At 72.3% G+C, this 57,671-nt stretch carries 44 protein-coding genes, 6 tRNA genes and 3 pseudogenes (1 of these 53 running past the window's edge); 30 read left to right on the top strand and 23 right to left on the bottom strand.

Annotated elements, in window-relative coordinates:
* The 5 genes from purQ to IF09_RS39925 form a co-directional block, all read left to right on the top strand.
* On the top strand, positions 1-398 hold the 3' portion of the coding sequence (purQ, locus tag IF09_RS0105200) for a phosphoribosylformylglycinamidine synthase subunit PurQ (protein ID WP_030292363.1). It extends 283 nt beyond the left edge of the window; the window shows 398 of its 681 coding nt (coding positions 284-681); its start codon lies beyond the left edge, outside the window; the stop codon is at positions 396-398.
* A complete protein-coding gene (purL, locus tag IF09_RS39930) occupies positions 395-2,644 on the top strand; it encodes a phosphoribosylformylglycinamidine synthase subunit PurL (RefSeq protein ID WP_037634024.1) in 2,250 nt (749 codons plus the stop codon). The genes purQ and purL overlap by 4 nt, the downstream gene beginning before the upstream one ends.
* 86 nt (positions 2,645-2,730) lie before the next feature.
* Complete coding sequence (locus tag IF09_RS0105190) at positions 2,731-3,885, top strand: hypothetical protein (RefSeq protein ID WP_051832124.1); 1,155 nt, start codon at positions 2,731-2,733, stop codon at positions 3,883-3,885.
* Positions 3,886-3,927: 42 nt separating this feature from the next.
* Positions 3,928-4,710 (top strand): maleylpyruvate isomerase family mycothiol-dependent enzyme, encoded by a 783-nt coding sequence (locus tag IF09_RS0105185; protein WP_030292358.1) that lies wholly within the window; start codon positions 3,928-3,930, stop codon positions 4,708-4,710.
* Positions 4,711-4,768: 58 nt separating this feature from the next.
* Positions 4,769-5,584 carry an META domain-containing protein gene (locus tag IF09_RS39925; protein WP_037634023.1) on the top strand — a complete coding sequence of 272 codons (816 nt, stop codon included), beginning with the start codon at positions 4,769-4,771 and terminating at the stop codon, positions 5,582-5,584.
* A 22-nt stretch (positions 5,585-5,606) separates the two neighbouring features.
* Here IF09_RS39925 and IF09_RS0105175 read toward each other — a convergent pair whose 3' ends face one another.
* On the bottom strand, positions 5,607-7,028 hold the full coding sequence (locus IF09_RS0105175) for a sulfatase (RefSeq protein ID WP_030292356.1): 1,422 nt from the start codon (positions 7,026-7,028) through the stop codon (positions 5,607-5,609).
* Positions 7,029-7,143: 115 nt separating this feature from the next.
* On the bottom strand, positions 7,144-7,239 hold the full coding sequence (locus IF09_RS48420; RefSeq protein ID WP_418953020.1) for a putative leader peptide: 96 nt from the start codon (positions 7,237-7,239) through the stop codon (positions 7,144-7,146).
* A 148-nt stretch (positions 7,240-7,387) separates the two neighbouring features.
* On the opposite strand from IF09_RS48420, the gene purF reads away from it, so the two are divergent.
* Positions 7,388-8,905: an amidophosphoribosyltransferase gene (purF, locus tag IF09_RS0105170; protein WP_030292355.1), complete on the top strand. Its 1,518-nt coding sequence runs from the start codon at positions 7,388-7,390 to the stop codon at positions 8,903-8,905.
* Positions 8,906-9,010: 105 nt separating this feature from the next.
* Entirely contained in the window at positions 9,011-10,081 is a 1,071-nt protein-coding gene (gene purM / locus IF09_RS0105165; RefSeq protein ID WP_030292354.1) for a phosphoribosylformylglycinamidine cyclo-ligase, read from the top strand.
* Positions 10,082-10,222: 141 nt separating this feature from the next.
* On the opposite strand, the gene IF09_RS0105160 is transcribed toward purM, so the two are convergent.
* Both IF09_RS0105160 and IF09_RS0105155 read right to left on the bottom strand, forming a co-directional pair.
* Positions 10,223-10,489, bottom strand: a complete 267-nt coding sequence (locus IF09_RS0105160) for a DUF3073 domain-containing protein (protein WP_030292353.1) — start codon at positions 10,487-10,489, stop codon at positions 10,223-10,225.
* 282 nt (positions 10,490-10,771) lie between these two features.
* Positions 10,772-11,908: a Leu/Phe/Val dehydrogenase gene (locus tag IF09_RS0105155; protein ID WP_199920402.1), complete on the bottom strand. Its 1,137-nt coding sequence runs from the start codon at positions 11,906-11,908 to the stop codon at positions 10,772-10,774.
* Positions 11,909-12,101: 193 nt separating this feature from the next.
* Here IF09_RS0105155 and IF09_RS0105150 point away from each other — a divergent pair, with 193 nt between their 5' ends.
* Positions 12,102-12,956: a hypothetical protein gene (locus IF09_RS0105150; protein ID WP_199920401.1), complete on the top strand. Its 855-nt coding sequence runs from the start codon at positions 12,102-12,104 to the stop codon at positions 12,954-12,956.
* A 556-nt stretch (positions 12,957-13,512) separates the two neighbouring features.
* Positions 13,513-13,719 (top strand): developmental transcriptional regulator BldC, encoded by a 207-nt coding sequence (gene bldC / locus IF09_RS0105145; protein WP_003949541.1) that lies wholly within the window; start codon positions 13,513-13,515, stop codon positions 13,717-13,719.
* A gap of 539 nt (positions 13,720-14,258) precedes the next feature.
* Here the strand turns inward: bldC and IF09_RS0105140 are convergent.
* A tRNA-Asp gene (locus IF09_RS0105140) sits at positions 14,259-14,332 on the bottom strand.
* Between the two features lie 94 nt (positions 14,333-14,426).
* Positions 14,427-18,350, bottom strand: a complete 3,924-nt coding sequence (gene hrpA / locus IF09_RS0105135) for an ATP-dependent RNA helicase HrpA (RefSeq protein WP_030292350.1) — start codon at positions 18,348-18,350, stop codon at positions 14,427-14,429.
* 118 nt (positions 18,351-18,468) lie between these two features.
* On the opposite strand from hrpA, the gene IF09_RS0105130 reads away from it, so the two are divergent.
* The 3 genes from IF09_RS0105130 to IF09_RS0105120 are packed head-to-tail and all read left to right on the top strand — an operon-like array spanning position 18,469 to position 20,557.
* Positions 18,469-18,867 (top strand): hypothetical protein, encoded by a 399-nt coding sequence (locus IF09_RS0105130; RefSeq protein ID WP_158709909.1) that lies wholly within the window; start codon positions 18,469-18,471, stop codon positions 18,865-18,867.
* Between the two features lie 56 nt (positions 18,868-18,923).
* Positions 18,924-19,712 (top strand): DsbA family protein, encoded by a 789-nt coding sequence (locus IF09_RS0105125; RefSeq protein ID WP_030292348.1) that lies wholly within the window; start codon positions 18,924-18,926, stop codon positions 19,710-19,712.
* Complete coding sequence (locus IF09_RS0105120) at positions 19,709-20,557, top strand: cytochrome c biogenesis CcdA family protein (RefSeq protein ID WP_030292346.1); 849 nt, start codon at positions 19,709-19,711, stop codon at positions 20,555-20,557. Before IF09_RS0105125 ends, IF09_RS0105120 begins: the two co-directional genes overlap by 4 nt.
* Positions 20,558-20,593: 36 nt before the next feature.
* Here the strand turns inward: IF09_RS0105120 and IF09_RS0105115 are convergent.
* The 3 genes from IF09_RS0105115 to IF09_RS0105105 form a co-directional block, all read right to left on the bottom strand.
* Positions 20,594-20,670 (bottom strand) — tRNA-Phe (locus IF09_RS0105115).
* Positions 20,671-20,692: 22 nt separating this feature from the next.
* Positions 20,693-20,766: transfer RNA gene (locus IF09_RS0105110), tRNA-Asp, on the bottom strand.
* Between the two features lie 39 nt (positions 20,767-20,805).
* Positions 20,806-20,878, bottom strand: a tRNA-Glu gene (locus IF09_RS0105105).
* Positions 20,879-21,005: 127 nt separating this feature from the next.
* Between IF09_RS0105105 and IF09_RS0105100 the strand changes: the two genes are divergently transcribed.
* The 6 genes from IF09_RS0105100 (at position 21,006) to IF09_RS0105075 (ending at position 25,617) form a co-directional block, all read left to right on the top strand.
* Positions 21,006-21,356 carry a metallopeptidase family protein gene (locus IF09_RS0105100; protein WP_030292344.1) on the top strand — a complete coding sequence of 117 codons (351 nt, stop codon included), beginning with the start codon at positions 21,006-21,008 and terminating at the stop codon, positions 21,354-21,356.
* Positions 21,353-21,850 carry a FluC/FEX family fluoride channel gene (locus IF09_RS0105095; RefSeq protein ID WP_030292342.1) on the top strand — a complete coding sequence of 166 codons (498 nt, stop codon included), beginning with the start codon at positions 21,353-21,355 and terminating at the stop codon, positions 21,848-21,850. The genes IF09_RS0105100 and IF09_RS0105095 overlap by 4 nt, the downstream gene beginning before the upstream one ends.
* Positions 21,847-22,221 (top strand): fluoride efflux transporter CrcB, encoded by a 375-nt coding sequence (gene crcB, locus IF09_RS0105090; RefSeq protein WP_030292340.1) that lies wholly within the window; start codon positions 21,847-21,849, stop codon positions 22,219-22,221. The genes IF09_RS0105095 and crcB overlap by 4 nt, the downstream gene beginning before the upstream one ends.
* 231 nt (positions 22,222-22,452) lie before the next feature.
* The gene (locus tag IF09_RS0105085) at positions 22,453-22,965 is read left to right on the top strand and encodes a hypothetical protein (RefSeq protein WP_051832122.1); all 513 of its coding nucleotides are present in this window, start codon (positions 22,453-22,455) and stop codon (positions 22,963-22,965) included.
* Positions 22,966-23,272: 307 nt separating this feature from the next.
* Entirely contained in the window at positions 23,273-25,387 is a 2,115-nt protein-coding gene (locus IF09_RS0105080; RefSeq protein WP_030292336.1) for a DEAD/DEAH box helicase, read from the top strand.
* Positions 25,388-25,544: 157 nt separating this feature from the next.
* Positions 25,545-25,617 (top strand) — tRNA-Lys (locus tag IF09_RS0105075).
* 155 nt (positions 25,618-25,772) lie between these two features.
* On the opposite strand, the gene IF09_RS45460 is transcribed toward IF09_RS0105075, so the two are convergent.
* From IF09_RS45460 to IF09_RS0105050, 6 genes are all read right to left on the bottom strand, one after another.
* A complete protein-coding gene (locus tag IF09_RS45460; protein ID WP_158709908.1) occupies positions 25,773-25,946 on the bottom strand; it encodes a hypothetical protein in 174 nt (57 codons plus the stop codon).
* A gap of 365 nt (positions 25,947-26,311) precedes the next feature.
* Positions 26,312-26,956, bottom strand: a complete 645-nt coding sequence (locus tag IF09_RS0105070; protein ID WP_030292334.1) for a hypothetical protein — start codon at positions 26,954-26,956, stop codon at positions 26,312-26,314.
* 108 nt (positions 26,957-27,064) lie between these two features.
* Positions 27,065-27,820 carry a hypothetical protein gene (locus tag IF09_RS46755; RefSeq protein ID WP_051832121.1) on the bottom strand — a complete coding sequence of 252 codons (756 nt, stop codon included), beginning with the start codon at positions 27,818-27,820 and terminating at the stop codon, positions 27,065-27,067.
* Positions 27,821-27,987: 167 nt separating this feature from the next.
* Positions 27,988-28,251: a hypothetical protein gene (locus tag IF09_RS46750; protein ID WP_234320889.1), complete on the bottom strand. Its 264-nt coding sequence runs from the start codon at positions 28,249-28,251 to the stop codon at positions 27,988-27,990.
* A gap of 634 nt (positions 28,252-28,885) precedes the next feature.
* Positions 28,886-29,740 carry an immunity 49 family protein gene (locus IF09_RS0105055; RefSeq protein WP_030292329.1) on the bottom strand — a complete coding sequence of 285 codons (855 nt, stop codon included), beginning with the start codon at positions 29,738-29,740 and terminating at the stop codon, positions 28,886-28,888.
* Positions 29,741-29,752: 12 nt separating this feature from the next.
* Complete coding sequence (locus tag IF09_RS0105050) at positions 29,753-31,687, bottom strand: hypothetical protein (RefSeq protein WP_051832120.1); 1,935 nt, start codon at positions 31,685-31,687, stop codon at positions 29,753-29,755.
* Positions 31,688-31,752: 65 nt separating this feature from the next.
* Here IF09_RS0105050 and IF09_RS39915 point away from each other — a divergent pair, with 65 nt between their 5' ends.
* The 5 genes and pseudogenes from IF09_RS39915 (at position 31,753) to IF09_RS0105025 (ending at position 35,663) form a co-directional block, all read left to right on the top strand.
* Positions 31,753-32,601, top strand: coding sequence for an AzlC family ABC transporter permease (locus IF09_RS39915; RefSeq protein ID WP_063607313.1), 849 nt, complete (start codon positions 31,753-31,755; stop codon positions 32,599-32,601).
* On the top strand, positions 32,598-32,924 hold the full coding sequence (locus IF09_RS0105040) for an AzlD domain-containing protein (RefSeq protein ID WP_030292321.1): 327 nt from the start codon (positions 32,598-32,600) through the stop codon (positions 32,922-32,924). Before IF09_RS39915 ends, IF09_RS0105040 begins: the two co-directional genes overlap by 4 nt.
* Before the next feature lie 120 nt (positions 32,925-33,044).
* Positions 33,045-33,118 (top strand) — tRNA-Met (locus IF09_RS0105035).
* A gap of 229 nt (positions 33,119-33,347) precedes the next feature.
* Positions 33,348-34,339 (top strand): annotated as a pseudogene (locus IF09_RS39910) (PP2C family protein-serine/threonine phosphatase); the annotation flags it as partial.
* Between the two features lie 292 nt (positions 34,340-34,631).
* A complete protein-coding gene (locus IF09_RS0105025) occupies positions 34,632-35,663 on the top strand; it encodes a M23 family metallopeptidase (protein ID WP_030292319.1) in 1,032 nt (343 codons plus the stop codon).
* A gap of 26 nt (positions 35,664-35,689) precedes the next feature.
* On the opposite strand, the gene IF09_RS0105020 is transcribed toward IF09_RS0105025, so the two are convergent.
* From IF09_RS0105020 to IF09_RS0105005, 4 genes are read right to left on the bottom strand one after another with little or no spacing between them, the layout of a single operon-like run.
* Entirely contained in the window at positions 35,690-36,946 is a 1,257-nt protein-coding gene (locus IF09_RS0105020; RefSeq protein WP_051832119.1) for a PrsW family intramembrane metalloprotease, read from the bottom strand.
* 51 nt (positions 36,947-36,997) lie between these two features.
* Positions 36,998-37,819, bottom strand: coding sequence for a tRNA (guanosine(46)-N7)-methyltransferase TrmB (gene trmB / locus IF09_RS0105015; RefSeq protein ID WP_037634016.1), 822 nt, complete (start codon positions 37,817-37,819; stop codon positions 36,998-37,000).
* Positions 37,820-37,878: 59 nt separating this feature from the next.
* On the bottom strand, positions 37,879-39,099 hold the full coding sequence (gene lhgO, locus IF09_RS0105010; RefSeq protein WP_037634015.1) for an L-2-hydroxyglutarate oxidase: 1,221 nt from the start codon (positions 39,097-39,099) through the stop codon (positions 37,879-37,881).
* A gap of 49 nt (positions 39,100-39,148) precedes the next feature.
* A complete protein-coding gene (locus IF09_RS0105005) occupies positions 39,149-40,768 on the bottom strand; it encodes a hypothetical protein (protein ID WP_030292314.1) in 1,620 nt (539 codons plus the stop codon).
* Between the two features lie 650 nt (positions 40,769-41,418).
* Between IF09_RS0105005 and IF09_RS0105000 the strand changes: the two genes are divergently transcribed.
* The gene (locus IF09_RS0105000) at positions 41,419-43,617 is read left to right on the top strand and encodes an asparagine synthase-related protein (RefSeq protein ID WP_030292312.1); all 2,199 of its coding nucleotides are present in this window, start codon (positions 41,419-41,421) and stop codon (positions 43,615-43,617) included.
* 577 nt (positions 43,618-44,194) lie between these two features.
* Here IF09_RS0105000 and IF09_RS46745 read toward each other — a convergent pair.
* A pseudogene (locus tag IF09_RS46745) lies at positions 44,195-44,359 on the bottom strand (MerR family transcriptional regulator); the annotation flags it as partial.
* 73 nt (positions 44,360-44,432) lie between these two features.
* Here IF09_RS46745 and IF09_RS48415 point away from each other — a divergent pair.
* The 3 genes and pseudogenes from IF09_RS48415 (at position 44,433) to IF09_RS39905 (ending at position 48,503) form a co-directional block, all read left to right on the top strand.
* The gene (locus IF09_RS48415) at positions 44,433-45,911 is read left to right on the top strand and encodes an AfsR/SARP family transcriptional regulator (protein ID WP_030292311.1); all 1,479 of its coding nucleotides are present in this window, start codon (positions 44,433-44,435) and stop codon (positions 45,909-45,911) included.
* Positions 45,854-46,429 (top strand): annotated as a pseudogene (locus IF09_RS46735) (AAA family ATPase); the annotation flags it as partial. The gene IF09_RS48415 and the pseudogene IF09_RS46735, both read left to right, overlap by 58 nt.
* A 241-nt stretch (positions 46,430-46,670) precedes the next feature.
* Positions 46,671-48,503 carry an ATP-binding protein gene (locus tag IF09_RS39905; RefSeq protein ID WP_051832116.1) on the top strand — a complete coding sequence of 611 codons (1,833 nt, stop codon included), beginning with the start codon at positions 46,671-46,673 and terminating at the stop codon, positions 48,501-48,503.
* On the opposite strand, the gene IF09_RS0104985 is transcribed toward IF09_RS39905, so the two are convergent.
* Both IF09_RS0104985 and IF09_RS0104980 read right to left on the bottom strand, forming a co-directional pair.
* The gene (locus tag IF09_RS0104985) at positions 48,490-50,529 is read right to left on the bottom strand and encodes a sigma-70 family RNA polymerase sigma factor (RefSeq protein WP_030292310.1); all 2,040 of its coding nucleotides are present in this window, start codon (positions 50,527-50,529) and stop codon (positions 48,490-48,492) included. The genes IF09_RS39905 and IF09_RS0104985 overlap by 14 nt on opposite strands.
* Before the next feature lie 267 nt (positions 50,530-50,796).
* The gene (locus IF09_RS0104980; protein WP_030292309.1) at positions 50,797-51,573 is read right to left on the bottom strand and encodes a TetR/AcrR family transcriptional regulator; all 777 of its coding nucleotides are present in this window, start codon (positions 51,571-51,573) and stop codon (positions 50,797-50,799) included.
* Between the two features lie 342 nt (positions 51,574-51,915).
* Here IF09_RS0104980 and IF09_RS0104975 point away from each other — a divergent pair, with 342 nt between their 5' ends.
* Entirely contained in the window at positions 51,916-53,334 is a 1,419-nt protein-coding gene (locus IF09_RS0104975; protein WP_030292308.1) for an NAD(P)/FAD-dependent oxidoreductase, read from the top strand.
* A 158-nt stretch (positions 53,335-53,492) separates the two neighbouring features.
* Complete coding sequence (locus IF09_RS0104970; protein ID WP_030292306.1) at positions 53,493-55,280, top strand: ATP-binding SpoIIE family protein phosphatase; 1,788 nt, start codon at positions 53,493-53,495, stop codon at positions 55,278-55,280.
* 67 nt (positions 55,281-55,347) lie between these two features.
* Here the strand turns inward: IF09_RS0104970 and IF09_RS0104965 are convergent, their stop codons facing one another.
* Positions 55,348-56,643 (bottom strand): MFS transporter, encoded by a 1,296-nt coding sequence (locus IF09_RS0104965; RefSeq protein WP_030292305.1) that lies wholly within the window; start codon positions 56,641-56,643, stop codon positions 55,348-55,350.
* Between the two features lie 114 nt (positions 56,644-56,757).
* Between IF09_RS0104965 and IF09_RS0104960 the strand changes: the two genes are divergently transcribed.
* Positions 56,758-57,294 carry a MarR family winged helix-turn-helix transcriptional regulator gene (locus IF09_RS0104960; RefSeq protein WP_030292304.1) on the top strand — a complete coding sequence of 179 codons (537 nt, stop codon included), beginning with the start codon at positions 56,758-56,760 and terminating at the stop codon, positions 57,292-57,294.
* Positions 57,295-57,671: the final 377 nt, after the last annotated feature.

The raw sequence follows: 57,671 nt of genomic DNA, 5'->3' as shown, positions 1-57,671 counted from the left end.
AGGCCCACCTGCTGCCGGGGGCGATGCTCCGGAACAACCACCTGCACTTCATCTGCCGCGACCAGAAGCTGCGGGTGGAGAACGCGGAGACCTCGTGGACCGGCGACTACGCCGCCGGCCAGGAGATCTCCGTACCGCTCAAGAACATGGACGGCCGGTACGTCGCCGACGAGCGCGTCCTCGACGAGCTCGAGGCCGAAGGCCGCGTGGCCTTCCGCTACGTCGACATGAACCCGAACGGGTCGCTCCGCGACATCGCCGGCATCACCAACGCCGCGGGCAACGTCGTCGGCCTCATGCCGCACCCCGAGCACGCGGTGGAGCCGCTGATCGGGACGGGCCGCACCGACGGCCTCCCGTTCTTCACGTCGGTCCTGAAGAAGCTGGTCTCCGCATGAGCCTCGACACGGTCAAGAACGCCACCGAAACCCCGGACGCCTCCCAGCCCTGGAAGGAACTCGGCCTCAAGGAGGACGAGTACGCGCGCATCCGGGAGATCCTCGGCCGCCGCCCCACGGGCGCCGAGCTCGCCATGTACTCCGTCATGTGGTCCGAGCACTGCTCGTACAAGAGCAGCAAGGTCCACCTGAAGCAGTTCGGCGAGAAGGTCCCCCAGAACGACGCCATGCTCGTCGGCATCGGCGAGAACGCCGGCGTCGTCGACGTCGGCCAGGGCTACGCGGTCACCTTCAAGGTCGAGTCGCACAACCACCCCTCGTACATCGAGCCCTACCAGGGCGCGGCCACCGGCATCGGCGGCATCGTCCGCGACATCCTCGCCATGGGCGCCCGCCCGGTCGCGGTCGTCGACCCGCTGCGCTTCGGCGCGGCCGACCACCCCGACACCAAGCGCGTCCTGCCGGGCGTGGTCGCGGGCATCGGCGGCTACGGCAACTGCCTCGGCCTGCCGAACATCGGCGGCGAGGTCGTCTTCGACGCCTGCTACCAGGGCAACCCGCTGGTCAACGCCGGCTGCATCGGCGTCATGAAGCACGAGGACATCCACCTCGCCAAGGCCTCCGGCCCCGGCAACAAGGTGATCCTCTACGGCGCCCGCACCGGCGGCGACGGCATCGGCGGCGTCTCGGTCCTCGCGTCCGAGACCTTCGACGACACCAAGCCCACCAAGCGCCCCGCCGTCCAGGTCGGCGACCCCTTCCAGGAGAAGCTCCTCATCGAGTGCACCCTGGAGATCTTCAAGGAGAAGCTGGTCGCGGGCATCCAGGACCTCGGCGGCGCCGGGCTCTCCTGCGCCACGTCCGAGCTGGCCTCCGCCGGTTCCGGCGGCATGCGCGTCGAGCTGGACACCGTCCCGCTGCGCGACGCGACGCTCTCGCCCGAGGAAATCCTCATGAGCGAGTCGCAGGAACGCATGTGCGCGATCGTCGAGCCGCAGCACGTCGACCGCTTCATGGAGATCTGCGAGAAGTGGGACGTCATCGCCACCGTCATCGGCGAGGTGACCGACGGCGAGCGCCTGGAGATCTTCTGGCACGGCGAGCAGATCGTGGACGTGCCCCCGGGCACCGTCGCCCACGAGGGCCCGGTCTACAACCGGCCCTACGCCCGCCCCGAGTGGCAGGACGCCCTCCAGGCCGACGACGCGGGCAAGCTGCCGCGCCCGCAGACCTCGGAAGAGCTCCGTGCGCAGGTCCTGGCCCTGGTCTCGTCCCCGAACCAGGCCTCGAAGTCCTGGGTCACCGACCAGTACGACCGCTTCGTGCAGGGCAACACGGTGCTCTCGCAGCCCGAGGACGCCGGCATGGTCCGCATCGACGAGGAGTCCAACCTCGGTGTGGCCATGGCGACGGACGGCAACGGCCGCTTCGCGAAGCTCGACCCGTACACGGGCGCGCAGCTCGCGCTGGCGGAGGCGTACCGCAACGTCGCCGCGACCGGCGCCAAGCCGCTCGCCATCTCCGACTGCCTCAACTTCGGCTCGCCCGAGGACCCGGGCGTCATGTGGCAGTTCGCCGAGGCCACCCGCGGTCTCGCGGACGGCTGCCTGGAGCTGGGCACCCCGGTGACCGGCGGCAACGTCTCGCTGTACAACCAGACCGGTGACGTGGCGATCCACCCGACCCCGGTCGTGGCGGTCCTCGGCGTGATCGACGACGTCAACCGCCGTACGCCGATGGCGTTCGCGGAGGCCGGCCAGCTGCTGTACCTGCTGGGCGACACGGCCGAGGAGTTCGGCGGCTCGGCCTGGTCCCAGGTCGTCCACGACCACCTCGGCGGCATGCCGCCCAAGGTGGACCTGGGCCGCGAGAAGCTGCTCGGCGAGATCCTGATCTCGGCGTCCCGCGACGGCATGGTCGATGCGGCGCACGACCTGTCCGACGGCGGCGTGATCCAGGCGCTCACCGAGTCCTGCCTCAAGGGCGGCAACGGCGCGCGCGTCGTGGTTCCCGAGGGCCTGGACGCGTTCACCTTCCTGTTCTCCGAGTCGGCGGGCCGGGCCATCGTGGCCGTCCCGCGCAGCGAGGAGCTCCGGTTCACCGACATGTGCGGTGCGCGGGGCCTGCCCGCCACCCGCATCGGCGTGGTGGACGGCGAGGAGATCGAGATCCAGGGCGAGTTCACGATCCCGCTTGCGGAACTCCGTACCGCGCACGAGGCGACGATCCCGGCCCTGCTGGCCTGATCCCGCCCGCACCGCACGGCGGTTGTAGCGATTCCGTGCCCTCGCAGGCCTTCTGACCTGCGAGGGCACGTCCGCATACTGACGCCGTGAACGAAACGGTCAAGATCCTGCCCGAGGCGGCCCTGCCCGAGGGCGGCGCCCGGCCCTGGACGGTCGAGGCGGCCCGGCGCTGGCGCGACGCACGCGTCCCCCTGGTCTTCGCACCCACCGTCGTGTGCTGGCTCCTGGTGCCGCTGGTCTTCTACGGGTTCTCCCTCGTCGGCTCCGACGATCCCGAGACCGCCGCGCGGTCCGGCACCGACTGGGTCGGCTACCACTCCGCGATCCTGTTCCTCGCGCTCCCCGCCTGGTACCGCTACCTGCCGGCCGCCACCACGGTGTCCGCTCCCGTGATCGCCCTGGACATGGCAGGCCGCCTGTACGGCCCGGCCCCCGTCACCGACGAGGGCCGCGCCGGATGCTGGCTGGTCATCGCCGTCTGCGCCTGGACGTTCACCGGGGCCCTGCTGCGCCTGCGCTCCCGGCGCCGGCAGCGCGCCCTGTTCCTCGAAGCGGCCGGCGACGCCCGCAGCCCGGTTCCGGAGCACCTCCCGGACGGCCACCGCCGCCGGGGCCGGTGGCCGATCCTCTTCGGCGGGCTGCTCACCCTCACCGGCGCGGCCTGCCTGGCCTGGGCCCTCGTGGCGGACCTGGGGGCGAGCGCGCAGGCCCCGTACGACGCCATCAACCAGCAGTTGCTGTCCCTGCTGCTGCTCATCCCCGGGCCCCCACTGCTCGGGCGCGGCCTCACGGCACGGCGAGCCGCCCGACGGCTGCACGACGGGCCCCAGCCGGTGCTGCGCGTCGGTGTCCGCCGCCGCGCCTCCGGGTACACGTGGCTGGTCGCGGACGCGCGGACGACCACGGCCCCGCCGCTGATCGGCTTCCGCAGCCGGTTCGGGGACACCCGTCGGTTCTGGTCCAGGGGCGGCCGGATCCTGGTGGCCGGGCCGGAGGACCGGTTGCGCGCCGAGCACCACGACATCGACCCCGTCCGTGAGCCCTACGAGGCGGTCCTGTACGGCGTGCCCTGCGAGGGCGCCGAGGTGCTCCTCGAGTACGCCGTCCACGCCGCCCTCTCCGGCAGCAGCACGATCGCCTCCGAGCTCACCGCCGTCCCGCTGCTGCCGGTCCGCCTCCACCGCCTGAAGCCGTGGAAGCCGGCGGGCACTTCGTACTCCCTCCAGCGGCTGCGGCAGTGACGGCAGCTGCGGCGGCGGCGACCGATCGGGCAGACTCCCCCCATGGCACCCAAGATCCGCAGGTACGACGCCGCCAAGGTCCGTACCGCCGTCACCGCGCAGTTCGGGCATGTGGCCGAGGCCGTAGGGAGGTTGGACGACGAGCAGCTCGCGCGGCCCAGCGGCCTCGGTGACTGGACCGTCGCCGACCTCGCCGCGCACATCGCGTGGATCGCGGACTCGCTCGCGAGCGGACTGGCCCGGCCCCCCGCCGCCGTACCGGAACTGACCGCCGTCGAATGGCCCTTCGCCACCGCCTCCCTCGCCGGGAAGATCGCCGAGGCGGCCAAGGAGACCCTCGAGGGCGCCCCGCTGGCCGAGCTGTACGAGCGGGCCGGCGCCCGCATGGCCGAGGCGCTGGCCGCGAACCCCGGCAGCCGGGTGCTCGACCTGTGGGTCGGGGACATGACCCTGGCCGATTTCCTGGTCACCCGGACCGTGGAACTGGTGGTCCACACCGACGACCTGGCCCGGGCCGCCGGGGTGGACATCCCGATCGAGCGGCAGGCGCTGGCCGCCTGCACCCGGCTGCTCGCCGACGCGCTCGCGCTCAAGGCCCCGGGAGCCTCGGTGGAGGTACGGATCCCGCCGTTCGCGGTGGTCCAGTGCATCGAGGGGCCCCGCCACACCCGCGGCACCCCGCCGAACGTGGTCGAGACGGACCCGCTGACCTGGATCCGGCTGGCCACCGGGCGTACGGACTGGGCCGCTGCTGTCGAAGGCGCGCAGGTCAGGGCCAGCGGGGAGCGGGCCGATCTGGCGGCGCTGCTGCCGGTGATGCGCTGAGACGAACGCGCGCCGGGCCGAACGGGAACCGCCACGGCGCGCTGTCCGTCCCAGGGACATGCGAACGCTCCGGAACCTCCCCGCAGCCCTCGTCGCCCTCCTGACCCTGGCCGCCGCCACCGCCTGCGGTGACGGCGGCGGTACACCTGGCACCGCCCCCGGCCACGGCACGTCCGGGACGTGGTTCGTGCAGAGCCTGACCACGGGCGGAAAGACCCTGAAGGCGCCGCCCGTCGCCCGGGTCACCTTCCCGCAGGCCGAACCCGACCAGGCGAGCGGGAACTACGGCTGCAACGGATTCACGGCCGAGGTCACCCACGCCGGCGCGACCACGATCACCGTGAAACCTGGCTCCACCACCGCCATGGCCTGCGAGAACACGGAGTTCGAGACGGCCTTCGCCAAGCTCTTCACCGGCCGCCTGGCGGTCGACCGGCAAGCGAACGGGCTCACCCTGAAGACGGCCGACGGGAGCACCATCGCGATGAGCGCGGAACCCCCGACCCCGGACGCCCCGCTCACCACCACGGCGTGGACCGTGACCTCCCTGGTCAGCGGTCAGAGCGCCTCCTCCGTACCGGCCGAGGCGGCCGGCAGGGCCGTCTTCACCCTCAGCGCCGACCTCGCCGCGAGCGGCAGCCTCGGCTGCAACCGGTTCAGCGCCAAGGCCACCGGCGACGGCGCCCAGCTCACCTTCGGGCCTCTGACCACGACCCGGATGGCCTGCGAGGGCCCGGTGGGCGAGCTCGAGCGGAAACTGACCGAGCTCTTCGCCGAGTCCCCGCTCACCTGGAGCGTCGAGGGCGGGACCCTCACCCTCACCGCGCCGGACGGCACGGGCCTGACCGCGACGGCCGGCTCGGCCGCGGAATGACCCGCCGCGCCACCGGTGCCCGTCAGCCCGGGTACGGCAGCAGCCCCGCGTCCACCTTCTCCCAGGCCGTACGCAGCTGCGCCAGCAGGGCCGGCTCCAGGGCGGCCTTGTCGGCCTGCTCCCGGGCATCGCCGGCCAGGTGGAACAGCTGGTCCCGGCCCGCCTTGCCGCGGTAGTACTTCCAGTCCCCCCGGCGCAGGGCCCGCTCGCCGCGCACCCGCCAGAACAGGTTCCGGTCGGCGATCTTCTCACCGCGCAGCAGGTACCCCGCCAGGCTGGCGCCGTCCAGCGGGTAGGCCGGGTGCGGCCGGGCCCCGGCCAGCTCCAGCAGGGTCGCCGTCCAGTCCGGGGTGAAGACCGGGACCCGGCTGACCTGCCCGCCGTCGATCCGGGCCGGCCAGCGCAGGATGTTCGGCACCCGGATCCCGCCCTCCTGCAGGGAGGCCTTGTTGCCGGAGAGCGGCCAGTTGTACGAGAACCGCTCGCCGCCGTTGTCACTGGAGAAGACGATCAGTGTGTCGTCCGCCTGCCCCGACCGCTCGAGCGCCTTCAGCACCTCGCCGATCGAGCGGTCGAGGTCCTCGACCATCTGCCGGTACTTCTCGACGGAGCCGCCGTCCTGGTGCCACAGCGCCCGGGTGTCGCCCGCCTTGATCCGGCGTTCGACCTCGGCGCTCGCCACGGTGTCCCCGTCGGCGATCCAAGGCCAGTGAGGGGTGGTGAAGTTGAGGTTGAGCAGCCACGGCCTGCCGCCGTGGTCGCGGGAGACGTACTCGGCGGCCCGCTCGGTGATGATCCGCGTGTAGTAGCGCAGGTCCTTGTAGGTAGCGTCGCCTTCGTACAGGTCGTACTCGCCGCCGAGGCCCAGCTTGGAGTAGTACTCCAGGGCCCCGCCGAAGTTGCCGAAGAACTCGTCCCAGCCCGACTTCGTCGGACTGTGGTCGGGCAGGTAGCCGCAGTGCCATTTGCCGATCAGCGCGGTCGCGTAACCCGCGTCGCGCAGCATCGAGGCCAGTGTCGGGTGGGTGGGCTCCAAGCCGGCGCTCTTGTCGGCGATGGGCTCGGCGAGGCCGCCCGCGACCCGGCCCGGATAGCGGCCCGTGTACAGGCTGAACCGCGTGGGCGAGCAGGTGGCGGAGCCGGAGTAGGCATCGGTGAAGCGGACGCCCTGGCGGGCCAGCCGGTCCAGGTTCGGGGTCTTGATGTGCGGGGAGCCGTACGAGGACAGATCGGCCCAGCCGAGGTCGTCGCCCAGCACGAACAGGATGTTGGGCCGCCGGGAGTGCCGGCCGCGGGCGGCCCGGAACTCCCGCTCCTTGGGCCCGGCGGTCTCCTGAGCGGCCTGGGCCGGCGCGGCGCCGAGCCCCACGGCCGCCGCGGCCGCGGTCGCTCCGACGGCGCTGCCGAAGGCACGCCGGGACAGGTGGTCGTCGTACGAAGGCACAAGTACTCCAAGGCACGGCTCGGCCACCCGGCCCGGCGGGCGCGCAGGACGGCGCGCGGCACGGCGGGGCAGGGGCGGCAGGAGCGGAAAGAGAAAAGGGAAAGGAGAGTTGCGGCTACGCGGAACAGCGACAGATGGCGCTCGCGACACGGACCAGGTCTACGTGGCGGCGCTCGATGAGGGTGACGGAACGGTCACCGAGAGGCTGCATGGGCCGAGAGCCTGTACGAATGCCCTCGTAGATGTCAACAAGGTGATCCGAATGCCGAGACGGAGCCGTCCGGTCACCCTCTGTGCTGTGAGATTTCCCGGGCGTCCCCAATTCGGACCAGTGGTCGATCTCGCCTACACTCGGAAGCGTGCCTCGTGGTGATGGACGACTCAACCACGACCTGCTCCCCGGCGAAAAGGGCCCCCAGGACGCTTGCGGCGTCTTCGGTGTCTGGGCTCCGGGTGAAGAGGTCGCCAAGCTCACCTACTTCGGACTGTATGCGTTGCAGCACCGTGGACAAGAGTCCGCGGGAATCGCTGTGAGCAACGGTTCCCAGATCCTCGTCTTCAAGGACATGGGCCTCGTTTCCCAGGTCTTCGACGAAACCTCTCTCGGCTCGCTCCAGGGTCATATCGCGGTCGGTCACGCCCGCTACTCGACCACCGGAGCCTCCGTCTGGGAGAACGCGCAGCCCACTTTCCGCGCGACCGCCCACGGCTCCATTGCCCTGGGTCACAACGGCAACCTGGTGAACACCGCCGAGCTCGCCGAGATGGTCGCCGACCTCCCCCGTCAGGACGGCCGTGCCACCCAGGTGGCGGCCACCAACGACACCGACCTGGTCACCGCCCTGCTGGCCGGCCAGACGGACGACGACGGCAAGCCCCTGACGATCGAGGAGTCGGCCACCAAGGTCCTCCCGAAGGTCAAGGGTGCGTTCTCGCTCGTCTTCATGGACGAGGGAACCCTCTACACCGCCCGTGACCCGCAGGGCATCCGCCCGCTGGTCCTCGGCCGCCTGGAGCGCGGCTGGGTGGTCGCCAGTGAGACCGCCGCCCTCGACATCTGCGGCGCCAGCTTCGTCCGCGAGGTCGAGCCGGGCGAGCTCATCGCGATCGACGAGAACGGCCTGCGTACCTCTCGATTCGCGGAAGCAAAGCCCAAGGGCTGTGTCTTCGAGTACGTCTACCTGGCGCGCCCGGACACCGACATCGCCGGCCGGAACGTCTACCTCTCGCGTGTCGAGATGGGCCGGCGCCTGGCCAAGGAAGCCCCGGTCGACGCCGACCTGGTGATAGCGACGCCGGAGTCCGGCACGCCCGCCGCCGTCGGATACGCCGAGGCCAGCGGGATCCCGTACGGCTCCGGCCTGGTCAAGAACGCGTACGTCGGCCGGACCTTCATCCAGCCCTCGCAGACGATCCGCCAGCTGGGCATCCGCCTGAAGCTCAATCCCCTCAAGGAAGTCATCCGGGGCAAGCGCCTGGTGGTCGTGGACGACTCGATCGTCCGCGGCAACACGCAGCGCGCCCTGGTCAAGATGCTCCGCGAGGCCGGCGCGGCCGAGGTCCACATCCGGATCTCCTCGCCGCCGGTGAAGTGGCCGTGCTTCTTCGGCATCGACTTCGCCACCCGGGCCGAGCTGATCGCCAACGGCATGACGGTCGACGAGATCGCCACGTCGCTGGGCGCGGACTCGCTCTCGTACATCTCGCTCGACGCGATGATCGAGGCGACGACCATCCAGAAGCCCAACCTCTGCCGTGCCTGCTTCGACGGCGAGTACCCCATGGAGCTGCCCGACCCGCAGCTCCTGGGCAAGCAGCTCCTGGAGTCCGAGCTCGCGGGCGGCACGGACGCCGCCGACGCGCTCCGGCGTCCGTAGCGCCGCGTCCCGCAATCCCTGCTCCACCTGCGCCGGGCCCTGTCTTTCAAGCTTCTCCCAGGGCCCGGCACCACAAGCAGTAACGACACGAAAGCTCTCCCTGTCATGACAGAGAAGACCACCGGTGCCAGCTACGCAGCCGCAGGCGTGGACATCGAAGCGGGAGACCGCGCCGTCGAGCTGATGAAGGAGTGGGTGAAGAAGACGCAGCGCCCCGAGGTCCTCGGCGGCCTCGGCGGGTTCGCCGGCCTCTTCGACGCCTCCGCCCTCAAGCGCTACGAGCGCCCGCTGCTGGCCTCCGCGACCGACGGGGTCGGCACGAAGGTGGACATCGCCCGCCAGCTGGGCGTGTACGACACCATCGGCCACGACCTCGTCGCGATGGTCATGGACGACATCGTCGTCTGCGGCGCCGAGCCGCTCTTCATGACGGACTACATCTGCGTGGGCAAGGTCCACCCGGAGCGTGTCGCGGCGATCGTGAAGGGCATCGCCGAGGGCTGCGTCCTCGCCGGCTGCGCCCTGGTGGGCGGCGAGACCGCCGAGCACCCGGGTCTGCTCGGCCCGGACGACTTCGACGTGGCGGGCGCCGGCACCGGCGTCGTCGAGTACGACCGCCTGCTCGGCGCGGATCGCATCCGTACGGGTGACGCCGTCATCGCCATGGCGTCCTCCGGCCTTCACTCGAACGGGTACTCGCTGGTCCGGCACGTCCTCTTCGACCGCGCCAAGATGTCGCTCGAGCAGCACATCGAGGAGCTCGGCCGGACCCTCGGCGAGGAGCTCCTGGAGCCGACCAAGATCTACTCGCTGGACTGCATGGCCCTCACCCGTACGGCCGAGGTCCACGCGTACTCGCACATCACCGGCGGCGGCCTCGCGGCGAACCTGGCCCGGGTCATCCCGGACCACCTGCACGCCACGGTCGACCGTTCGACCTGGGCCCCGGGCGCGATCTTCGACCTGGTCGGCAAGGCCGGTCAGGTCGAGCAGCTGGAGCTGGAGAAGACCCTGAACATGGGCGTCGGCATGATGGCCGTGGTCCCGCAGGAGTCGGTGGACGTGGCCCTGACCGCGCTGGGCGACCGGGGCGTGGACGCCTGGGTCGCGGGCGAGATCCTGGACCGCGGTGCACACACCGAGGGCGCGGCCCTGACCGGCGCGTACGCGAGCTGACCAGCCGGGACAACGGCGGCCAACACCGAAACCCGGTCCGGGGCGAGGCCCTGGACCGGGTTCTTGTGTTGCTCAGCCGGGGTCAGTCACTGACTGGCCGCCACCTGTGTGGTGCAGACGCGAAGGAGACGCGGGAGAGCGTCAAGCGCCGCGGCGCTGTGCCGACGGTCCGGACTCTTCGTCCTCGTCGTCGTCATCATCGCTGTTGTACAGATCCGCGTACTTGGCGTACGGGTCGTCGTCGTCCAGATCGTCATCGACTTCGACCGGCTCGCTGACAGGCAGCAGCGGTTCCGTCGGCGATGCGCCCAGCTCATTGGCCAGACGCGAGAGGTCAGTCCCGCCGCTGTTGTACTTCAGCTGGCGGGCGACCTTTGTCTGCTTGGCCTTGGCCCGGCCGCGCCCCATGGCTCGACCCCCTCGGTGACGGGGCTCGACGGCCCCAGAGTCTGACACGCGTTCATGGTTCGGAGCGGGCTCTCCGTGGAGAGACCGTCCGTAGGGGTTTAACGGTACCTGCTTCCGCGGCCATACGGTACGCCGCCCGCATGACGTGCCCCGGTGCAGGACCAATGAGGCGCCCCGTCCTCGCTGGTCAGCTGCGATTTTAACCCTTTCCTGGCGGGCGACCCGCCGAAGTGCAGTGAGTTCCGTCTCGCCGCAACCCCGGCGGGCGCACATCAGGGCCCGTTACGACGGGTCGGCAGCCGGGGTGGTGCCCTGCGCGGCCTTCGCGGCGCGGGCGTCCGCCATCCGCTGCTCGGCGATCCGGTCGGCCGCCGCGGCCGGCGGGATCCCGTCTGTCTTCGCGCGAGCAAATATGGCCAGGGTGGTGTCGAAGATCTTCGCGGCCTTGACCTTGCAGCGGTCGAAGTCGAATCCGTGCAGCTCGTCGGCGACCTGGATGACCCCGCCCGCGTTCACCACGTAGTCGGGCGCGTAGAGGATCCCGCGGTCCGCGAGGTCCTTCTCCACGCCCGGGTGGGCGAGCTGGTTGTTCGCGGCGCCGCACACGACCTTGGCGGTCAGGACGGGTACCGACTCGTCGTTCAGCGCGCCGCCGAGTGCGCAGGGGGCGTAGATGTCCAGCCCCTCGGTGCGGATCAGGGCGTTGGTGTCCGTCACCGCGGTGACCTGCGGGTGCTTGTCGAGGATCCGGCGCACCGACTCCTCGCGGACGTCCGTGATCACGACCTCGGCGCCGTCCTCCAGGAGGTGCTCGACGAGGTAGTGGCCGACCTTGCCGACGCCGGCCACGGCGACCTTGCGGCCCCGCAGCGTCGGGTCGCCCCACAGGTGCTGGGCGCTCGCGCGCATGCCCTGGAAGACGCCGAAGGCGGTGAGGACCGAGGAGTCGCCGGCGCCGCCGTTCTCGGGGGAGCGGCCGGTCGCCCAGCGGGTCTCGCGGGCCACGACGTCCATGTCCGCCACGTACGTGCCGACGTCGCAGGCCGTCACGTAGCGGCCGCCGAGGGACTCCACGAACCGGCCGTAGGCCAGCAGCAGTTCCTCGGACTTCAGGACGTCCGGGTCCCCGATGATCACGGCCTTGCCGCCGCCGAGGTCGAGCCCGGCCATGGCGTTCTTGTAGGACATGCCGCGCGAGAGGTTCAGCGCGTCCATGACGGCCTCCTCGTCGGAGGCGTAGGCGTGGAAGCGCGTACCGCCGAGGGCGGGGCCCAGAGCGGTGGAGTGGATCGCGATGACGGCCTTCAGGCCGGAGGCTCGGTCCTGGCACAGCACGACTTGCTCGTGGCCGCCCTGTTCCGAACGGAACAGGGTGTGCAGGACGCCGTCGGTCATTTCGGTCACGGTGGTGACTCCCATGGAAGAGATGCGGCGGAATGACGCCCGCCCTGCGGGTGGGGGAGGGCGCGCTGGGAGCAGCGTAAGACCTGCAGGGCGTGTGCAGTCGACCTGTCCAGAGATCGAAACACTCCCGGAGTATGGGCGCCCGTCCCTGGAGGTCCGGCGGACGCCCGGCGGAGTACCGCCGGGCGGTGCGGGGGAGTACGAGAGCGTGAGCGAAACCTCCGACCCCAAGCTGCCCTCGGCGCGCTCGGCGCCGACCGTCCCGTACGCCTCCTACCTGCGCGTCTACGAGCCCCTGGCGGCTTTCGCGGAGCCGGAGCGCGCGCACTGGGCCTCGTACGCCCGGCGCGGGGTGGTCCCGACCGCCCAGGACGAACTGCGCCGCTCGCTTGCCGACTTGGTCCGGGTGCCGGTGGTCGGGGTGCCGGCGCAGGAGAGCGCGGAGGCGTTCACGGCGGAGGTGGACGGGGTGCTGCTGGTCTGCCCGTGGCGGACCAGGCTGCGCGGCTGGCTGGCGCTCCAGGAGCTGGTCGACCAGTTCCCGCTCCCCGTGCTGGACGCGGCGCTCCCGGCGGCGGCGAGGCGGCGGGCGGCCGAGGAGTACGAGCGCTGGCGCGAGCGGAACCCGGACGCGCGCCCGTGGATCCGTACCGCGGTGTGGCAGGTGCCGTTGCGCTGGTTCGTGCTGGTGGCCGACGACGAGCGGGAGTACCTGCCGGGCGAGCGGATGCGCTACCGGACGCCGATGGTGCAGGCCCGGCGGCGGCTCGCGCGGGGACTGCGGACGCTGCGGGAGGCCGACGGGTACGGGGGGCTCGCGGACGGGCTGGTGGAGGTCGGCAGCTGGCTGGAGGAGTTCCACCCGCGCTCGATGGTCGAGCTGGACTACGGGGGCCTGGTCCACGCGCTGCCGGCGGACCGGCTGCGCGCCGACCGCTCGGCCCGGGACGTGGCGGCGGGGATCGCTGCGCTGCGGGCCGGGGACGAGGCCGGGGCGGCGGAGGCGTACGAGGAGCTGGCGGAGCGCTGGCGGGAGGTCCGGGAGAGACTGTTCGCGAACTGACCGGCGACGGGGGGAGGGCTGCGGCGAGGGCATCGCGTACCGTGCGTATCGGTCGATCAGCCACAAGTGGCTGATGGGAGGCGTGATCACCACATTCAGGTCTTGGTTCCAGGACCTACGTCCCGATACGGGCCATTGGCCCAAGCGTGACGGACCGCACTAACCACACCCTTGCGCCCTTCCCCTACCCTCGTGCCAAAATAGGACAAGGAGTCCGGGGAGGGTTCCTTCCGCCCAACTAAGGGCGGAATGCTCGGCATTGCACTCTACGGGGGGTCCTGACGACTCCTGATCGCTCTGTGACTGATCGTCACAGTGGGGTGACTGTCCGTTATGGGACGGTCCATCGGCTTCCGCCGCTGATGAACACCTCGGAGGGCAATTCCATCGGTTTGGCCGTCGAGGCTGGACGGATGGTGTAGTTGTAGTGCCGAGGACAAGCCGTTCGTCCTATAACCGACTCGGCCCGCGTATGTCCATTTCGGGCAACGCGGGCCAAGGTGCAGAATTTAGAGGAAAGAACCGAGATGGTTCGGTTCTCCCGAGGAGGCCGCTCATGACCGCTCGCACCCCTGATGCCGAGCCGCTGCTGACCCCGGCTGAGGTTGCCACGATGTTCCGCGTGGACCCGAAGACGGTCACCCGCTGGGCCAAGGCTGGCAAGCTCACGTCCATCCGCACCCTGGGTGGACACCGCCGATACCGCGAGGCCGAGGTTCGCGCACTGCTCGCGGGAATTCCGCAGCAGCGCAGCGAGGCCTGAGGTCGCGCAAGCACGTAAGCACCCCGCTTTACCGGGCTTGAATCGGGTCCCCCAATCCGATGAAACCCACATGGCTTCAAACGCTCGGACCTGCCCCAACAGGTTCTCGGCGTTCGATCGCGCTGGACTCCGCCGGGTCCAGCGCGATCTTTTTTATGCCCGGCGCGGGCGGAATCGGGGTGCTGCGGGGCTCCGGCGAGGTAGGTGCCATTGCACATATTAAATCGAGCACGCGTATGGGTGCGATAAATGCGTGAGTCTGAAAAACTCATGTGGTGACTCCCGTCACAGGCTGTCACTCTTGTACAACCCGCAATGCACCCGTAAGGGGGCGTGCGTCGCAGACTGCCTCATGCAGATGGGGGATTTTCGTCGCGGATGCCCCGAGGGCCCGAGGTGAACCCCCCGGAGTTTCCGACAGGGCCCAGGGCGGCCGCCGGGGCTCTCGAGGGAGCGCGCGGAGGGGCGGGCGGGTGCGGGCGGGTGCGGGCAACGCAACAGGGCCCGTATCCCTGGGGATACGGGCCCTGCTCTTCTTGCGATCCTGACGGGACTTGAACCCGCGACCTCCACCTTGACAGGGTGGCGAGCTAACCAACTGCTCCACAGGACCTCGTTCGCAGCCGTTCCGGCGTGGCTGCGAATCAGACTGTACAGCAGCTCAGGGGGTGCGGTCGAACTCGACCGCGGACCCTGAGCCGATCCGGTCACGGGGCCGCCGCGTCCACCGCCTTCACGATCCGCTTGTCGGAGATCGGATACGCCGTCCCGAGCGCGTGCGCGAAGTAGCTGACCCGGAGTTCCTCGATCATCCAGCGGATGTCGGTGACCGCGGACGGCACCGGCCGGCCCTTCGGGAGCTGCTCCAGCAGCCACGCGTACTCGTCCTGCATCTCGTGGACCTTCTCCATGCGCGTGGTGTCGCGCTGGGCGCCCGTCGGCATCTGCTGGAGCCGCCGGTCCGCCGCCACGAGGTAGCGCATCAGGTCCGGCAGCCGGCGCAGGCCCGTCAGCGTCACGAAGCCCGCCGGCACGAGGGCCGCCAGCTGCGTCTTGACGTCCTGCACGTTCGCCACCAGGGCCAGGCTGTTCACGGCCTTCAGACGGCGCTCACAGGCCTGCCAGGCGGCCAGGACCTGCTGCACCTGGCCCACCGTCCGCACGGTCGTGTCCACCAGGTCGGCGCGCACCGCTTCGTAGAGCGCGCGGAAGCCCGCCTCGTCCCAGGCCGGGCCGCCGTGGTCGGCGATCAGCTTGTCGGCCGCCGCGGTCGCGCAGTCGTCGAACAGCGCCTGGATGGAGCCGTGCGGGTTGCGGGACAGGGCCAGCTTCTGCTGGTTGGTCAGGTGGTCCGAGGCGAACTTCGCCGGGTTCACCGGGATGTTCAGCAGGATCAGGCGCCGGGTGCCCAGCCACATCGCCTGCTGCTGCTCGGCCTCCGTGTCGAAGAGCCGTACGGAGACGCTCGCGCCCTCGTCCACCAGCGCCGGGTACGCCTTCACCGGCTGGCCGGCCCGCCGGGTCTCGAAGACCTTGGTCAGCGTGCCGATCGTCCAGTCGGTCAGCCCGGTGCGCTCCAGCGACTCCCCGCCCGCGCGCTCGGCGGTGGCGGCGGCGGCCTTGGAGAGGGCCTGGCGGGCCTTTGGCTTCAGCTTCAGCCGCAGGGCCTCCAGGTCCTTGTCCTCGGCGAGGTTCTTGCGACGCTCGTCGACGATCCGGAACGTGATCTTCAGGTGGTCCGGGATCCGGGAGAGGTCGAAGTCCTCGGCGGAGACCGGGACCCCGACCATCCGCTGGAGCTCGCGCGCCAGCGTCACGGGCAGCGGCTCCTGCAGGGGCACGGCCGTGTCCAGGAAGCGCGTCGCGAAGTTCGGCGCGGGCACGTAGTGCCGGCGGATCGGCTTCGGGAGGGACCGGATCAGCTCGGTGACGACCTCGGCCCGCAGGCCCGGGATCTGCCAGTCGAAGCCCTCGTCGGTGACCTGGTTCAGCACCTGCAGCGGGATGTGCACGGTCACGCCGTCCGCGTCCGCACCGGGCTCGAACTGGTAGGTCACCCGGAACTTGAGCTGCCCCTGCCGCCAGGAGTCGGGGTAGTCGGCCTTGGTGACCCCGGCCGCCTTCTCCGTGAGCAGCATCTCGCGCTCGAAGTCGAGGAGTTCGGGCTCCTCGCGCCGCTTGTGCTTCCACCAGGAGTCGAAGTGCGCCCCGGAGACCACGTGCTCGGGGATCCGCTGGTCGTAGAAGTCGAAGAGGGTCTCGTCGTCGACCACGATGTCGCGGCGCCGCGCCCGGTTCTCGAGCTCCTCGACCTCGGTCAGGAGCTTGCGGTTGTCGGCGTAGAACTTGTGGTGGGTCCGCCAGTCGCCCTCGACCAGCGCGTTGCGGATGAACAGCTCGCGCGAGACCTCCGCGTCGATCCGGCCGTAGTTGATCTTCCGCTGGGCGACGATCGGTACGCCGTACAGCGTGACCTTCTCGTACGCCATGACGGCCGCCTGGTCCTTCTCCCAGTGCGGCTCGCTGTAGGTGCGCTTGATCAGGTGCTGGGCCAGCGGCTCGACCCACTCGGGCTCCACCTTGGCATTGACCCGGGCCCACAGCCGCGAGGTCTCCACCAGCTCGGCCGACATGAGGAACTTCGGCTGCTTCTTGAAGAGCGCCGAGCCGGGGAAGACCGCGAACTTGGCGGAGCGGGCGCCCAGGTACTCGTTCTTGTCGGTGTCCTTGAGGCCGATGTGCGAGAGCAGGCCCGCCAGCAGCGAGATGTGCACGCTCGTCTCGGGGGCGTCGGCCTCGTTGACGTGGATGCCCATGCCCTTGGCGACCGTGCGCAGCTGCGAGTAGATGTCCTGCCACTCGCGGATCCGCAGGAAGTTCAGGTACTCCTGCTTGCACATCCGGCGGAACGAGGACGAGCCGCGCTCCTTCTGCTGCTCGCGGAGGTAGCGCCACATGTTCAGGAACGAGAGGAAGTCGCTCGTCTCGTCCTTGAAGCGGGCGTGGTTCTGGTCGGCCTGCGTCTGCTTGTCCGAGGGCCGCTCGCGCGGGTCCTGGATGGACAGGGCCGCCGCGATGACCATGACCTCCCGGACGCAGTTGTTCTTGTCGGCCTCGACGACCATGCGGGCCAGGCGCGGGTCCACGGGCAGCTGGGAGAGCTGCCGGCCCATGGGCGTCAGCTTCTTGCGGGGGTCCTTCTCCGTCGGGTCGAAGGCGCCGAGCTCCTGGAGCAGCTGGACGCCGTCGCGGATGTTGCGGTGGTCCGGCGGGTCGATGAAGGGGAACTTCTCGATCTCTCCGAGGCCGGCCGCGGTCATCTGGAGGATGACGGAGGCCAGGTTCGTGCGCAGGATCTCGGCGTCCGTGAACTCGGGACGGGCGTTGAAGTCGTCCTCGGAGTAGAGCCGGATGCAGATGCCGTCGCTGGTACGGCCGCAGCGGCCCTTGCGCTGGTTGGCGCTGGCCTGGGAGATCCGCTCGATGGGCAGGCGCTGGACCTTGGTGCGGTGGCTGTAGCGGGAGATCCGGGCGTTGCCCGGGTCGATCACGTACTTGATGCCGGGGACGGTCAGGGAGGTCTCGGCGACGTTGGTCGCGAGGACGATCCTCCTGCCCGTGTGCTGCTGGAAGACGCGGTGCTGCTCGGCGTGCGAGAGGCGGGCGTAGAGGGGGAGCACTTCCGTGAAGCGGAGGTTCCGCTTGTTGAGCGCGTCCGCCGTGTCGCGGATCTCGCGTTCGCCGGAGAGGAAGACCAGGATGTCGCCCGGTCCCTCGGACTGGAGCTCGTCCACGGCCTCGCAGATCGCCGTGATCTGGTCGCGGTCGCTCTCCTCGCTGTCGTCCTCGAGGAGGGGCCGGTAGCGCACCTCCACCGGGTACGTACGGCCGCTGACCTCGACGATCGGGGCCTCGCCGAAGTGCCGGGAGAAGCGTTCCGGGTCGATGGTCGCCGAGGTGATCACGACCTTGAGGTCGGGGCGCTTCGGCAGCAGCTGGGAGAGGTAGCCCAGCAGGAAGTCGATGTTGAGGGACCGCTCGTGGGCCTCGTCGATGATGATCGTGTCGTAGGCGCGCAGCTCGCGGTCCGTCTGGATCTCGGCGAGCAGGATGCCGTCGGTCATCAGCTTCACGAAGGTCGCGTCCTGGTCCACCTGGTCGGTGAAGCGGACCTTCCAGCCGACCGTCTGTCCGATCTCGGACTTCAGCTCCTCGGCGATGCGCTCCGCGACGGTGCGGGCGGCGATCCGGCGGGGCTGGGTGTGCCCGATCATGCCCCGGACGCCGCGGCCCAGCTCCATGCAGATCTTGGGGATCTGCGTGGTTTTGCCGGAACCGGTCTCACCGGCGACGATCACGACCTGGTGGTCGCGTATCGCCTCGGCGATCTCGTCCTTCTTCTGGCTGACGGGCAGGTTCTCGGGATACGTGACCTCCGGCATCCGCGAGGCACGGCCGGCCAGTCGCGCGGCGGCCTTCTCGGCCTCCGCGGCGATCTCGTCGAGCACGGCCTGCTTGGCCTCGGGCTTGCGGATGCGGCGGGCGCCTTCGAGGCGGCGGCCGAGGCGGTGCGCGTCACGGAGGGAGATCTCACCGAGAAGCGTCTGCAGGGCGGCGAAGGAAGTAGACATACCTGATCGAGGATCTCACCCGCAGGTGCCGGGTGGCGAACGCATTTGTGCCCCCTCCCCGTACCATTTCGGGACGAGATCGCCTGAACCGACCCGCCGACCGAGTGAGAGGCCCGCCATGTCCCGCGTCCGTGGAGTGTGGTGGCTGATCGGCGCCGTTCTCGCGGTGCTGGTGGGGTGTGCGGTGCCCGCGGCGGCGATTCCGGTTTCCGGTCCGGTTTCCGGTCCGGTTTCCGGTGTGGCCGCTTCGACCGCTTCGACTGCTTCGGGGGACCTCGGTGCGGCCCGCGCCGTGGCGGACACCGGCCGGGGGCCCTCCTGCGATCCCGGGACCCGGGACCGGGGCCGGGCTCCGGGCGTGCCGCCGCGCGGAGCCGGGGAGCATGCGCACGCACCGGTGGGGCGGCCCGCGGTGGAGCAGGTCTGGGGGGCCCGGACGCCGCCCGTACGGGTGCTCGTACGCGGGCCCGACCAGCCGGCGCCGGGGCCGGTGGAGCTGTCCGTGATGCGGGTGTAGAGGACCGGCCCCGCCCGCCGGTCCGATCCACCCCTCCGCTGCTCTGGAGCACCCGTATGTCACCCTCCCCTTCCTCTTCCTCCTCCGCTTCCGCGCGCAAGCCGCTGCTGGTCTGCGCCGGGGTCGCCCTCGCCGCCGTCACCCTCGGGCTCGTTTCCTGGCAGGCGACCGCGCCCGAGGAGGCCCCCGCCCGGGCCTCCTCGTCCGCCGCGGCCGCCCCCAAGGGTTCCGACCCGTACGCCGAGCTGGCGAAGCTCGCCCGGCGCGAGTCGGGCGACCGTCTCGCCGCCGGGCGGGCCGACGCCCCCGTCGTGCTGATCGAGTACTCCGACTTCAAGTGCGGCTACTGCGGCAAGTTCGCCCGCGACACCGAACCCGAGCTGGTGAAGAAGTACGTCGAGGACGGCACCCTGCGCATCGAGTGGCGCAACTTCCCGATCTTCGGAGCCGACTCCGAGGCCGCCGCCAAGGCCGCCTGGGCCGCCGGGCAGCAGGACCGGTTCGCGCAGTTCCACGCGGCCGCGTACGCCGACGGCGCCAAGGGGAAGGGCTTCGGCCAGGCGCGGCTGCTGGAGCTGGCCCGCGAGGCCGGGGTCCCGGACCTCGAGCGCTTCCAGCGGGACATGGCAGGCGAGGCCGCCGCGGCCGCCCTGCAGAAGGACCAGGAGGAGGGCTACCGCATCGGCGTCACCTCCACGCCGTCCTTCCTGGTCAACGGGCAGCCGATCGCGGGCGCCCAGCCGCTCGACGCCTTCGCCGCGGCGATCGCCAAGGCCAAGGCGCAGGCCAAGGCCCAAGCCGAGCCGCAGGGCACCGGTCAGGCCGACGGCCGGGCCGCGCAGTGACCGGCGTCGGCGACATCGGGTACCTGGCCGCGCTGCTGGGCGGGCTGCTCGCGCTGCTCAGCCCGTGCAGCGCGCTGCTGCTGCCCGCGTTCTTCGCGTACTCGATCGATTCCGCCTCGCGGCTGCTGGCGCGGACCGGGATCTTCTACGCGGGCCTCGCGAGCACCCTCGTACCGCTGGGCGCGGCCGGCTCGTACGCCGGGCGGTTCTTCCACGGCAACCGCGACGGGCTGGTCCTGGCGGGCGGCTGGCTGATCATCGCGCTCGGGGTCGCGCAGATCCTGGGCCTGGGCTTCGCCTCGAAGCGGATCTCGGAGCTGTCCGGGCGGATCCGGCCGACCACCGCCCTGTCGGTGTACGCGCTGGGCGCGGTCTACGGGCTGGCCGGGTTCTGCGCCGGCCCGATCCTGGGCAGCGTCCTCACGGTGGCGGCGGTCAGCGGCAGCCCGGTCTACGGAGGCCTGCTGCTGGCGGTGTACGCGCTGGGGATGGCCGTACCGCTGTTCGTGCTGGCGATGCTGTGGGAGCGGTTCGACCTGGGCCGGCGGCGCTGGCTGCGCGGGCGGGCCGTCCGGGTGGGCCGCTTCGAGCTGCACACCACCTCGCTGCTGTCCGGGCTGTTCTTCATCGCCCTCGGCGCGCTGTTCCTCGCGTACGACGGGGCGAGCGCGCTGCCGGGGCTGCTCGACGTGGACGACTCGTACGCGGTGGAGCAGTGGGTGCGGTCGTTCGCGGACGCGGTTCCGGACTGGGCGCTGCTCGGCCTGGTGGCGGCGGGCGCGGCGGCGGTCGGTGTGACGCAGTGGCGCCGCCGCACCCCCGGCCCTGAGGGAGGGGCGGAGTAACGCAGAAGGCCCCGTCCGATGGACGGGGCCTTCTTGTGGTGGCTGGGGCCGGGGTCGAACCGGCGACCTATCGCTTTTCAGGCGATCGCTCGTACCAACTGAGCTACCCAGCCACGAGACCGTTTCCGGCCTCAGCGATCCTGACGGGACTTGAACCCGCGACCTCCACCTTGACAGGGTGGCGAGCTAACCAACTGCTCCACAGGACCTTGCAGTGTGCGAGACCAAGTCTTGCACACGGTAATGCGTACCCCCAACGGGATTCGAACCCGTGCTACCGCCTTGAAAGGGCGGCGTCCTGGGCCACTAGACGATGAGGGCTAAAGGCCCGCCTGGGCGCTTTCCAGCGCGTCGGGGACGTGAGAAGCATATGGGATCCGGGGAGCTATCGCCAAAACGGTTTCTCCCAGCATGCGGGAGGTGCCCCCGCCGGAGGGACAATGGCCCGGTGCTGGAGATGACGCGCGAGGAGTTCGAAGAGCTCGTCGCAGAGGCCTTGGACCGCATCCCGCCGGAACTGACGCGGCTGATGGACAACGTGGCGGTGTTCGTCGAGGACGAACCGCCGGCAGATGATCCCGAGCTGCTCGGGCTGTACGAGGGGACCCCGCTGACGGACCGGGGCGAGTGGTACGCCGGGGTCCTGCCGGACCGGATCACCATCTACCGCAACCCCACGTTGCGGATGTGCGAGGACCGGGAGAGCGTGATCGCGGAGACGGAGGTCACCGTGGTGCACGAGATCGCCCATCACTTCGGGATCGACGACCAGCGGCTGCACGCGCTGGGCTACGGGTGACCGGCCCGCAGCCGGGCCCGGGTGCACCCGCCGAGGCGATCGATCCGGACGTCGACCTCCATGTGCCCGAGCAGCGCGCCGAACGGCTCGGCCCGGTGCTCGCCGCGATCGCGGCGGGCGGCGCGCTCGGGTCCTCGGCGCGGTACGGGGCGGCGCTGATGTGGCCGGCCGCGCCGGGGGGCTTCCCGTGGGCGACGTTCTGGACCAACGTGATCGGCTGTGCGCTGATCGGAGTGCTGATGGTGCTGATCAGTGAGGGCGGCCGGTCGGCTCCGCATCCGCTGGTCCGGCCGTTCGCCGGGGTCGGGGTGCTCGGCGGATTCACCACCTTCTCCACGTACGCGGTGGACTTCTCGCGGCTGCTGGAAGCGGGGGAGGCCGGGAGTGCGCTGGCGTACGCCGGGCTCACGGTGGCCGCGGCGCTCGGCGCGGTGTGGGCGGCGGCCGCCGCGACCCGCCTCGGAGTGCGCCTCGCGCTGCGGGGGCGGGCGTGAACTGGCTGCTGGTGGTGGCGGGCGCGGTCGTCGGGGCGCCGCTGCGCTATCTGACGGACCGTGCGGTACAGGCGCGGCACGACTCGGTGTTCCCGTGGGGGACGTTCGTGGTGAACGCGGGCGCCTGCCTGATGCTCGGGCTGCTGACCGGGGCCGCGCTGGCCGGTGCGGCCCCGGCGCGGCTGAACCTGCTGCTGGGGACCGGGCTGTGCGGGGCGCTGAGCACGTACTCGACGTTCTCGTACGAGACGCTGCGGCTGTACGAGCGCGGCCGGCGGTTCCTGGCGGCGGCGAACGTGGCGGCCTCCGTACTGGCGGGGCTGGGTGCGGTGACGCTGGGGTCGCAGGTGGCACGGCAGTTGTTCGCCTGAGCCGGGCGGTCCTCGCTGCGCCGGCTCCGGCGGAGCCGCCGGAGCTGCCGGAGCCGCCGGAGCTGCCGGAGCCGCCGGTGTGCGCCCGGCGGGGCGGCGGATTGCGGACAGGCGGTGTCCCCAAGGGCGTGTCTCTTACGGGGCAAAGGGAGTTGGGCACATTGACCCGCTCTCCGCGGACGCTGACCGCCCTCTCCCGGCCCCTGCCGGGGGACCCCCAGGAGGTGCCCCGTGCGCCAGTTGTCCGCTTCCCTCCGACTGGCCGTCTCCGCGCTCGCGGTCGCCGCCACGGCGGGCTGTATGAGTGTCGGCGAGGACGGCGCGAAGCCCGGGCCCTCCTCCTCGGCGGACCGCAAGGCGGCCGCCGAGGCGGCCGGAGGTGCCGTTTCCGGCAAGGGGTCGGGCGTCCACGGCAACGGCCGCGGCTCGAAGCCCGGCGCGGCGGGCGAGGAGGGCAAGCCGGCCGAGGACGGCAAGGCGTCCGGAGCCACCGGGGCCTCTCGCAGCCCGGGCGCGCCCGCCGGCGGGCCCGGAGCCCCCTCGCCGTCGGCGGGTCCGGGCGGCGGCGCCGGCGGCCAGGGTCCGCAGCAGCCCACCTCGGGCGGATCCGGAAACGGCGGCTCCGGTGGGACGCACGTCACGCCGCCTGTCCAGTCGCCGAGCCCGGAGCCGCCCGTGACTTCGCCCACTCCGCCGGCCCCGACGCCGCCCGCCCCGGAGCCCAGCGCCTCGCCCTCCGTGTAGCCGCGGGCCGGCCCCGGGGGCGGTCGGGGGCCGGTGACCGAGGCCTGGATCGGCGGGATCGTCGCAGGTCAGAGGGGGTCTGGCCGGAGCGATTTGCCAGACCCGGGGGAGGGTGCGTATGGTTATAGATCGTTTGATCCCATTGCCCGGCGCCGAATCCGAAGAGCGCCGTGTGGCGCGTACTCTCCCTAGCCGTGGCTGACCGCATTGAGGCGGTCGATTTGCGATTCACGGAGTTTGGGCGCGTGCCGAGACTCCGGAAGGTTTCGCATTTCGCATGTCCATTTCCAGTTCTGACCGTGCCGTCATGCCCGAGAACGACTCGAACGAGATCGTCGACGCCGTCGAGGCCCTTGTGGTCACCGAGGCGATCGAGGCCGCTGAGGCGGACGAGATCATCGAGGCCCTCGAGGCCGACGTGACGACCGACCAGTCCATCGACGCCGAGGCGGACGACGCCGACGCCGAGCCCACCATCACCTTCGGCGACCTCGGTCTGCCCGAGGGCGTCGTGCGCAAGCTCGCGCAGAACGGTGTCACCTCCCCCTTCCCGATCCAGGCCGCGACCATCCCGGACGCCCTGGCCGGCAAGGACATCCTCGGCCGCGGCCGCACCGGCTCCGGCAAGACCCTCTCCTTCGGTCTGCCCACCCTGGCCCGCCTGGCCGGTGGCCACACCGAGAAGAAGAAGCCCCGCGCGATCATCCTCACGCCGACGCGTGAGCTCGCGATGCAGGTCGCGGACGCCCTCCAGCCGTACGGCGACGTGCTCGGCCTGAAGATGAAGGTCGTCTGCGGCGGTACGTCGATGGGCAACCAGATCTACGCCCTCGAGCGCGGTGTCGACGTCCTCGTCGCCACCCCGGGCCGTCTGCGCGACATCATCAACCGTGGCGCCTGCTCCCTCGAGAACGTCGAGGTGGCCGTCCTCGACGAGGCCGACCAGATGGCCGACCTGGGCTTCCTGCCCGAGGTCACCGAGCTGCTCGACCAGATCCCCGGCGGCGGCCAGCGCATGCTCTTCTCCGCCACCATGGAGAACGAGATCGGCACCCTGGTCAAGCGCTACCTGTCCAACCCCGTCACGCACGAGGTCGACAGCGCGCAGGGCAACGTCACGACCATGACGCACCACGTCCTCGTCGTGAAGCCGAAGGACAAGGCGCCGGTCACGGCCGCCATCGCCGCCCGCAAGGGCCGCACCATCATCTTCGTCCGCACCCAGCTGGGCGCCGACCGCATCGCCGAGCAGCTCGTCGAGGCCGGCGTGAAGGCCGACGCGCTGCACGGCGGCATGACGCAGGGCGCCCGTACCCGCGTCCTCGCGGACTTCAAGGACGGCTACGTCAACGCGCTCGTCGCGACCGACGTCGCCGCCCGAGGCATCCACGTCGACGGCATCGACCTGGTCCTGAACGTGGACCCGGCCGGCGACCACAAGGACTACCTGCACCGCTCGGGCCGTACCGCCCGTGCCGGCAAGTCGGGTGTCGTGGTCTCCCTGGCCCTGCCGCACCAGCGCCGCCAGATCTTCCGCCTGATGGAGGACGCGGGCGTCGACGCCTCGCGCCACATCGTCCAGGGTGCCGGCGCGTTCGACCCGGAGGTCGCCGAGATCACCGGTGCGCGTTCGCTGACCGAGGTCCAGGCCGACTCCGCGAACAACGCCGCCAAGCAGGCCGAGCGCGAGGTCGCCGACCTCACCAAGCAGCTGGAGCGCCTGACGCGCCGTGCCGCCGAGCTGCGCGAGGAGGCCGACCGCCTGGTCGCCCGTTCCGCGCGTGAGCGCGGCGAGGACCCGGAGGCCGCTGTCGCCGAGGTGGCCGAGGCCGCCGAGGCCGAGGTCGCGGCCGCCGTGGCGGCCACGCCGGCCGCCGACGAGCGCCCGGCCTTCCAGGCCCGCGACGACCGGGGCAACTACGAGCGCCGCGACAACCGTCGTGACGACCGTGGTGGCGACCGCGGTGGCGACCGTGGCGGCTTCCGCCGCGACGACCGCCCGTCCGGTGGTTTCCGCTCGGGTGGCGACCGTCGTGACGACAACCGTGGCGGTGGCTTCCGCCGCGACGACCGTCCGTCGGGCGGCTTCAACCGTGACGACCGCGGTGGCGACCGTGGCGGCTTCCGCCGCGACGACCGTCCCTCCGGTGGCTTCCGCTCCGGCGGCAGCGACCGCCCGTCCGGCGGCTTCCGTCGCGACGACCGTCCGTCCGGTGGCTTCAACCGTGACGACCGCGGTGGCGACCGTGGCAGCTTCCGCCGCGACGACCGCCCGTCGGGTGGCTTCCGCTCCGGCGGCAGCGACCGCCCGTACGGCCGCCGTGACGACCACCGCCCCTCCGGCTCGGGCTCCGGCTCCGGCTCGACCGGCTCCTTCGGCGGCCGCCGCGACGACAAGCCCCGCTGGAAGCGCAACGGCTGACACCGGCCCCCGGCCCTGAGCTGACGGCCTGACAGGGCCCCCACGACACCGTCGTGGGGGCCCTGTTCTGCGTTTTGCGAGCCGCGACGGGGCCGGTCAGCCGATACTCGATCGGCTGACCGTTGGTCTCCGGCTATGCTCTGGGGTGAGCACGTGAGGGCCATTAGCTCAATTGGCAGAGCAGCGGACTTTTAATCCGTTGGTTGTCGGTTCGAGTCCGACATGGCCTACCGCTCCGAGGCCAGGGGGAACCCCCTCTGACCTGCCACTGAGCGCCCTACCCGGCTTCGGCCAGGCGGGGCGCTCAGTCGTTTGGCCTCCCGCCCATGACCGCATGCTGCCCCGTCACACCCCGGCCAGGCTCCAGCCCGCCCGAGGCCCGCACTCACGGACGCCCACAGCCCGCCTGCCGGGTCCGGCCCGCCCCGGCAGCCACGGGGCCCGCCTGTACGGCCAGGTGGTCATGTGCGCCCTGCGTGGGGAACTTGCCGCACCAGTTGCGGGTGACGAAGACGGTGGGCGGGTGGTCGGCCGCCGTACCCGCCCATGGGCACGCCATGGCTCCCTCGCCCGCGCACACGGTGGCGCACACGGCCGACCCAGCCGGACCGTGGGGGACTGGTGCCCTCGGGGCCGCTGTCACCGGCGTGCCCGGGCTGGTGGCTCCCGCCACCGGGAGTGCCAAGGCGCCGCCCGTGGTGGGGCCATCGCCGTGGCCTGCGTGCGAGGTGCTGTCCAAAGGGTTCGTGGGTGTGTGGTCGCCCGCTCGGCCGCCCGGGTCAGGTCCGGGTGGCCCGCGGGTGTGGTCGGCGGCGCGGAGCGGGCCGGAGATGTCCGAGCCGGCCGGGGTCAAGTCGCGGCCGGCCCCGGGGCCGCCGACGCTGGTCAGATCGCGCACCGGGGCTTTGATCGCAGTCGGGGTATCTACCCGAATACTGCATCGGTGAGGTCCGGTCCCCGCCCGTCGATGTATTCGGGAGCCTTCAGCCCGTGGCCCTCTGCTCGACCGTAGTACGTCGGCTCGCCGGGCTCCGCCTCGACTCCGAGCACTTGATCGAGCTCCTGCAGGGCTGCCGCGAGCCGTGGCGCGTTGCCGGCATGGATGGCCGGGTGGGGCTCGCCCCGGAAATCACACAGGCTCCATACGTCGTGGTACACGGACAGTTCGGCCGAAGGACCGATCTCGTCGGGTGACACCATGAGTTCGACCAGACGGTACTCCTTGTGGCGCGTTCCGCTCGCGTCGAACCACGCGCCGGATCCCAGCACAAGGATTCCGCCCATCTCCGCCTGCGGATGACCGGTCGGCCGACAGCCGCGGAGGTCATCGGGCAGTGCCGGATCGTCGAGCGAACGCCTGACAAGGTCCACGCGGCTATGGATACCGAGGCCGCGCTTTCCGACCTGGAACCAGTTGCACTCAAGGGTGTCCGGCTCCAGCAAGGCGTGCTTCTGGAGCACCGCGCCCATGCGCGCCGCGGTCCTGAGCGCGGACTCCAGACCGGGCTCCACCACGTCGTCCAGGTCCCAGAACCACGAGCCGCACTCTCTCGGCGCGCGCATCAGCATGGCCTCGAACTTCCTTATCGCTTGGCGGCATTGGACGTCGTCCTCCCAGCCGCTCCCCTCAACAACCGCCCTGATGCTGTCGATCGCTGCCTGGATGCGCTACGCGTATCAAGAAACGTCGGGATTGGCCGTCGCGATGAAGTTCGCAGCCTCCATCTCATCCAGCCAGACCAGGCCGAAGTCCGCGGCCTTCTCCGCGGCCGCGGGAAGAGCGCCCGTCGGCGCCCAGTGCAGGCTGTCCCGGCTGAACGCCTCGTTGCTCTGGTCACCGCGTACGACGCGCTGCCGCAGTAGCGGGCCCCGCCGATCGGCAGCCATGTAATACGTGATGCGCCCCGCCGCGTCCAACGCGTCGAGCATCGCGCCCTCGAGGGAGCTCAGGTGCGGGGTACCCAGGTGGCCCTGGAGAGTTCCGGGGCGTAGCAGCACACCGGTCAGGTCGAGGAAACCGGCGTTGTCAGAGAGGAATTCGCCGCCCCGCTCGTAGAACAGGACGAGGGGCTCGTAGAGGTCGGGCAGGTCCCCGCCGGCCAACGGATCCTGTGCACTGAGCCCAGCCATGCGGACCGCGCCCGCACAGGTGCGCTTGATGGAGTCGCCTCCGGTCGGCTGACCCAGGAATTCCTGGAGTTCCGTTGCGATTTCCGGGGGAAGCGTGAATTTCGGATCCACGTAGTCGGTGACGTCGAAGAAGGGCCACGCGCTCTCGGCCGAGTACGCCTGCGCCCACATGCCCGCCCGCCGGAGATACTCGCGCATCAACACACGACGAGACATGACGTGGGCGACGGCGTCGTCCCAGTCACCCGTCCATTCCACCGCGCGAAGGCGCTCCAGCATGGCGGACGATGCCCGGTCGGTCACTTCGCGATTCCCTTCGACCGCAACTCCTGCAGGATTGCTGCCGTCACCTCGTCGCTGTCGGCTAGACCGGGCGCCAGCTCCCGCCCGCGTCGCTGGGGGAACCTGCCTCGGTCACCACTTGTTCGGTGAGGAAGAAATGGGTCCGGACCCGATCGAGTATCTGCGTACTAATTGGTGAGGTCCGGCCCACGGCCGTCGATGAGGTCGGGAGCCTTCAGCCCGTGGCCCTCGGCCTGGCCGAAGTGCGTTGGTTCACCGGGCTCGGCCCCGACTCCGAGCAGCGCGTCGAGTTCCCGCAGAGCCGCTGCGAGGCGGGGCGCATTCCGGGCGCGGACGGTTGGGTGCGGCTGTCCACGGAAGTCGCACGGTCCCCACACGTCGTGGTACACGGACAGCTCGGCCCAAGGACCGATCTCGTCGGGCGACACCATGAGCTCGACTCGTTGCGGCGCCTTCCGTCCGCGTCCAGCCAGGCGCCGGACCCCAGCACGACGATCCCCCCGTCTCGGCAGCCGACTGGCCGGCAGGCCCGCAGGCCCGCTCTTCCTCCGCCAGCAACGCGTCGTCGAGCGAGCGCCCCACGAGAGGTGATGCCGATGCCGCCCTTACCGACCTCGAACCAACTCCATTCGAGGGCAACCGGCTCCAGCAGACCGTGGTTGCCCAGAACGGCAGACATGCGCGCCGCGGTCGTGAGCGCTGCGCCCAGGCCCGGCTCGGTCACCTCGTCCAGGTCCCAGAACCACGACCCGCATTCTCTTTGGGGCACGCATCAGCATCGACACGGATGGCTCGGTCCTCCGCGGTCCAGTACGCCTTGTGCCACTGGAGGGCGGCGGCGAGAGCGCGGTCGCCTCAGCGAGACAGTGCCACTTCACCGCCGCCAGCGCGAGCGCGTCGTGCCGGTCGTCCTCGGACGTCGCGAGCCCCCGCGAGCGCCTCTTCGGCGCTCCCGACGATCGGTGCCATAGCCTCCGTGACGTTGTCCGTACAGAAGTCATGGCGCGAAATGGGCGTACGCACCCACCCACCCCGACCAGAACTCAAAATGCTTCAGCACGCCGCTCACGTATCGAACTCGCCCGCCCAGGAACGGTCCAGGAGGCGGAGCGGCAGGTAGTCCGACTCGACCTCGATCGACAGTCCCGCATCGTGGGCGAGGCAGGCGATGGCCAGCGGGCCGAGGGCAAGGAACCCCGCGATGTCATGCGCACGCTCCGGGGTGCTCCAGTACGCCTTGTGGAGCTCCAGGGCCTCCACAAGCGCCTGATTGAAGCCGTCCTGGTCCTTGCGTAGGAACTGGTAGAAGAGGTTGATCGGCGGGTAGAGCACGCACTGGAGCAGGTCGCGCGGCACGGTCGTGGCGATGTCCGGGTGGGACTGCTCGATGGCAGCCGTCAGCTTCTCCAACAGACCCGGCTGCTCCCGCCAGTACGTCTGAAGTGCGTCGACCCAGTGGTAGATGTACTCGTCGCCCTCGGCTCCGGACGCTCGCAGCAGCTCCAACGAGACCCGGCACATACGGTCCATACGGGGTTGATCCCGACAGATGATCACGAACCAGAGAGTCGTCAACCAGTTGCCGGCGTTGGCATAGAACTGCGGACCCGTCGCGCTGATGGTGCGCAACTCATGCGCGATGCGCGCCTCGATCACCTCCTCGGTGACGCAGGCCGCATCGAACGCCGCGACACCCACCTGCATCGCAGACACCGTGGCGTCCCATGTACCGAACCGGTTGCCGGTCGGGTTCAATGCCTGGTGAACCTGCACCTGCAGCAGTGCCTCGTTCAGCGCCATGCCGACGATCGCGGGTGAGGCGTCCAGATTCCGGATACTTGTTTCGAACTCCTCGGCCAGGCGCACCGTGGCCCGCTCGTCGACCGCCGGAATGGCGTGCCGCTCCACAATCACCGTCACGGATCGCTCCTATTATGGTTTCTCGAAGAAGAAGTCTTCGTCTTTGAACGTACCCATTTTGAATCGACGACTCTTGAAGCCCCCGTGACTTGGGCCGTCTGAAACGCCCTTGACGAGGATGTATTCGACCTTGTCTGCTATCAGGGCCTTCTTGAGGTCAGTGTACAACTTGAGCTCAGCGGCATCCCCATCCTCGGCCCTCTTCCACATCTCGTTCATGATATCGAGGAAGTATTCACGTGAACCCTGCATCGCCTTGAGCCCAGTGGGTAGCGTGCGTTCATTGATTGCGGTCTTCACGTCGCTCTTCGCCTCGAAAACGACGAATGACTCCGCGTCCTTGAGTCGCCAAACTTGGTCGAACTGGTCGTTTCCGTTCTTGGGGCCAGCTGTCGGCTCCCACTTTGCGCCCTCATAGAGCTGTGGAACCACGTGATTTCGGGCAACAGCCTCGCCGTAGGCCTCCGCGGCCTTCGACATCGCGTCATGGAAGGGGGCATGCTGCTGCTTGAGAGCTTTATATGCCGCCTCTGCCTCCGGCGTTTTATCCGTCTTCCAAGTCTTTTTTGCCTCCTTGAGCGGGTCATGCAGGGCGTTGTCGGCCTTGATGGTTGCGTTCCGCTTCTTGGCCGCATCGTCCAGGATCGTCTGGATCTCAGGGTTGTTGAGCTGCTGAGACGTCCCCTTGCGATCCCAGGAAGCGTCGTAGTACTTCGCCGGGAAGGGGGGCGGTGCGTCATCCTTGGTGATCCAGATCCCGGGGTTGTCGGGGTCTTTGATCAGCTGCTTCGGCGGGAAGCCGCTCTCGTCGGGGACGTCGGAGAGGTGCCGGTATCCGCGCGGCTCGTAGTACTTCTCAAAATAGCCCGGCTCGAAATTGGCCCGGTAGACCTGGATCTCGACGATCTGCTCCGTCGTCAGTGACCGACGAGGACCGTAGGGGTTGTCGCCCTGTCGCATGAAGCTCGGGGGGTCAGGAACGACACGAGTGGAGCTCGGTGTGGCTGTGCCCGGCGCCGTCGCGTCATCGCCCGCGTGGGCTGCGCCGTCCAGGCCGCCCATGCCCGGGGTTTCCGGGTGGTGGCCGCCCGTGGACGGGGGTTCGTGGTGGCCGCCGCCACCCGTACTGGAAGGGCCGTCGGCGTGGGTTGCCGTCGACGGGGTGTCCGTGTGGCCACCGCCTGTGCCGTGGGCGCCTCGGGGGGTGTTGTCCAGGTTGTTCGTGGGCATGTGGTCGCCCGCCCGGCCGCCCGGGGTCAGGTCCGGGTGGCCCGTCGGGGCGTGGTCCGGAATGTGCAGGGGGTCCGAGATGTCGCTGCCCAGGCGGATGCCGTCGCCGCCGCGGGCGACGGCGCCGGCCAGCTCGCGTTCCGGGATCTTGGCTGTCGCCGGGGAGTCCGCCTTCGGGGCGTCGACGCGCGGGACGTCCGCGCCCGCGGCCGGCTTGCCCTTCGGGACGTCGGCCGCGTGCTGGATGATCTCGCCCTTGTGGTTGTAGATGTTGTACTTCGGGTCCATGTACTGGGGCGGGCCGTCGACCGGGAGCTTGACCGAGCCCGGCGGGAGGGTGGTGGTGCCCTCGGGGAGCTTGATGTTGCCGTCCGGGAGCTTGATGTTGCCGTCCGGGAGCTTGATCGCGCCGTCGGGGACAGCGGAGCCGGCCGGGAGGTGGATCGCGCCGTCCGGGAGGTGGACCGCGCCTTCCGGCAGAGCTGTCGCGCCGTCCACGTTGATCTTCGGGGTTTCGAACTTGCCCGTGCCCCTCAGGCCGGCCATCACGTCGCCGATCTTCGACACGCCGGCGCCCGCGCCCTTGAAGACGTAGGTCATCGGGTCGACGGCCCTGCCCGCCTTGCTCGCGAACGACAGGGCCTTGGCGACCGCGCCCGCTTTGCCCGCGCCGGACACCGCACCGCCGCTGCCGCCCGTGCAGACCGTGGTGACCACGTTGAAGGTGACCGCACCCGCCGGCCCCGGCCCCGGCGGACCGCGCCGCGGCCGGGGCCCCCGGGGTGGGGGCCGCCCGACCGGCGGACCGCGCCCCGGCCGGGACGGCCCAGGCCGCCCGGCCGGCCCGCGCCGCCTGGGCGGCGGGCTTCGGGCAGGCCGTCCCCGTGGTGCTCGGCTACGTGCCGGTGGCCTTCGCCTTCGGGGTGCTCGGCCACACCGCCGGGCTGCCGTGGTGGGCGATGGTCGCCATGTCGGCCTTCGTGTACGGCGGTTCCTCCCAGTTCGCGGCCCTCCAGCTGCTGGCCGTCGGCGCCGCCCCGTACGCCATCGTCCTGACCACCTTCGTCGTCAACCTGCGCCATCTGCTGCTGTCCACCGCCATCGCCCCCCGGCTCGCCGGATGGCGGCGCCGCGAGCAGGCGCTCTTCGCGTACGAGCTCACCGACGAGGCCTTCGCGGTGCACTCCGCCCAGTACGCGGAACGCGCGCAGCGCCCGAAGGCCGAGGTCTTCGCCTTCAATGCCGCCGTGCACGCCTCCTGGGTGGCGGGCACGCTCGCGGGCGTGCTGGCCGGGGACCTGGTCACCGACGTCGAGGCGCTGGGCCTCGACTACGCCCTGCCCGCCATGTTCATGGCCCTGCTGGCGGCCGGGATCGTCGCCGACCGGCGCGGGCTCGCCGTCGCCGTCGTCGCGGGCGGCGGGGCGGTGGGCCTGACCCTGCTCGGCCTGCAGTACTGGGCCGTCCTGGTGGCGGCGGCCGTCGCGGCCACCTTCGGCCTGGCCATCGCCCCCCGCGAGGGAGACGGGCAGAGCGCGGCCGGCGCCACGGACGACCGCAGCACCCCAGACCGCAGCACCCCAGACCGCAGCACGCAAGACCGCAGCACGGAAGGAGCGCCGGGCCGATGAGCGACCTCACGCTCGCCCTGACCATCGCCGGCATGGCGGCCGTCACCTTCGGCCCCCGCCTGGTGCCCACCCTCTTCCTCGCGGCGGCCGCCCTGCCCCGCCCCGTCGTGGTCTGGCTGCGGCAGGTACCGCCCGCGGTGATCGCAGCCCTGCTCGCCCCGTCCCTGTTCGCCCCGGCCGGCACGCTCGACCTCGGCCCCGGCAACTACACCCTCTGGCTGGCGGTCCCGACCCTGCTGCTCGCCTGGCGCACCCGGAACTTCTACCTGACGATCGCCTTCGGTATCGGATCCCTGGCCCTGCTCCGCCTGGTCACCGGCTGACGGAAGCCTTCCCACACCGTTCTGCGCAGCTCTGACCTGCGGATATGTAGGTCCTGGGGGTGGTCGGGAGGTTAATTGGCGTGAGTCCTCCCCGCGATGACGTAGAGTTGTGTTTACCGACGCGGGGTGGAGCAGCTCGGTAGCTCGCTGGGCTCATAACCCAGAGGTCGCAGGTTCAAATCCTGTCCCCGCTACTCAATACGAAGGCCCGGTTCCCCTTGGGGAGCCGGGCCTTCGTCGTGTTCCCGGCCCGCCCTCACCCGATCGGCCCGGGCCGGGTCGCCGTACGGCCCCCGCTGCGGCCAGCCTTGAGGGGCAGGCGACAGCGGCCCGCACCCGTATGAGGGACCGGGCAGGGGAGCAGCGCGGTGGGCCTGGGGCAGCAGGGCGGCGACGAGTACGCGGGCGGCCCCGGCAACGGCACGGCCCGCAGCCCCGCTGATCGCCGCCCCGCTGTCCTCGCTCCGGGTCACCGTCCTCACCGGTGTGCTGTCCTCGCTCGCGGTGGTCCTGCTGCACGTCCTCAACGGCACCACCCGGAAGCTCGAGGCGCTGACCGAGCTGGTGACCGTGGTGACCGTCTCCGGGCTCGCCGTCCTGATCAACCGGGTCGTACGGCGCAGCGGCGAGCGGCTCGCCTCGGCGCGCGGGATCGCCGAGGCCGCCCAGCGCGCCGTGCTGCCCAGGCCGCCGAACGCATCGCCGGCCTGCACGTCTGTGCCCGGTACGAGGCCGCACAGGCCGACGCCTTCATCGGCGGGACCTGTACGCCGTCCAGGACACCCGTACGGAGTGCGGCTGGCGGTGGGGGCTGGGGGCGGTCGAGGCCGTGGCGGTGGTCCTCGGGGCCTTCCGCGAAGCGGCCGAGACGGAGCCCACGCTCGAGGGACTGGCGCAGCGGCTGGAGCGGGCCCTGGCCCGGGAGGGCACCCGGCGCGACAGCCTGGACGCGGTGGAGGGGTTCACGACCTGCGTGCTCGGGGAGATCCCGGCGGGGGCCCAGGTGCTGCGGCTGGTCAACCGGGGCCACCCCGAGCCGCTGCTGCTGTACGCCGACGGGCGCCGGGTGGTCCTCGCCCCGGCGGAGCCGGCGCTGCCGCTCGGCATGGGGGAGCCGGCCCGGGCGTGGCCGGACCGGGTCGAGGAGTGGGCCTTCCCGACCGGGGCCACCCTGCTGCTGTACACGGACGGGCTGACCGAGGCCCGGGACGCTGCGGGGGTCTTCTGCGATCCGGCGGCCCGGCTGAACGGGCGGGTCTTCCCCGGGCCCGGCGAACTGCTCGGCGCGCTCAGCAGCGACGTGCGCCGGCACACGGGCGGCGGGCGCGACGGACGACATGGCGCTCCTCGCGGTGGGCCGGCCGGCGGTGGGCCGGCCGGACCGGCGGCGTACCGTACCCGTGATCGCACGGTAACGTGGCGTAATCGAAAAGGAGTGCTCCGTAAGGTTTATGACGCTGCGTCAAGATGTCGGCGTGGCCGAAGAGGTGTGGATCTTGCTTGATTTTTGCCCGAATTGATCCACTAAGCGCTATTAGTGGTGGCCAAGGCTGCGCGCTGAGTGGCTGATTGCCGTTAACGATCAATCGCAACAGCTTGGAATCACTCCCCTCCGTCTATTACCGTTCCATAACGCAGCGCGGTCGTCCCAGCCGTCGCAAGAGGCGGCGCCGTGCGCGTGCGTGTCCCCATGAGGAGTGTGGCCCGGTGGCCTCCAACTCGCCTGCCCCCGAAGGCATCGAGCTCCAGGAAACGCCCACTGCGGGCGCCTGGGGCGAGTGGAACCCCACCGAGGACTCCGCCCGCCCGCCCCGCGGCAAGCACCGCGTCGTCAAGCAGCGCGGCGGACTTGCCCGCAGCTCCACCGTGCTCGGTGTCGGCGTCATCGCGGCAGTCGGCGCGAGCGGCATCGCCACCGCGCAGGACCGGCCCCAAGTCGCCATCTCCATGCCGGACTTGCCCGACTTGCCCGACTTCGGCCTGGGCGGTGCCGGGGGTCACGGGCAGCACGCGGAGGCCGACGGCCCCGCAGCGGGCGCCGGAGCCTCCACGAAGCCGACCGGCATCATCGCGCAGCAGGCCGCCGGGCACGCCGACGCCGGCGCGACCCTGGTGGGCCGCATCCTCCAGCAGGCTGAGTCCCAGGAGAGCGCTGCCGACGCCCAGACCCGGGCGCAGGCCGAGCGCGCCGCCCAGGAGGCCGCCGCCACGGAGGCCAAGGCCCAGCGGGAGGCCGCCCAGAAGCAGGCCGAGGACGCGCGCCTCGCCGCCGAGCAGGCGGCCAAGGAGGCCCAGGCGGCCGCCGACGCCAAGGCCGAACAGGAGCGGATCGCCAAGCTCGCCGGCAGCTACTCCCTCCCCACCTCCGCCTACACCCTCACCTCGCACTACGGCGTCGCCGGTTCGATGTGGTCCTCCGGCTACCACACCGGCCTCGACTTCGCCGCCCCGACCGGCACCCCCGTCAAGGCCGTCGCCGGCGGGAAGATCACCTCGGCCGGCTGGTCCGGGGCGTACGGCTACCGGATCGTCCTCGAGCTCGAGGACGGTACGGAGATCTGGTACTGCCACCTGTCCTCGATGTCGGTGACCTCCGGCTCGGTCGGCGCGGGCGAGACCATCGGCCGCGTCGGCGCCACAGGCAACGTCACCGGACCCCATCTCCACCTGGAAGTACGCAAGGGCGGCTCGACGATGGACCCGCTGGCGTGGCTGGAGTCCAAGGGCCTGAGCGTCTAGGGGGCCGTCAAAGCGCCGCCCCGCCCTCACGGGCGGACGACGCTGCTTTGACGAGACCCCCTGGCGGGCGGTACGCAGACCCGCTCGGCCGGTAGCGGCAGCGGTACCGGTACGGGGGCCGGCCGCGGCGGAAGGAGCTCCTCCAGGACCGCCGCCCGGGCCAGGGCGGGCCCCGCCGTCGCCTTGCGCAGCCACAGCCGGCGCAGCAACTCCCGCTCCCGGCAGGCGAAATCGGGCTCCCGCGCAGGTCCGCCCCGCCGGGCCCGGTGCCGCAGCAGGGCCAGAGCGGCCGCGTCCGCCTCGTACAGGGCGACCGCCCTGCCCGCGGCCCGGCCCCCGGTGCTCCGGGCCAGCGCACGGGCCAACGACCGGGCCGGCATCGACACCAGGGCCGGCACCTCCGCCGGGCGCAGCCAGCCCGCGGCCGCGTACACCGCCAGCTCCCCGGCGACGGCATGCAGCCGGCGCCGCCTTATCCGTACGGCCAGCCACAGCAGCAGCCCGAACACCGGGACCATCACGCAGCCGTAGACCACGTAGAAGCCGTATTCGCCGAACCGCGAGGAGCTGTTCCACAGCGCGTGCAGGCCCATCGCGGTCAGCAGCCCGAGCAGCGGCAGCCCGGTCCGGCGCAGCCGCCCGGCGGCGAGCGCGGCCGCGCCGAAGCCGAGCCCGGTGAGCACCGTGAACAGCGGGTGCGCGAACGGCGAGACCACGATCCGCACGAAGAAGGTTGCGGCCGTCACCGAGTCCAGCGGGGCGGCGCCGCTCTCCAGGTCCTCACCGAAGGCGTTGCCGAGGTAGAGGACGTTCTCGGTGCAGGCGAAGCCGGTGGCGGTGAACCCGGCCACCACGAACCCGTCCGCGGGGCCGGTGAACTGCCCTCTTCGGAACACGAACACCAGCAGCAGGGCCGCCGCCTTGGCGCTCTCCTCGACCACCGGGGCGACCGCCACCGAGCCGAGCCGGTCCGCGGCGGAGGCATCGGCCGTCGCAGCCGTTATCCACTCCGTGGCGAAGTTGTTGGCCAGTATCGCGATCAGGGCCGCGGTGCAGGCGCCCCAGCCGAAGCAGAAGAGCAGCTGCGCCCAGGGGCAGGGCGCGGCGCGGCCGAGCCACCGGAAGGCCGCCATGAGCAGCGGCACCGGCAGTACGGCCAGCCCGAGGCCGACGAAGAACCCCGCGGTACCGGTCTGTTCCCGCACGAGTTCGAGGATCGCCAGCCCCGACAGCGACAGCACGGCGAGCACGCACGTACGGACACCAGGGAGCGCTCGGAACACACGATGACTCTAGCGAGCCGCTCTGACACGAACAGTGACGACGGCGGTTCTCTACTCGTTCGGGGACGCCGGGCGGCGGGCGAAGAGCAGGTCGTGCACGACGTGCCCCTTGTCGAGACCCTGTCCCTCGAAGCGGGTGAGCGGCCGGAAGTCGGGCCGCGGCGCGTAGCCGCCGTCCGCCTGGGTGTTCTCGAACTCCGGGTGCGCCGTGAGCACTTCGAGCATCTGCTCGGCGTACGGCTCCCAGTCGGTCGCGCAGTGCAGTACGGCACCCGGGGCCAGACGGGTCGCGGCCAGGTCGAGGAACTCGGGCTGGATCAGCCGCCGCTTGTGGTGGCGGGCCTTGGGCCACGGGTCCGGGAAGTACACGCGCAGCCCGGCGAGGGAGTCGGGCGGCAGCATCTCGCGGAGCAGGATGATGGCGTCGCCGTTGGCGACGCGCACGTTGGTCATCCCGCCGCGCTCGGCGAGCGCCAGCAGGTTCCCCTGGCCCGGCGTGTGCACGTCGGCGGCGAGGATCCCGGTCGCGGGGTCGGCAGCGGCCATCTGCGCGGTGGCCTCACCCATCCCGAAGCCGATCTCGAGCACGACGGGAAGCCCGCCGAACAGCTCCTCGAGGTCGATGACGGAATTCCCGTCGATGTCGAGCCCCCACACGCCCCACAGCCGCTTCAGGGCTTCGCCCTGCCCGGTGGTCACCCGGCTGCGCCGCGGCTGGAAGCTCCGGATCCGCCGCTCGTGGTGCGAGCCGGCCGGGTCGGGGGAGGGCCCGTCGGGGAAACGGGGCTCGGTCCGCCACTTCGGGGGCACGTAGGAGTTCGCCTCCGGCGTGGCTTCCGGGGCGCTGGGCTGGGGGGTGAGGGACTCAGACACAATCCTCAGATTCTACGACCCCGCCCCCACCGCCGCCGCTGCCCGGACCCCGGCCGGGGTCAGGACGCCCGGAGGGTGGTCAGGGCGCGGCGGGCGATCTCGCGGCCGATCGGGAGCGAAGCCGTCGCGGCCGGCGACGGGGCGTTCAGGACGTGCACCGTCCTCGGCGCGTCCCGGATCAGGAAGTCGTCCACCAGCGTCCCGTCCCGCAGGACGGCCTGCGCCCGCACCCCGGCCCCGGCCGGGGCCAGGTCCGCCGACGAAACCCCTGGCAGGAGCCGCCGTACCGCCTCGGTGAAGGCCTGCTTCGACAGCGACCGGCGGATCTCGCCCGCCCCGTACCGCCAGTGCCGCCGGGCCATCCGCCAGGATCCCGGCCAGGCCAGCTCGTCCGCGACGTCCCGGGGCCGGACCACGCCCCACCCGTACCCTTCGCGCGCCAGCGCCGGCACCGCGTTCGGACCGACATGGACCCCGCCGCCGATCCCCCGCGTCAGGTGCACGCCGAGGAAGGGGAACGCCGGATCCGGGACCGGGTAGACCAGCCCCCGGACCAGCGAGGGCCGCGCCAGGTCGTAGTACTCCCCACGGAACGGCACGATCCGCATCCCGGGATCGTCCCCGGCCAGCCGCGCGACCCGGTCGCACTGCAGGCCCGCGCAGTTCACCAGCACACGGGAGCGGACCACCAGCCCGGACGTGGTGCGGACCGCCACCCCCGACGCCCGCCGCGAGATCAGATCCACCGCCCCGCCGTACACGATCTCCGCTCCGGAGGACTCCGCCAGCTGCTGCGCCACCTGCCCGTAGTCCACGATCCCGGTGGTGCCGACATGGATCGCGGCCAGGCCGCGCACCTCCGGCTCGTACTCCGAGATCTGCGCCGGGCCCAGCTCGCGCACCGGGATGCCGTTCTCCCGGCCCCGCTGCACCAGGGCGTGCAGCCGCGGCAGCTCCTCCCGCCCGGTGGCGACGATCAGCTTGCCGGTGACCTCGTGGGCGATCCCGTGCTCGGCGCAGAACTTCACCATCTCGGCGGCCCCGCGCACCGCGAAGCGCGCCTTGAGCGATCCCGGCCGGTAGTAGATCCCGCTGTGGATCACCCCGCTGTTGCGGCCCGTCTGGTGGCGGGCCGGGCCGGACTCCTTCTCCAGCACCACCACCCGCGTCCCGGGGGCCAGCTGCGCCAGGGCATGCGCCGTCGACAGGCCGACGATGCCACCGCCGATCACCAGCACATCGCAGTCGACCCTGCCCACGCTGCCCACGCCGCCGCCCAAGCTGCCACCTCCCACCCCTGCATACTGCACCCCACCACTGACAAAGCGGCTACGCGGGGGCCACCAACAGCGGCCGTGCCCGCTCCCGCAGCTCCGCCACGCGCGGCTCGTCCCCGTACGGCTCGAGCCGGTGCAGCAGGTCCCGTACGTACTCCGTCGTCCGCGCCGAGGAGATCCGGCCCGCGACCTCCACCGCCCGGGTGCCGGCCGCGCACGCCGCGTCCAGGTTGCCCGACTCCAGCTCGGCGACCGCGCTCACCACCAGCCGCAGCCCGTGCGAGCGCACGTACTCCTCCGTCGGCCGCGACAGCGCCTGCTCCGTGAAGCGCCGCACCTGCCGCGGCAGTTTCAGGTCCCGGTAGCATTCCGCCGCGTCCGCCGCGAACCGGTCGTACGAGTAGAAACCCAGCCACGTCGGATCCGGGTCGCCCTCCCGCGCCCGCTCCAGCCAGCCCTCCGCCGCCCGCAGCGCCGCCCCGGCGGCCGCCGAATCGCCCGCCTTCGCGTGCGCCCGCGCCTCGACGAGCCGGAAGAAGCTCATGGTGCGGGCGGTGGCCAGCCCCCGGTTGCGCTCCACGGCCGCCTGCGCGAGGTCCACGCCCTCGTCCGGGAAGTCCCGGTACGTCGCCTGCAATGACATCGAGGCCAGCACGTACCCGCCCAGCGGTACGTCCGCTGCCGCGCGGGCCAGGCGCAGCGCCTGGATGTAGTAGCGCTGGGCCGCCTCCTGCTGGCCGGTGTCGAAGGCCATCCACCCGGCCAGCCGGGTCAGCTCGGCGGTCGCGCCGAACAGTGCGCGGCCCACGTCGTCGCTGTACGAGCCGAGCAGCAGCGGCGCCGCGTCGACGCGCAGGCACTCGGGCACCATCGACGAACGCCAGTCCCCGCCGCCGTACTTGGAGTCCCAGCGGCGTGCGTCCTCGGCCGCCTCGCGCAGCTTGGTCACATCGCTGTGACCCACGCGCTGCGGCGCCGGGTCCGACAGCCCCACGACGGCGGCGGGCACCGCTGCGGGCGGGGCGTGCGGCGTTTCACCCGAAGACTGCGCGGGCAGACCCGTTGACGAAGACGACGACATCGGTGACGAAGACATCGGCGAGGCCGTCGGTCCCTGCGCCGGTGCGGGGCCCGGGGCCGCGGGCGCCGTGTTCGCCACCGGCTCGCGCGACGCCACGGTCGCACGGGGCGGGGCGGGCTCGCGCGCCACCGAACCGTCCGCCGGAGATATCAGCCAGCGCGAGGCGGGCGTCGCATACGCGGACACGGCGAACGAGCCGGCCAGCGACTGCCAGATCCCGCCACCGCCCCGGCGCCCGGCGAGGTCGAGCCGGTAGAGGTCGGTGGCCGAGCGCACCGCCTCGCCCACGTCCCGCGGGAAGGCCAGGCCGACCTCGGGCGCGGGGTCCGCATCCGCCAGCCCGATTTCGTGCAGCGGCACCGGCCGCCCCAGCTTCGCGCCGATCGCGGCGGCGATCAGATGCGGGGCCGCGCCCTGCGGCACCATCCCCTTCGACACCCACCGGGCCACCGACGTCTTGTCGTAGCGAAGCGTCAGGCCGCGCTGTGCGCCGAGGTCGTTGACCCGCCGGGCCAGCCCGGCGTTGCTGATGCCGGCGAGGGCGAGGACGGCGCCGAGCTTCTCGTTGGGCTCGCGGAGCTCCCTGGACATGCGCCACCCCTCGTCACACGCGGAACGCACACAACGCATACGCCGCCGAGGCATAGTTGCCCGGCATTTCGTAAACCCAGCGTAGTTCCCCGCCTCCCAAGCGTTAAGGCCCCGACTTCCGTATGGCGGGATTGTTGTCCGCCTGCACAGTCGGGCCGGGGCCCGCGCCGCGGGCGCACGTGCTCTCCCGTGCTCCGTGCGTGTGGCCGTGCGCCCGCCCGTGCGCTCTGGCCGGTCACCGGGCCCGGCGATTCGATGTGCCGTGCGTGGGTCGGCCCGCTGCGTGGATCCGGCGGGCCGGGGGATGCCGCTACCTCAATCCCCGCGGGTGGCGGAACGGTCCGGGGGGCGAATCCCGTCTCCCGGACCGCGCCCGCGCACCGCTGCGGTCGGGCGCCCCCGCGCGTGCGACGGCACTCAGTACGGCCGAAGAATGGCCGAAACCGACCTATGGGACGGTGGGAACGGAACGCCAAATACCGTGTGGCCGGGGCGTGTTCGTTTGCACGTGCGCCCTCCTCGGCCACTCCGGCACGCCTGTCTCGTGGCAGCATGGACCCCGAGCCACCCGGGGTCCCGTCGGCCGCGCCCTCTGCGCTGACCATGCCGTTCATGCCCCGGTCAATTGCCCACAGGCTGGGGAGGCGGCGGTGCGCTGGTTGGTCGGGTGGAGCAGTATCGCCGCGAGCTTCGGCACGGCCGGCCGGGTCTCCGGCCAGGGCGGACACGGCTCCGGCGGCCCTGCGAGCGGCGGCCCCGACGGACCCCTGAGCGGCGGCATCGCGGACGCAGACCATCCGTACGACCCGGCCGGCCAGGACGCCGAACGCACCGTCGTGCCCGTGGGCGCCCAACTCCTCTGGGGAGACCCCGACCCCCTCTGGGCCGTCGGCGACTGGCGCCCCGACGAGATCCGCACCCTCGCCGCCGACCCCGCCGACCCCTTCACCCGCCTGGCCGTCCTCGGCTGCTGCGGCGCCACCGACGCCGAGCTGCGGCGCGCACTCCTCGCCGCCCGCGGCGGAGCCCTGCGCCACCTCACCCAGTGGTCCGGCAGCTACACCGCCGTCGTCCAGACCGGCCGCCGGATCACCGTCGTCGGCGACCTCGCGGGTGCGCGCCCCGTGTTCTACACGCCCTGGGCCGGCGGCACCGCGTACGCCACCGCCGCGCTGCCCCTCGCCGACCTCATCGAGGCACAGCTCGACATCGGCCATCTCGCCGCCCTGCTGGCCTGCCCCGACAGCCCGGAGGCACTGGGCGACGGCACACCGTACGTCGGCGTACGGCGCATCCCGCCCGGGCACGCGCTGATCCTGCGCGAGGGCTCGCGCGAGATCACCGGGTACGAGCCGGTGGCCTCCCTCGCGGTGGCCGCGCCCGCGGCCGATCCCGAGCGCGCGGTGGAGGGCGTGCGGGAAGCATTGGTGGACGCGGTGCGCGCCCGGCTCACGGCACCACGGCATGCCCCCGACACGCCGCCCCACGACCCCGGCCCGGTGCCCGGAATGGGCCCCGCCGACCGGCGCGCGGCCCGGGGCGCACCCGCGCCGGTCCCCGGAGTCGGCGCCGACCTCTCCGGAGGCAGCGCCTCCGCGACCCTGGCCCTGCTCGCGGCAGGTCTGCCCGGGGCGCCCGGCACGGTGATGAAGCAGTCCGGCGAACGCCTCCTCGCCGTCACCTTCAACGACCTGGCCACCCCCCAGGGCCGCGAGGCCGAACTCGAACGCGCCCGCGCCATCGCCGCCAGCCCCCGGCTGCACCACGTGGTCGTGGCCGCAGCCGAGGAAGCCCTCCCGTACGCGGAACTCGACGGCCCCCTCACCGACGAACCCGGCCCCTCCCTCGTCACCGCCGCCCGCGAGCGGCGCCGGCTGGCGGCCGGCTCGGCCGACCACTTCGTCGGGCACGGAGCCCGCCAGGTCCTCGACGCCCACCCGGCCCGGCTCGCCGACCTCCTGATGGACCGCCGCCGCCGCCACCTGCTGCGCCCGGTCGCCGCCCTGGCCCGCTCCGCGCCGGGCGACTCCGCCCTGTCCCTCCTGGTCCCGTTCTCCGTCTACTCCGCGGCCCGCCGACTCGCCCGTACGCCGTACCGCGCGGGCATGGAGGCGGCCGCGGCCCGGCTGCGCGAAGGCGCCGTCGAGGGGGGCGCCTCGAACCCGGTGGACGCCTCGCTGGCCGCCCTGACCTGGTCCCGCCCGGGCCCGGCGGCGGGCTGGCTGACCGGCGAAGCCCTGGCGGAAGTATCGATCCGTCTCGCGACCGCCGCCGGCCGCCCGCCCCTCTCCCTGCGGCCCGGCGAGGCCCGGGCCCGCGCGGCGCTGACCCGCCACGCGGCGGACCACCGGGTCTTCGAACAGGCCGTGGAGGTCCGCAGCCAGCGCCTGCACGCCCCTTTCCTGGACAACCAGGTCGTACGGGCCGCCCGCGCGCTCCCCGAATCCCTGCGCGTCCAGCCCGGCGCCCGGGCGGCGATCCTGCGCAGCGTCCTCTCGTCGGCGGGCGTACGCGAACTCCCGCCGGGCTGGGGCGCCCCGGCCCACACCCCGAACGAAACGGCGACCCGCGTAGGCCTGCGCGCGGCACTCACCTCCCTCCTGGCCCTGTTTACGTCCCCCCTCCTCGCGGACGCCGGCCTGATCGAGGCCCGGGTGGTCCAACAGGCCCTGCTGGACGCGGCGGAGGGCCGCCCCGTCCCCCTCGACGGCCTCGCGGAGCTCGTCTCGATGGAACTGTGGCTGGGCCGCCTCCTGGCCCGCCGAGGCACGTGCTGGACGGGCACGTCCACCCCCCGCCGCCGAGCAGTCCCGCAGGGCGTCCCCATCCCCCGCCCAGCCCTGTCGTGACCGGTCCGGCCCAGCTGCCCCGGTAGCGCGCCCCGGTCGTCTGCCCCTGGCCGCGTACCGGGCGGTTCGGCCCGGGGGCCGGGTACGGGGCGCCCTGTGCGTGCCGACGCGGGGCCGGCCGGATGCCGCCGCTGACGCGGGGCCGGCCGCATGCCGCCGCTGGTGCCCCGGCCGCACGCCGCCGTCGGCGCCGCGGCCGAAGGGGTGGGAGCCGCGGACGCGGGAGCAGGAAGATCCGACGCGGACACGTGCACGGCAGGCCCGGCGGCCCGCCCCTCTTCCGTGCCGCCCGCTCGTACCGGGCCTGACCGCTGTCATCGACACTCGTTACCACGGGCCCGTATCACCGATGCCCGGTGGGCAGGCCGGGGGCTGTTGCCGACGTGCGTCATGGCATGGGTGGTGGCTGGCGTGGTGGGTCACTGCGGGCGGGCGGGGCAAGAAGACGGCGGGGCCGTCGTGACCGGTGGGGTGGACGGCACGCAGGCAGCGTCCGGCAGTGCGCCCGGCAGGCAGGGGCGGTCACGGCCCTGCTTGCGGGGTAACCCGGTCCGCACGACCGGCCCCGACCAGCAGGTGCGAGCGGTTCCTGGAGTTCCGTGACCCATTGGTCCCGGTCCTCCGGGCAGGCGAGGGTCAGCTCACGCGCGTAGCCCGCCGAGCGGTGGCCGTGGGTGTCGATCCCCCGGGCGAGGGCCTGGCCGATGGGCAGGACGCGGTCCATCGGGCCACGGTGCACCACGACACCACCGCCCCACGGCCGACCGCGCCGAAACTCCCCGACACCCCGGCCAGCGGCAAGGCAGAATTGCCCGGTGCGGTATCTCATCCTCGGCGTCACCGAAGCCCGTGACGAGACCGGCGCCCCCCTCCCCATTGGTGGCGCCCGCCTGCGCGCACTCCTGACCGCCCTCGCACTCCGCGCCGCGGCCGGCGCGCGGAGCGGCACCGCCTCCGTCGCCGACCTCGTCGACGAGGTCTGGGGCGACGACCCGCCCCAGGACGCCCCCGCCGCCCTGCAGGCCCTCGTCGGCCGGCTCCGCCGGGCCCTCGGCGGCCGGCACACCGTCCACGCCCACCCCGCCGGCGGTTACGGCCTCGCCGTCGCCGACCGCGACGACATCGACCTGCACCGGTTCACCCGGCTCGCCCGCCAAGGTGCCCACGAGCTGGCCGCCGACCCCGCCACCGCCGCCGGAACCCTCCGCACCGCCCTCGACCTCTGGCGCGGCCCCGCCCTCGCCGACCTCCCCGAGCCCGCCCGTACCGCCCACGCCGTCGCCCCCGAAGCGCACCGGACCGCCGCGCTCCGCGCCCGGATCGACGCCGAGCTCCGCAGCGGCGCCACCGACCCGGCGTCCCTCCTCCCGGAGATCGAGGCGCTGATCCAGGAACACCCGTACGACGAGCCCCTGCGCGCCCAGCAGCTCCGCGCGCTGCGCGCGGCCGGCCGCCCCGCCGCCGCCCTCGCCGCGTACGAAGGCATCCGCCGCACCCTCGCCGACACCCTCGGCACCGACCCGGGCCCCGAACTGACCGCCCTGCACGTGGAACTGCTCCAACCCCCGCCCCCGGCACCACCCACCCCCGCACCCCCGGCCCCCGCGCCCGCAGCCGCCCCCGCACCCCAGGCGTCCTCGGCCTCTGGGCGGGCAGCCGCCGCTGCTCCTTTGGTGTCCTCGGCCTCTGGGCCGGCAGCGGCCACTGCACCTTTGGTGCCCTCGGCCTCTGCGCCGGCAGCCGCCGCCGCATCTCTGGCGTCCTCGGCCTCTGCGCCGACAGCGGCCGCCGCACCTTTGGCGTCCTCGGCCTCTGCGCCGGCAGCCGCCGCCGGACTTTTGGCGTCCTCGGCCCCCGCGCCCCAGGTGCACCCGGCATCTCCCGCGCCCGCAATCGCCCCTGCGCCCCCGGTACCCGCCGCGCCCGCGGGGGCAACCGTGCTCCCGGCAGCTCCGGGGCCCGCAGTCGCCTCCGCGCTCCCGGAGCACCAGGCAGCTCCCCGGTTCCCGGCTTATCCCGCATCCTCCGCGCATCCCGCCCCCGCGGCGGCAACTGTGCTCCCGGAACGCCCTGCGCCCGCAGCATCCCCTGCGACCCCGGCGCACCCGGCAGCTCCCGCCCCCGCGGCGGCAACTGTGCACCCGGAACGCCCTGCGCCCGCAGCATCCGCCCTGCGCCCGCAGCATCCCCTGCGACCCCGGCGCACCCGGCAGCTCCCGCCCCCGCGGCGGCAACTGTGCACCCGGAACGCCCTGCGGCCGCAGCCGCCCCCGCGCCCCAGGCGCACCCGGTAGTCCCTGCGTGTGCAGCCGCCGCTGCACCCCTTGCGCGCCCGGCACCCCCCGTTTTCGCGGCCCCGGCCACCCTCGCGGCCCCGGCGGCGTTCGCGGCCCCGGCGGCGTTCGCGGCCCCGGCGGCCCCCGCGGCCCCGGCCGCACCCGCATCCCCCGCGGCACCCGCACCCCCCGCGGAGCCGACCGGCAACCTCCGTCCCCGTCTCACCTCCTTCGTCGGCCGCGAGCCCGAACTGGCCGCCCTGCACACCGACCTGGCCCGCCTCCGTCTCGTCACCCTCACCGGCCCCGGCGGTTCCGGAAAGACCCGGCTCGCCGAGCACGCCGCCTCCGCCCACCCCGAGCCCGGCTGGCTCGTCGAACTGGCCCGCCTCGACCACCCCGCCGCCGTCCCCGGCGCGGTCCTCAGCGCCCTAGGCCTGCGCGAGAACACCCTCGTGGCCCGCGAGAAGACTGCCGCCGACGACCCCGCCGCCCAGCTCGTCGAGCACTGCGCGAACCGCCGCCTGCTCCTCGTCCTCGACAACTGCGAGCACGTCATCGGTGCCGCCGCCGAACTCGCCGAGCGCCTCCTCACCCACTGCCCCGGCATCCGGATCCTGGCCACCAGCCGCGAACCCCTCGGCGTGCCCGGCGAAACGGTCCGCCCCGTCGACCCCCTGCCGCCCGACCCCGCACACCGTCTCTTCGCCGACCGCGCCGCCGCCGTCCGCCCCGGCTTCACCCCCGCCGAGGACCCGGCCGCCGTCGCCGAGATCTGTGCCCGCCTCGACGGGCTGCCGCGACCGCTTCCGGCTCCTGACCAGCGGCGCCCGTACCGTCCTGCCCCGCCAGCAGACCCTGCGCGCCGTCGTCGACTGGTCCTGGGACCTGCTGGACGACAAAGAGCGCACCGTCCTGCGCCGCCTCTCCGTGTTCGCCGGCGGCTGCGACCTCCCCGCCGCCGAAGCCGTCTGCGCGGACGACACCCCGGACGACACCCCGGACGACACCCCGGACGACACCCCGGACGCCGCCCTGGACGTCGCCGACGTCCTCGGCTCCCTCGTCGACAAGTCCCTCGTCATCGCCACCCCCGGCCAGGGCGTCGGCGGCAGCGGCATGCGCTACCACATGCTCGAGACCATCCACGAGTACGCCACCGAACGCGCAGCCGCACGCGCACCCGACCGCAGCGCCGCCGCCCACCGCCACGCCGCGCACTTCCTGGACCTCGCCGAGGAGGCCGAGCCCCTCCTGCGTTCCGCCGCCCAGCTCCCCTGGATCCGCCGCATCGAGACCGAGCTCGACAACCTCCGGGCCGCGCTCCTGCACACCATCGAAACGGGCGCCGCCGAGACCGGCCTGCGCCTCGTCCTCGCCCTCGGCTGGTTCTGGTGGCTGCGCAACTACCGTACTGAGGGCGCGGAATGGGCGGCCCGTGCCCTGGAGTCCCACCCCGTCGAGCCGCCCGAGGGCACCCCCGAGTACTGGCCCTTCATGCGCACGCAGATGCTGCGCGTCCTCCTCCTCGCCGAAGGCCACGCGCCCGAGGAGTTCCGCACCCCGCAGAACACCGCCCTCGCCGACCGCATCCAGAAGGTCTTCCGCGGCTCCGGCCCCGAAACCGCCCGCTTCCCCGGCATGCTCTGGCCGATGACCACGTTCCTCACCGGTGACACCCGGGACGTCCGCGACGGGCTCGCCGAGACGGTCGACAACTGCCGCCGCCACGCCGGAGACTGGGAACTGGGCATCACCCTCATGCTCCGCACCCACGTGACCATCGACCTCACGGGCGGCCTGCCGTCCGTCGACGCCGACCTCGCCGAACTGCACGAGATCGCCGACCGCGTCGGCGACCGCTGGACCCGTGCCCAGGTGGCGAGCGCCGCCGGCGAGGTCGCACTCTCCCGCGGCCGGTACGACTGGGCCCGCGCCGAGTACGAGGAGTGCCTGCGCCTCGCCCGCGAGGTCGGCGCCCACACCGAGGTGCCCTTCGCCATCGCCCGGATCGCCGAGTCCGCCTTCTGCTCCGGCGACTTCGACGGCGCCGAGCAGCTGCTGGCGGAGGTCGCCCGCGAAGTCGAGCCCTACGGCGGCGTGTACGACGTACGGGCCTACGGCGGCATGCTCGCGGCGCTGCTCGCCCTCGTCCGCGGGGACCTCGAGCGGGCCCGTGCCGAGTGCGAGCTGGCTCGCGCCGCGTCCGGAATGATCTCAGCGCCCCCGCAGCTCGCCGCCGGGCTCGACAACATCGACGCCGTCCTCACCGCCCGCGCACACGGCCCGGAGGCCGGCCTCGCGAAGCTCGGGCCGGCCCTGGCCGCCGCCGTCGCCGCACACTGCGCCGAGCGCGTGGTCGCCTCGCTCTCCGACAACGCCGCCGTACTGCTGGCCGCCGCCGGGCGCAGTGCCGAGGCCGTACGGGTGCTCGCGGCGGCCACCGCCTGGCGCGCGGGCCACCCGCGCTCGGTCCCGGAGCAGGCCGCCGTCGGCGGACTCCCGGACGGCACCCGCGCCGTGCTGGGCCCCGACCGCTACGAGCAGGAGGTGGCGGCGGGCGCCGAGCTCTCCCCGGCCGAGGTCGTCACCCTTCTCACCGGCAGCTGATCACTGCGTCGGCCCAGCTCGCCAGGGTCGGCAGGCTGCCCTGCCCGGCCTGCTCGACCACCAGCCGCAGCGTCTTGCGCCCGGCCAGGGGGACGTCCACGGCGGCGGCCGGATCCCCGTACCCGAGCGTGCCCGACCGCCACAGCCGCTGCCCGTCGGCGTACACGGAGAACCGCACCGTGCCGTCGGTGAACAGCGACAGGTCGTCCACCCCGGCCCGCGCAGAGAACGCCGTGCACGGCCGGTTGAGGGTGATCTCCACCGAGGAACGGGAGTTCACGGTGAGCCCCTGCGCGAACCGTCTGTCCCCGATCCGCAGCCCCCACCGCTGCCACACCCAGCTGCTGCGCCAGGTCTGCAGCTCGGGGCCGCTGTGGTCGCCGAACGCGGCGTGTTCGAGCCCCGCCAGCCGGAACCCCTGCGGCGGCTTCGGCTCGGTCGGAGACGGGGACGGCCTCGCCGGACTCCGGCTCGGTACGGGGCTCGGCGTCGGCGACGGCTTCGGGGAGGGCGCCCGGGACACCGGCGGGGCCGGGGCCTCCGGCATCGGCACGGACGGGGTCGGCGACGCCGGAGCCGTGTGCGGCGCGGACGGTACGGAGCCCTGCGCGGCCGGCGGCTCCGGGACCGAGGAGGGGCGCGGAGCCGGGACCAGCGGCACCACGGGCGCCGCCACACTCGGCACGGGCTGCGCCGCGGCCCCCGGCTCGGGATCGTCCCCGGCCAGCGCGAACACCACCCCGGCAGCCGCGGCGACCGCGATCCCGGCGGCTAGGGCGGCCTTGGCCGACAGCCCGAGCCCCTCGGACACCACCGCACCCCCGACCCCGGACCCGGCACCCCCGGCGCCGCCCCCGGCTCCGGCAGCCCCGGCTCCGGAAGCCCCGGCTCCGGCAGTCCCTGCCGCCGCACCCGCGGTCCCGCCGGCTGCCCCGGCCCCGGCGGCGCCGGCACCCGCTCCGGCGGTCGACCCGCCCGAGGCCGCGGCGGCAGCGCCCGCGCCCCCGACGGCAACGGCCCCGCCGGCCACGACCCCGGCCGCCTTCGCCGCGTACCCGGCGGCGAACCACCCGATGACCGCGACGGGCAGCAGCGCGGGAATGCCCGCGTTGACGTCCTTGAGCTCCCCGGCGGCCAGCCGGCACTTCGCGCACTCCTCCAAGTGCCCGCGCAGCCCCCGCTCCGCCCGCATCCGCAGCCCGCCGCGGGCGTACGCGCCCAGCCGGTCCGCGTAACGCGCGCAGTCCCCGCCCGCACTGAGCGCCGAGCTCACATGCGCCTGCAGATAGGCCTGCTTGAGCCCCTCCCGGGCCCGGCCGGCCAGCACCGCCGTCGCGTTCGCGCTCAGCCCGAACAGCGGCGCGATCGCACTCGGCGAGGCGTCCTCCACGGTGGTGTGCCACAGCACGGCCTGCCACCGCTCGGGCAGGCTCCGGAAGGCCTGCACGGCCAGCGACTGCTCGGCCTCCCGCATCGCCCGGACGTCCGCGCCCAGTTCGAGCGTGTCGTCCCCGGACAGACCGGCCAGCCCGCCGCCGACCTCGGCTCCCACGGCCGCCTGCTCGGCGAACACCGCGAAGTCCTCGACGAGATGCTCCCGCCGGGACGTCTTCGCCCAGGCCGCCGCGACCCGCCGTACGGTGGTCAGCAGATACGCGCGCACCGACTGGTCCGGCCCGGCCCCGCCCCGTACCGCCTGCAGCGTCCGGGCGAACACCTCGGCGGTCAGGTCCTCGGCCGTGTGCCCGTCCCGGCAGCACGTCCGCGCGTAGCGCCGTACCGAATCGGCGTGCCGGAGGAACAGCTCCTCGTACGCACCGTCGTCGCCCCCGCGCATCCGGGCGACCAACTCGCCGTCGGACGGCGGCAGCTCGGCTCCGGAGCGCCTCGACGCCGCATGCCTCCCGCGCGGTTCGCGCTGGGCCGGGACCTGGCCTGCGGCCGGGTCGTCCGCCTCGACCTCGCCGCCGGCACCGCCGAACTCGCCGGCACCACCGAGCGGCTCTTCCCGACCGTCAACACCCATCGCGGAAGCCCCCGCCCGACACACTCACCCGGTACACCGTTCAAGCGTGTCACACGGGGGGTGCGCGCCGAACCCCTCTCCACGCCATCCACCCGTCCGGGCAGCACCCGGTGAATCCCCCCACCCGGCCCTCACTCTTTCGAGTGAGCGGCCGTTCGGGGGAGCGTTCGACGAACGGGTCGGCGGGTGGAGCGGGCAGCCGCATGCACCCCTCGCAGGGGACCCGGCAAGGGCCTCCGCACGGACGCGGACTGATCCCCGTACGGCTCAGACCGTCCGGGAACGCAGCCCTTCGAGCAGGATGTCGAGCAGCCGGGACGAAGCCGCCGCCTGCTGCGCCGCGTCGGGCAGGGCCGGGGCGGCCGTCGCTATCACCAGCAGCACATCGGCCACCGTGACATCGCCGCGCAGCTCACCGGCCTCCCGGGCGCGGTCGACGAGCCGGCCGACCACCTCGAGCAGCGCACCCGCGCCCGCGTCCTCCGAGGGTTCGTCCTCGACGGAAGTCCGCGCACCCACGACCCGCAGCTCCGGGGCCCCGGTGCCGGTCACGCCGGCCTGTCGCTGGTGCGGCACCCGCGCCTGTTCCGCGTCCTCGACGCCGTCCTCGCTCGCCGACCCGACCCGCAGCACCTGCGGCGGCAGCAGCCGCCCGGCGCCCGAGGCCACGGAGGTGCGCAGGAAGCGCGACAGCGCCTGCCACGGCTCCTCCTCCTGGCCCAGCGCGGTCCTGGCCTGCTCGGTCAGCCGGGCGGTCTCTTCCTCGGCTATCCGGCGGACCAGGACGTCCTTGCTCGGGAACCGCCGGTACACGGTGCCGACGCCGACGCGTGCGCGCCGCGCCACGTCCTCCATCGGAGCCCCGTAGCCCAGTTCGCCGAACACCTCGCGCGCCGCGCGCAGCACGTGCTCGAGGTTGCGCTGGGCGTCGACGCGCAGCGGCGTGGAGCGACCCACGCCGTGCGTGGTGCCGCCCGTCATCAGGCGACCGTTGCTCTCACCGGAGAGTGCGGTCGCAGAACCATGGAAATCGGAAATGTTCATATGTATCCCCCGGTAATCATTTGTCTCCCCCCGGAGACACTCCCCGCCTTCGTGTCGAGGTGGGCCACGGTCAGGTGGGCCCCGGTCTCACTCCTCGACGAGATACGAACATAGTTGAGCCAGAGTCAATTCAGAAGAGGCAGCCCCGGACGGACCACCGCCCGATCGGAGCATTCACCCCCACTTTTCCGATCCAAGCCACCGGAATCACCCTCTCCGCACCCCCTGACCTGCGGAACTCCACCCCTACCCCGGCCGTCCGACACCCCCGTACCGGCGTCCCCTCCGGTCACACAATGTGTCAGGCCTGTGGACAAACTCCCGGCCACGTTGCGTCATGGGATGGTGAAGGCTGCTAACTCCCGGGGCACGGCCCCCGGTACCCCGCCCCGCACGCGCATCCTCGTCGTCGGCGGGGGCTACGTCGGCATGTACACGGCGCTCCGGCTCCAGCGAAAGCTCAGAGCCGGCGAAGCCGAGGTCACGGTGGTGACTCCCGAGCCGTACATGACGTACCAGCCCTTCCTCCCCGAGGCGGCCGCCGGCTCGATCTCCCCACGCCACGTCGTCGTCCCGCTCCGCCGCGTCCTGGGCAAGTGCCGCATCGTCATCGGCGAGGTCCAGCGCATCGACCACGCCAAGCGGACCGCGACCGTCAGCACCCTCGCCACCACCGACGAGGGCACCGGCGCCCAGGAGCTCGAGTACGACGAAATCGTCGTCGCCCCCGGATCGGTCTCCCGCGCCCTGCCCATCCCCGGACTCGCCGACTACGCCATCGGCTTCAAGACCGTGGAAGAGGCCATCGGCCTGCGCAACCACGTCATCGAACAGATGGACATCGCCTCCTCCACCCGCGACCCCGCCCTCCGCGACGCCGCCCTCACCTTCGTCTTCGTCGGCGGCGGCTACGCGGGCGTCGAGGCCCTCGGCGAACTCGAGGACATGGCCCGCTACGCGGCCCGCTACTACCACAACGTCAAACCCGAGGACATGAAGTGGGTCCTGGTCGAGGCCAGCGACCACATCCTCCCCGAGGTCGGCCCCGAACTGGGCGTCTACACGATCCGCGAACTGCGCCGCCGGAACATCGACGTCCGCCTCGAGACCCGGCTCGAATCCTGCGAGAACCGCGTCGCCGTCCTCAGCGACGGCGCCCGCTTCCCCACCCGCACCGTTGTATGGACCGCCGGCGTCAAACCGCACCCGGTCCTCGCCGCCTCCGACCTCCCCCGCAACGAACGCGGCCGCCTCGCCTGCACCGCCTTCCTCACCGTCGACGGCGTCGAACACGCCTGGGCCGCCGGCGACGCCGCCGCCGTCCCCGACATCACCGCGAAAGAGAAGGGCCGCGAATGCGCCCCCAACGCGCAGCACGCCGTCCGCCAGGCCAAGGTCCTCGCCGACAACCTGCTGGCCTCCCTGCGCGGAGAACTCCTGACGGAATACGCCCACAAGTACGCGGGCTCCGTGGCCTCCCTCGGCCTCCACAAGGGCGTCGCCCACATCTACGGCCGCAAGCTCAAGGCCTACCCCGCCTGGCTGATGCACCGCACCTACCACCTCAGCCGGATCCCCACGTTCAACCGCAAAATGCGCGTGCTTGCCGAATGGACCCTCTCGGGGCTCTTCAAGCGTGAGATCGTCTCCCTCGGCTCCCTCGAACACCCCAGGGCAGAATTCGAACTCGCCGCCGGACTCGGCCACAGACACCCCCTGCCCCCGCCCACCCCCAACCCCCCGAAGGACAGCCAGGGCTGACGTTGTCAGTGCGGTCGGCCACACTGGACGTGTGACCATAGGTGGGCTCACATCTGCACACAGTGACATTCACCCGTGACATCCACCGAGCGACACCGGCCAGCGACCGACCACGAGAAGCACAGCGACCACTTGCGACACCACGAGGCTTGAACGCAGTGAACTTCACGCGCTGGAGCGCCCGTTTTCCCGGAACGCAGCGCCGCGCCGCCGCACGGTCCGAACACGCCGCCGCACAGGCCAAGCGGGGAGAGGGCGCCGTTCCGGCGGCCCGCGGCGCCGCCGCCCGCCCGGCAACGGCGCCGGACGGCTGCCCAGCCGACCCCGCGGACCCCACGGTCTGCGGCACGGGCACGGGCACGGGATCAGGAACGGGCACCGGCAGCGGATCGGACACCGGCAGCGGCGCCCTCGCCGCCGTGCCCTCCCCCGACGAGCTCTCCGTACGGGAGGTCCTCGGCCGGCTCCCGGCCCTCGTCGCCGTCGTCCACGGCCCCGAGCACCGCGTCGCCTACGTCAACGACGCCTACACCGCGGGCTTCGGCCCCCGCCCCACCGGCGCACCCGCCCACGACGCCCTCCCCGAACTCGGCGAACTCGGCCTCCTCCCGCTCCTCGACCAGGTCCAGCGCAGCGGCAAGCCCCGTACCGCCAAGAACCGCACCGCCCCCGGCGGCGCCAGCTCGTACACGGTCACCTGCACCCCCGTCGAGTTCCCCGAGGACGACACCGAAGGCGGGGCCGATCCCCACCACACCGGGGTCCTGATCCACCTCGCCGACGTCACCGACCACGCCGAAGCCGTCGAACGGCTGCGCGCCAGCGAGCGCCGCCAGCGCGAAGCCGCCGTCACCCTCCAGCGCTCCCTCCTCCCGCAGGAACTCGAACAGCCCGACGACCTCCGCATCGCCGCCACCTACCAGCCCGGCGGCACCGAAGCGGCCGTCGGCGGCGACTGGTACGACGTCATCACCCTCGGCGCCGGCCGCACCGCCCTCGTCATCGGCGACGTCATGGGCCGCGGGGTCCGTGCCGCCGCAGTCATGGGCCAGCTGCGCACCGCCGTCCGCGCCTACGCCCGACTCGACCTGCCCCCGCACGAGGTGCTCCAGCTCCTCGACGGCCTCGCCGCCGAGATCGACGCCAGCCAGATCGCCACCTGCGTCTACGCCGTCCACGACCCCAACGAGGGCCTCCTCGCGTACGCCTCCGCCGGCCACCTCCCGATCCTCGTCCGGGACGAGGACGGCACCGTACGCCGCGCCGCCGACCCCACCGGCCCGCCGCTCGGCACCGGCGGCTGGCTGCACACCTCCGGCACCATCGCCCTCGGCCCCGGCTCCACCGCCGTCCTCTACACCGACGGCCTGGTCGAACGGCGCGGCGAGGACATCGACGAGGGCGTCGCCGCCCTGGAACGCGCCCTCTCCGGAGCCCAGGGCACCCCCGCCGTCATCTGCGACCGCCTCATGCGCGCCCTCGGCGTCGACGCCGACCACGACGACGACGTCGCCGTCATGGTCCTCCAGCAGCCCGCCCGCACCGGAGCCGATGCCGAGCTCTTCCACAACGCCGCCCTGGAACTCCTCGGCGGCATCGAGGCCGCCCCCCGCGCCCGTGCCTTCGCCACCGGAGTCCTCGCCTCCTGGCGCTTCCCGGTCGAACTGTGCGACCTCGGTGTCCTCGCCGCGAGCGAGCTCGTCGCGAACTCCCTCCAGCACGGCACCCCGCCCATGCGGCTGCGGCTGCGCCGCACCGACCGCCGCCTGATCATCGAGGTCACCGACGGGGACGACCACCTCCCGCGCCGCCGCCGCGCCGAACCGGCCGACGAGACCGGCCGCGGCATCTCGATCGTCGCGACGATCGCCTCGTCCTGGGGCTCCCGCCGCACCCCGGGCGGCGGCAAGGCCGTCTGGTGCGAGTTCGCCCTGCCGGACAAGTAGGGGTACGCGAAAGGCCCGGTCCCATCGGACCGGGCCTTCTCCCCTCTCCTCCGCGGGCGCGCATCTCCTACGCGGGCACGCGCTCCGGCTCGGCGACCTTCACGGCCACCGCCGGCACCGCCTCGCCCTTCAGCAGCCACGGCCTGTCCTGCACCGGGCCCAGCTGCTTGCCGAGCCGCAGTGCCAGCCACGCGATCCCCAGCGAGACCACGACGAACACCCCGATGTAGAGCATCGGCACCCCCGCACCGAGCGGCACCCCCAGCGGCCCGAGAGCCAGCGCCATCTGCTTGACCAGCGCGAAGGCGGAGTTGTACTGACCCACCGAACCCTCCGGCGCCAGGTCGGCCACCAGCGGGGCCAGGGTCGGCGACAGCATCGCCTCGCCGAGGCCGAAGAGCGCGTACGTCGTGACGAACGCGGCGGCGGCCATCAGCGCGCTGCCGTGCCCCAGCCCCGAGAACCCGGCGATGACCCACGCGACGGTCCAGATCAGGCCGACCAGCGCGATCACCCGCGACCGGCGGCGCTTCTCGACCAGCTTCAGCACGACGAACTGCGCCACGACGATCGCACCGGTGTTGGCGGCCAGCGCGAAGCCGAGGGTGGACGGGGAGATCCCGGCGGCCTCGGTACCGAAGGCCGCGAGCCCGGACTCGAACTGCCCGTAGCAGGCGAAGAAGATCACGAAGCCCAGCACCAGCAGCTTGACCATGGCCCTGTGCTCGAGCAGCCGCTTCCACGCACTGCCCGCCCGGGACTCGTCCCGCGGCACGGCGTCCTTGATGCTCGGCGCGTGCGGCATCCGCACGGTGAGGATGACGCCGGCCAGGACCAGGAACATCACGGCCTCGATGCCGAACAGCAGGGTGAAGCTGGCGGGCCGGCTCTCGTCGACGATCTGGCCGCCGATGAGGCCGCCGATGCCGAGGCCCAGGTTCTGCATGAAGAACTGGAGGGCGAAGGCGCGCGTCCGGGTGCCCGGCGTCGAGCACCACACGATCATCGTGGCCAGCGCCGGCTGCATGACGGCCTGCCCGGCGCCGAGCGCCAGGGCGGACAGCAGGATCGGCACGATGCCCGTGGAGAGCCCGAGAGACAGCGCGCCTGCCGACGCGGCGACGGCCGCACCGACGACCACGGGGACGGGACCCCGGCGGTCGATGACCCGACCGGTGAGGGGCAGCGCGACCAGGGCACTCACGGCGAAGGCCACGAACGCACTCGTGGCCGCCATGGAGCCCAGACCTCGCACCTGCGCCACGTAGATGTAGAGGAACGGAACCGTGAAGCCGATGCCGAACGCGGTCAACGCGTTGCCGGCCTGGATCCGCCGCATCGCAGCGCCCATCACCTTGGTCACTTCTCACCTGCCCTTGCAGAACTGAAGTCCGAAGACTTCATAGCTAAAGTTCGACCCTTAACTCTACACATCGAAGGAGTTAGACGCCAACGGGCCCATGCGATACTTCGAACCATGGGTGACACCCCCGACGGCACCGCGCCCGTCCATGAGCCGAGCCTCGACGAGCAGATCGCCGTCTACCAGCGCGAATTCCAGGACCTCGATCCCCAGGTCGAGAAGGTGGTCTCCGCACTGAGCCGGCTGAACCGCCGCATGAACGTCGCGTACGGGCGCCAGACCGCCGCCCTGGGCATCAGCAACGCGGAGTGGGAGGTCCTCAAGGCCCTCGTCATCTCCGGAGCCCCGTACCGGATGGGCCCGAGCGAGCTCGCGAAGCAGCTGGGCCTCACGCCGGCGGCGATGACCCACCGGATCGACCGCATGACGGCGGAAGGACTGGTGACGCGCGAACGGGACGAGTCCAACCGCGTCCGCGTGATCGTGGAGCTCACGGACGAGGGCCGCAGCAAGTGGCTCGACGCCATGCGCGCGGCCACGGTCTTCGAGGAGGACCTCCTCCAGGACCTCTCCACGGCGGAACGCGGCGTGCTGGGCGACATGCTCACCCGGCTCCTGGACCGCGTGGAGGACCTCCAGTCGCCGAGCTGACGGGCCCGTCAGCTGCGGGGTTGACACCGACCCCGCGGGTCCGTAAGGTTCTTCGAGTTGTCCCTGAGCCGGAAGGTTTTGGAGACAACAAATCCCGCCGCCTCGTTGCGGCACCCAACTCAGCACGATCTCCCACCGGGAACCAATTCGGCATGCCCGAATTAATTTCCGAAGGCCGATTATGAATCGACCGGGAAATCCACTAGAGTTCAGGGAGTCGGAAGGGCCCAACAGCCCCGAAGACAAACCCCGCTGACTGGGGGTCAGGCCCGAAAGGATCTGATAGAGTCGGAAACGAAGAACGAAAGCCCGGAGGAAAGCCCGAGAGGGTGAGTACAAAGGAAGCGTCCGTTCCTTGAGAACTCAACAGCGTGCCA

The sequence above is a fragment of the Streptomyces katrae genome (genome assembly GCF_000717655.1).
Lineage (GTDB): Bacteria > Actinomycetota > Actinomycetes > Streptomycetales > Streptomycetaceae > Streptomyces > Streptomyces katrae_B.
Note: the sequence above shows the minus strand (reverse complement) of the source record. Positions and strands in the feature narration are given on the sequence as shown.

Bases quoted from the DNA above. Each gene is read 5' to 3' on its own strand.
- purL (WP_037634024.1), top strand. From the start codon at position 395: ATGAGCCTCGACACGGTCAAGAACGCCACCGAAACCCCGGACGCCTCC.
- IF09_RS0105185 (WP_030292358.1), top strand. From the start codon at position 3,928: ATGGCACCCAAGATCCGCAGGTACGACGCCGCCAAGGTCCGTACCGCC.
- IF09_RS39925 (WP_037634023.1), top strand. From the start codon at position 4,769: ATGCGAACGCTCCGGAACCTCCCCGCAGCCCTCGTCGCCCTCCTGACC.
- IF09_RS48420 (WP_418953020.1), bottom strand. From the start codon at position 7,239: ATGCAGCCTCTCGGTGACCGTTCCGTCACCCTCATCGAGCGCCGCCAC.
- purM (WP_030292354.1), top strand. From the start codon at position 9,011: ATGACAGAGAAGACCACCGGTGCCAGCTACGCAGCCGCAGGCGTGGAC.
- IF09_RS0105160 (WP_030292353.1), bottom strand. From the start codon at position 10,489: ATGGGGCGCGGCCGGGCCAAGGCCAAGCAGACAAAGGTCGCCCGCCAG.
- IF09_RS0105155 (WP_199920402.1), bottom strand. From the start codon at position 11,908: ATGGGAGTCACCACCGTGACCGAAATGACCGACGGCGTCCTGCACACC.
- bldC (WP_003949541.1), top strand. From the start codon at position 13,513: ATGACCGCTCGCACCCCTGATGCCGAGCCGCTGCTGACCCCGGCTGAG.
- hrpA (WP_030292350.1), bottom strand. From the start codon at position 18,350: ATGTCTACTTCCTTCGCCGCCCTGCAGACGCTTCTCGGTGAGATCTCC.
- IF09_RS0105130 (WP_158709909.1), top strand. From the start codon at position 18,469: ATGTCCCGCGTCCGTGGAGTGTGGTGGCTGATCGGCGCCGTTCTCGCG.
- IF09_RS0105125 (WP_030292348.1), top strand. From the start codon at position 18,924: ATGTCACCCTCCCCTTCCTCTTCCTCCTCCGCTTCCGCGCGCAAGCCG.
- IF09_RS0105080 (WP_030292336.1), top strand. From the start codon at position 23,273: ATGCCCGAGAACGACTCGAACGAGATCGTCGACGCCGTCGAGGCCCTT.
- IF09_RS45460 (WP_158709908.1), bottom strand. From the start codon at position 25,946: ATGGCGTGCCCATGGGCGGGTACGGCGGCCGACCACCCGCCCACCGTC.
- IF09_RS0105070 (WP_030292334.1), bottom strand. From the start codon at position 26,956: ATGCTGATGCGCGCGCCGAGAGAGTGCGGCTCGTGGTTCTGGGACCTG.
- IF09_RS46750 (WP_234320889.1), bottom strand. From the start codon at position 28,251: ATGGTGTCGCCCGACGAGATCGGTCCTTGGGCCGAGCTGTCCGTGTAC.
- IF09_RS0105040 (WP_030292321.1), top strand. From the start codon at position 32,598: ATGAGCGACCTCACGCTCGCCCTGACCATCGCCGGCATGGCGGCCGTC.
- IF09_RS0105005 (WP_030292314.1), bottom strand. From the start codon at position 40,768: ATGTCCAGGGAGCTCCGCGAGCCCAACGAGAAGCTCGGCGCCGTCCTC.
- IF09_RS0104985 (WP_030292310.1), bottom strand. From the start codon at position 50,529: ATGGGTGTTGACGGTCGGGAAGAGCCGCTCGGTGGTGCCGGCGAGTTC.
- IF09_RS0104980 (WP_030292309.1), bottom strand. From the start codon at position 51,573: ATGAACATTTCCGATTTCCATGGTTCTGCGACCGCACTCTCCGGTGAG.
- IF09_RS0104975 (WP_030292308.1), top strand. From the start codon at position 51,916: ATGGTGAAGGCTGCTAACTCCCGGGGCACGGCCCCCGGTACCCCGCCC.
- IF09_RS0104960 (WP_030292304.1), top strand. From the start codon at position 56,758: ATGGGTGACACCCCCGACGGCACCGCGCCCGTCCATGAGCCGAGCCTC.